Source organism: Microcoleus sp. T2B6 (genome assembly GCF_036700475.1).
Classification (GTDB): Bacteria; Cyanobacteriota; Cyanobacteriia; order Cyanobacteriales; family Microcoleaceae; genus Microcoleus.
In genome coordinates this window covers 1-43,332 of sequence record NZ_JAUBOZ010000061.1, presented here as the reverse complement: position 1 = coordinate 43,332, position 43,332 = coordinate 1, and the positions used below count along the sequence as shown (strand labels likewise).

General features: G+C 46.9%; 29 protein-coding genes. 15 read left to right on the top strand and 14 right to left on the bottom strand.

The genetic code is table 11. The features are described from left to right. Positions 1–305: 305 nt before the first annotated feature. Positions 306–890, bottom strand: a complete 585-nt coding sequence (locus QUA00_RS23480; protein WP_333308666.1) for a hypothetical protein — start codon at positions 888–890, stop codon at positions 306–308. Between the two features lie 535 nt (positions 891–1,425). Between QUA00_RS23480 and QUA00_RS23475 the strand changes: the two genes are divergently transcribed. The 8 genes from QUA00_RS23475 (at position 1,426) to QUA00_RS23440 (ending at position 15,874) form a co-directional block, all read left to right on the top strand. Continuing rightward, positions 1,426–3,399 (top strand): SpoIIE family protein phosphatase, encoded by a 1,974-nt coding sequence (locus QUA00_RS23475; RefSeq protein ID WP_333411284.1) that lies wholly within the window; start codon positions 1,426–1,428, stop codon positions 3,397–3,399. A 77-nt stretch (positions 3,400–3,476) separates the two neighbouring features. Beyond that, on the top strand, positions 3,477–4,055 hold the full coding sequence (locus QUA00_RS23470; protein ID WP_333143001.1) for a DUF6272 family protein: 579 nt from the start codon (positions 3,477–3,479) through the stop codon (positions 4,053–4,055). A 349-nt stretch (positions 4,056–4,404) separates the two neighbouring features. Next, positions 4,405–4,749, top strand: coding sequence for a slr1659 superfamily regulator (locus QUA00_RS23465; protein WP_333308680.1), 345 nt, complete (start codon positions 4,405–4,407; stop codon positions 4,747–4,749). Between the two features lie 70 nt (positions 4,750–4,819). Next, positions 4,820–6,295: an adenylate/guanylate cyclase domain-containing protein gene (locus QUA00_RS23460; RefSeq protein WP_333411283.1), complete on the top strand. Its 1,476-nt coding sequence runs from the start codon at positions 4,820–4,822 to the stop codon at positions 6,293–6,295. A 570-nt stretch (positions 6,296–6,865) separates the two neighbouring features. Continuing rightward, positions 6,866–8,137: an RNA-guided endonuclease IscB gene (gene iscB / locus QUA00_RS23455; RefSeq protein ID WP_333411282.1), complete on the top strand. Its 1,272-nt coding sequence runs from the start codon at positions 6,866–6,868 to the stop codon at positions 8,135–8,137. Between the two features lie 262 nt (positions 8,138–8,399). Further along, a complete protein-coding gene (locus tag QUA00_RS23450) occupies positions 8,400–13,238 on the top strand; it encodes a PAS domain S-box protein (RefSeq protein ID WP_333411281.1) in 4,839 nt (1,612 codons plus the stop codon). 165 nt (positions 13,239–13,403) lie between these two features. Further along, complete coding sequence (locus tag QUA00_RS23445; RefSeq protein WP_333411280.1) at positions 13,404–15,053, top strand: ABC transporter substrate-binding protein; 1,650 nt, start codon at positions 13,404–13,406, stop codon at positions 15,051–15,053. A 161-nt stretch (positions 15,054–15,214) separates the two neighbouring features. Further along, the gene (locus QUA00_RS23440) at positions 15,215–15,874 is read left to right on the top strand and encodes a pentapeptide repeat-containing protein (RefSeq protein ID WP_333142996.1); all 660 of its coding nucleotides are present in this window, start codon (positions 15,215–15,217) and stop codon (positions 15,872–15,874) included. 411 nt (positions 15,875–16,285) lie between these two features. On the opposite strand, the gene QUA00_RS23435 is transcribed toward QUA00_RS23440, so the two are convergent. From QUA00_RS23435 to acnB, 4 genes are all read right to left on the bottom strand, one after another. Beyond that, a complete protein-coding gene (locus QUA00_RS23435) occupies positions 16,286–16,666 on the bottom strand; it encodes a cupin domain-containing protein (protein ID WP_445252002.1) in 381 nt (126 codons plus the stop codon). Positions 16,667–16,759: 93 nt separating this feature from the next. After that, the gene (locus tag QUA00_RS23430; protein WP_333411279.1) at positions 16,760–17,215 is read right to left on the bottom strand and encodes a nucleic acid-binding protein; all 456 of its coding nucleotides are present in this window, start codon (positions 17,213–17,215) and stop codon (positions 16,760–16,762) included. Then, positions 17,212–17,625, bottom strand: coding sequence for a hypothetical protein (locus QUA00_RS23425; protein WP_333142994.1), 414 nt, complete (start codon positions 17,623–17,625; stop codon positions 17,212–17,214). Before QUA00_RS23425 ends, QUA00_RS23430 begins: the two co-directional genes overlap by 4 nt. 70 nt (positions 17,626–17,695) lie before the next feature. Continuing rightward, complete coding sequence (acnB, locus tag QUA00_RS23420; protein ID WP_333411278.1) at positions 17,696–20,311, bottom strand: bifunctional aconitate hydratase 2/2-methylisocitrate dehydratase; 2,616 nt, start codon at positions 20,309–20,311, stop codon at positions 17,696–17,698. Between the two features lie 154 nt (positions 20,312–20,465). Between acnB and QUA00_RS23415 the strand changes: the two genes are divergently transcribed. After that, complete coding sequence (locus QUA00_RS23415) at positions 20,466–20,783, top strand: hypothetical protein (RefSeq protein WP_333411277.1); 318 nt, start codon at positions 20,466–20,468, stop codon at positions 20,781–20,783. A gap of 96 nt (positions 20,784–20,879) precedes the next feature. Beyond that, positions 20,880–24,992, top strand: a complete 4,113-nt coding sequence (locus tag QUA00_RS23410; RefSeq protein WP_333411276.1) for an EAL domain-containing protein — start codon at positions 20,880–20,882, stop codon at positions 24,990–24,992. A gap of 50 nt (positions 24,993–25,042) precedes the next feature. Here QUA00_RS23410 and QUA00_RS23405 read toward each other — a convergent pair whose 3' ends face one another. The 3 genes from QUA00_RS23405 to QUA00_RS23395 form a co-directional block, all read right to left on the bottom strand. Next, complete coding sequence (locus QUA00_RS23405) at positions 25,043–25,390, bottom strand: DUF5615 family PIN-like protein (protein ID WP_333142991.1); 348 nt, start codon at positions 25,388–25,390, stop codon at positions 25,043–25,045. Next, a complete protein-coding gene (locus tag QUA00_RS23400) occupies positions 25,387–25,668 on the bottom strand; it encodes a DUF433 domain-containing protein (protein WP_333133610.1) in 282 nt (93 codons plus the stop codon). Before QUA00_RS23400 ends, QUA00_RS23405 begins: the two co-directional genes overlap by 4 nt. 181 nt (positions 25,669–25,849) lie before the next feature. Next, on the bottom strand, positions 25,850–30,409 hold the full coding sequence (locus tag QUA00_RS23395) for a PAS domain S-box protein (RefSeq protein WP_333411275.1): 4,560 nt from the start codon (positions 30,407–30,409) through the stop codon (positions 25,850–25,852). A 1,078-nt stretch (positions 30,410–31,487) separates the two neighbouring features. Between QUA00_RS23395 and QUA00_RS23390 the strand changes: the two genes are divergently transcribed. Next, positions 31,488–31,808 (top strand): hypothetical protein, encoded by a 321-nt coding sequence (locus QUA00_RS23390; RefSeq protein WP_333142989.1) that lies wholly within the window; start codon positions 31,488–31,490, stop codon positions 31,806–31,808. Between the two features lie 128 nt (positions 31,809–31,936). Here QUA00_RS23390 and mdh read toward each other — a convergent pair whose 3' ends face one another. The 5 genes from mdh to QUA00_RS23365 form a co-directional block, all read right to left on the bottom strand. After that, positions 31,937–32,890 (bottom strand): malate dehydrogenase, encoded by a 954-nt coding sequence (gene mdh, locus QUA00_RS23385; RefSeq protein ID WP_333142988.1) that lies wholly within the window; start codon positions 32,888–32,890, stop codon positions 31,937–31,939. Between the two features lie 123 nt (positions 32,891–33,013). Next, on the bottom strand, positions 33,014–33,229 hold the full coding sequence (locus QUA00_RS23380) for an NAD(P)H-quinone oxidoreductase subunit O (protein ID WP_015178120.1): 216 nt from the start codon (positions 33,227–33,229) through the stop codon (positions 33,014–33,016). Positions 33,230–33,416: 187 nt separating this feature from the next. Then, a complete protein-coding gene (locus QUA00_RS23375; RefSeq protein ID WP_333411274.1) occupies positions 33,417–34,379 on the bottom strand; it encodes a DNA-formamidopyrimidine glycosylase in 963 nt (320 codons plus the stop codon). Between the two features lie 2 nt (positions 34,380–34,381). Next, on the bottom strand, positions 34,382–34,765 hold the full coding sequence (locus tag QUA00_RS23370; protein ID WP_333411273.1) for a photosystem I reaction center subunit IV: 384 nt from the start codon (positions 34,763–34,765) through the stop codon (positions 34,382–34,384). Between the two features lie 340 nt (positions 34,766–35,105). Continuing rightward, on the bottom strand, positions 35,106–35,282 hold the full coding sequence (locus QUA00_RS23365) for a hypothetical protein (RefSeq protein ID WP_333411272.1): 177 nt from the start codon (positions 35,280–35,282) through the stop codon (positions 35,106–35,108). A 139-nt stretch (positions 35,283–35,421) separates the two neighbouring features. Between QUA00_RS23365 and QUA00_RS23360 the strand changes: the two genes are divergently transcribed. Both QUA00_RS23360 and QUA00_RS23355 read left to right on the top strand, forming a co-directional pair. Further along, positions 35,422–37,464 (top strand): ATP-binding protein, encoded by a 2,043-nt coding sequence (locus tag QUA00_RS23360; protein WP_333411271.1) that lies wholly within the window; start codon positions 35,422–35,424, stop codon positions 37,462–37,464. Continuing rightward, positions 37,461–39,992, top strand: coding sequence for a TPR end-of-group domain-containing protein (locus QUA00_RS23355; RefSeq protein WP_333411270.1), 2,532 nt, complete (start codon positions 37,461–37,463; stop codon positions 39,990–39,992). Before QUA00_RS23360 ends, QUA00_RS23355 begins: the two co-directional genes overlap by 4 nt. 232 nt (positions 39,993–40,224) lie before the next feature. Here QUA00_RS23355 and QUA00_RS23350 read toward each other — a convergent pair whose 3' ends face one another. After that, a complete protein-coding gene (locus QUA00_RS23350; protein WP_333411269.1) occupies positions 40,225–40,350 on the bottom strand; it encodes a hypothetical protein in 126 nt (41 codons plus the stop codon). A 106-nt stretch (positions 40,351–40,456) separates the two neighbouring features. Between QUA00_RS23350 and QUA00_RS36915 the strand changes: the two genes are divergently transcribed. Further along, positions 40,457–41,473: a RibD family protein gene (locus QUA00_RS36915; RefSeq protein ID WP_445305759.1), complete on the top strand. Its 1,017-nt coding sequence runs from the start codon at positions 40,457–40,459 to the stop codon at positions 41,471–41,473. A 297-nt stretch (positions 41,474–41,770) separates the two neighbouring features. Then, positions 41,771–42,967 (top strand): GNAT family N-acetyltransferase, encoded by a 1,197-nt coding sequence (locus QUA00_RS23335; protein ID WP_333308646.1) that lies wholly within the window; start codon positions 41,771–41,773, stop codon positions 42,965–42,967. Positions 42,968–43,332 lie beyond the last annotated feature (365 nt).

Here is a 43,332-nt window from a genome sequence, read left to right as displayed (position 1 = left end):
TCTTGCCTGTGCCCAGAAGCCCACAAGAAACCACCCACAAAAAAACTCACTCTTTGTGGAACAGGCATCTTGCCTGTGCCCAGAAGCCCACAAGAAACCACCCACAAAAAAACTCACTCTTTGTGGAACAGGCATCTTGCCTGTTCCCAGAAGCCCACCAGAAACCACCCACAAAAAAACTCACTCTTTGTGGAACAGGCATCTTGCCTGTTTGTGAGCCCCACCCCCAAAAAAATTCACTCTTTGTGGAACAGGCATCTTGCCTGTTCCAAAAGGAAACTTATATTTCATTTCACAGGGTACATTTACCTAGCTAACTTTTTTTCCAAACGCAAGATATTTCCCCTAGCATTAGTACGGTACACCCAAGTTTGCCTACCATCAGAAACCACAACCCGCCAACCTTCAACAATCATTTGACCGCAAATTTCATCCGCTTTCGAGAGTCCTAAACAAGTATTCGGCCAACTTTGTTCGCTCGATTCAGTTACTTTCAACTTGTCAGCAGCAATGCCAGTGGAGTCCGACAACTCTCGGCGAACTGCTGCTGCTACGGTTGCGGGCAATTTGTTCGGGGGATTTGGGGGAGTCGTCTCCGCCAAATTTCCCGGTTCGGAAATTAGAGTATTGAGTGCCAATACCGAATAGCTGATTTTTTGGGGCACCGCTGCTGAGGAAAATTGCTGCGCGGTTTGCGGCGGTTGCCTTTCCAACTGAGCAAGGGAATCTTTGAGAGCGCCCGCGTTAGCTGCTGCGGTGTGTCTTAGCGCCGGATACATTTCCCATACCAGAATTCCTGTCAGCACCAAAGCCAAGATTACAGGATTGGGCTGCTTTTGGTCTCGGTTTTTATTTATTTGAAATTTATTTGTGGAGATTCTTTTCATCATACGCCCTCTGCCTCACTTTACACAATGCGCGATCGCTCCTGAACACTCAACTGCAGATACTGATTTAGACACTATTGCTGGTGCTATTGGTTCCTTTGTGCAGAACCGACTTGACTGCTGGTGCGTGCGGCGCAAGTATTTCCTACTCGCTGCCGGCTGTTGTGTTTCAGGAAACTTGCACTACCCAGTTATTACTTAATTTTTACTTTTTGTCTCCGGGTATTAAGAAAAATTTATGCTTAAGTAAATATTCTTAAAAGCCTCTCATCTTGCCCCCGAATCTCAGTACAAATTACTATTCTGCGTCCCAAAACTGCTAAACGTGTTTTAGACTGGGGGAAGCGAGCTGAGCCAAGGATATCACAGGGATGCCTCAAATTTGGTTGCAACAGGACGAAAACGCATTAGAAATTAAATCAGCTATCGCTGATTAATTATATTAGCGTTGTGGTTTTCTAGAGCGATCGTCCCCGAAACTACTAAAAAAGTAGCGATCGCTACTTTTTTAGTAGAATATTGTTGAAATCTATCGATTATGAACAGAAAATCTCTGGGAATCCATTTAATGAATCGGCTGAGCTATCCTCAAAAATTTACCTTAATCGGTCTTCTATTTGCAATACCGTTAACCTTGGTCATGTACCTGCTGATTTCCGAAATTAACAGCAGGGTTGATTTTTCCCAAAAAGAAATCTACGGTAATCAATACCTGCGCCCACTGCGCCAGTTGAGGGAATACATACCTCAACTGCAACTCTTAAATTATCAGCCTTTAAATACAAATTTAAGCCTGCCAGATACGAGAGCCGATTTAGAAGCTAAGATGGACGCGAACTTTCAATCCCTAGCTAATACAGATCGCCAGCTTGGAAACATATTAATGTCCAGTGAAAAATTTAATAATCTTTATCAAGATTGGCAAAACTTCAAACTTCGTCGCAGCCAGTGGAGTTTAGAAACTTGCGATTTGGTATATCAACGTTTAGTGGCCGACATTGATAGAATGAGCACTCACGTCGGCGATACTTCTAATCTAATTTTAGACCCCGATCTTGATACCTATTATTTGATGGATGCTACCTTACTGAAGATTCCAGAAATCCAAAAATTCTTGTCAGAGATTAGGCTTATTTCTCAAAAAAACAGCTTGCGTTCCTATGCCACACCTGAAGAAAGATCGAAACTGATTACTTGGGCAGGCAAATTGAGAGAACTTAATCAGGATTTAGCAATCAATATGGAGGTAGGATCTAGCAATAATCCTCACGGGAATCTGCGACAGAAATTAAGCGAGGATGTGACCAAATTCAACTCCGTAGTAGAGCAGCTAACTGGGCAAATAGATAAACTGATTTATCCCACAGCCTTAGTGGAATATTATGCCTATCTCGATGGCAGCGATAGAGTTATGAATTCGAGTTTTGAACTGTGGGACGAAACTATCAAGGAATTAGACTTTCTCCTGCAAAAACGCATTGAGAGTTTTGTTGCCAAGAAACGCATAATTTCTATTGTTGTGTTAATAACCTTAGCCTTAGTTATTTATTTATTTGTAAGTTTTTACAGAAGCGTTATGCAAACTGTATTTGTCCTTGACGAAGCTGCAAAAAAGATGGCAAACGGCAATCTTAACCACAAAATTATTTTGGATAACAGAGATGAACTCGGGCAAGTTGTGGGTGCGTTCAACAAAATTGCCGATGCCTTAGTTGGTGCAAATCAAAAAATTACTGTTCTCAACGATCGCCTAAAAGCTGAAAATATGCGAATGAGCGCCGAACTAGACGTTACTCGCAAGATTCAGCAGATGCTGCTGCCCAAAGACCGAGAGCTCAACGAAGTTATCGGCTTAGATATTGCGGGATTTATGGAAGCTGCTGAGGAAGTAGGCGGCGACTATTACGACGTACTCCAGCACAAAGGTAGAGTAAAAATCGGCATTGGGGATGTGACGGGACACGGATTGGAGAGCGGGGTTTTAATGATTATGGTTCAAACGGCAGTGCGAACCTTGCTCGCCTACAATGAACCAGACCCAGTAAGATTTTTAAGTGCTATTAACAGTGTAATTTACGATAATGTGCAGCGCATGAAATCCGATAAAAACGCCAGCCTTGCTTTGCTAGACTATGAGGAGGGGATGCTGAAATTGAGTGGCCAGCATGAAGAAATGATTGTTGTGCGGTGTAACGGTTCTGTCGAGCGGTTTGATACGATCGATTTGGGTTTCCCGATCGGGCTGGATGTAGATATTGCTGAATTTGTTGCTGAGAAAATTGTGCATTTGCGTTCAGGAGATGTGGTTGTGCTGTACACTGACGGGATTACGGAAGCTAAAAATATGGATAAAGTGCTTTATGGTTTAGATAGGTTAATTGAGGTAATAGAGATTAATTGGCAGCGTTCGGCTGCGGAAATCAGGCACGCTGTAATTAAGGACGTGCGATCGCACATCGGCGAACAAAAAGTTTTTGATGACATCACATTGCTGGTACTCAAACAAAAATAACTACTTGCATATCCCTTCTAAAGTTTAAAATATATTCAGTGATGCCCCTCATCTCAAACTTTAGCTCTCACCTCGGTATGACTCAGATTTTCGGCGATTTCATCGAGCAGCCCGCTAGCCAAGAATACTTAATAATTGGATTTTCTCCGAGTTCGGTTCCTCTGAAGCAGCGGTGGCGGAACAACGGTTTGTCGGCGGATTTTCTGGCTGACTATCTGACGACTTTTTTTCCGGGCAACCAAGATGAACCCTCGACAATTGAAAGACAAGCTGAAATAAAAAGCGCTGTTAGCTACATTGCCAACGAGTTATTGGAAAATGCCATGAAGTTTAATGATGAAACCTCAGAGTACCCGATCGATATTAAACTGCAATTAGAGAGCGACGGAGTGATTGTCTCAGTGGCTAACAGCATCTCTCCGCAAGCTGTGGACAAGTTTCAGGCTTATATTCAGGAGTTGCTGGCCTCGGAGCCAAGCGAACTTTACCTTCAGCGGTTGGAAAAAAATGCTGCTGACGACAACTGTACCAATTCTGGATTGGGTTTGTTGACCATGCTCACCGATTATACCGCCAAACTTGGCTGGAAATTCCAGACCGTGCACCAAGACCCGGAATTAATTGCGGTGACAACGATGGTGCAATTAACAGTTTGACATACCTCCTCGTCCTCAAGGAGCGAGGATTCCTTAACGCTTCACAGCAACGCGCTACCAAAGTAGTCTTACCGTCGCTCCACGTCCGTTTAGAGTCTCCCAATGCCCGCTAGGCGACTATGTTTCGTTGTACTCAAGCAAAAAGCTTGGTGTCTTCAGGGTTGCAGTTAAGCATTGCCCCTCCGAACTGTCTAGGTGCGCTCTCATCGTAGCTATTTCAACGCGTCTTGAGCCTGTAGACTTCTCTATTCTAGCTCAAAGCCCTCGTAGAACGACGGGGTTTTAGACCCATTTCTTTGATAAGCAACGCTAGCGATCGATAATATTTAAGGGACTTTTTTTTGTGGCTATGGAAATTAATACAGAAGATTACCAGATCTGTTACGATCCAGCAACGGCAACCGTGAGTTTGATTGGATCTCTAAGACTGAGCGGGCCTGCAGAGTACGCGCCGATAGCGCAGTTGCTGGCCCAGGTTGCCGACTTGGAACCGACGAAAATTATCCTCAATTTGCAGCAGTTAGAATTTTTGAACAGTTCTGGCATCAATATGCTATCGAAGTTTATTATCGAGATCCGCAAAACAGCCAGGGTGCAAATGGCGGTACAAGGCTCTCACAGCATAGCTTGGCACAGTAGATCTTTGAGGAATTTCCAGCGCCTGATGCCTGGTTTAGAGTTGGAATTTCTATAGAAACACGCTTACTTTTTGGGTGCGAGCTATTGAGCAATTTTTTGTTAGTCGAGGCGCAAATTCTAGAGTTATGCTGGAAGAACAACCATCTAGAGAACAGCTACTTTTAGAGATAGAAAGACTGCGCCAGCAAGTGGAAGACTTGAAGGAGGAAAAAGCGGATCTAGAAATCTTGCTGGAAACTACTGCTGAACATTCCGATACGGTTGAAACTGAGTTGCGCTCTCGCGCATTCGAGGCGGTGCGCGAAGGCGAAATCAAGCTGGCTCAATTTCTCGAAGCGATTCCGGTAGGCGTGGTAGTGCTCGATTCTCAAGGCAAACCTTACTACGTAAATCACGCCGGACACCAGTTACTCGGTCAAGGAGTTTTGCCCTTAAATTCTGTTGAGGATTTGGCAGAAAGTTATCAAATTTATATCGCGGGAACTGAGACCATTTATCCTTTCGAGAATTTGCCGCTCGTCCGAGCTTTGAGGGGCGAAAACGCGACTGCTGACGATCTGGAAATTCATCGAACCGACAAGAAAGTTCCCCTAGAAATTTGGGGAAGGCCCATTTTTGACGATGGTGGCAAAGTTGCTTTTGCGATCGCAGTTTTTCAAGATGTCACGGAACGCAAAGAAGCTGAAGCCGATCGCCAGCTATTTATTAAGAAACTATTTGAACTCAACAAAAATTTAGAAAAATCCCTGGATGCCGAATCAGACTTAACTGATGCCTACGGTAGATTTGTGCCGCACCAATTTCTAAATTTGTTGGGATATGAAAGTATTATAGATGTCCATTTAGGCGACCAAGTGCAGCAGGAAATGTCGGTGCTATTTTCGGATATTCGCGATTTCACGACGCTTTCAGAAACTATGACTCCCCAAGAAAATTTTAAATTTATCAATGCTTACCTTTCGCGGATGGAGCCTGCCATTACTAGCAATAACGGGTTTATTGACAAATACATCGGCGATGCCATTATGGCTTTGTTTAGTGACTTTGCAGATGATGCAGTGAAAGCGGGTATTGCAATGCTAAATACCCTCAAAAATTACAACGAATACCGTCTAGAGGTCGGCTACGTCCCGATCCGAATTGGCATTGGCATCAATTCGGGTTCTTTGATGCTGGGGACAGTCGGAGGGAAAAGCCGAATGGACAGCACTGTGATTAGCGATGCTGTTAATTTAGCATCTCGCATTGAAGGATTGACAAAAGATTACGGCGTACCTCTGTTAATTTCTCAGCAAACTTTAGAAAGGTTGCGAAATCCGAACGATTATGCTATTAGGATTGTGGATAAAGTACAGGTTAAAGGAAAATCTCAATATGTCGTAGTCTATGAGGTATTTGATGCAGATCCGCCGGAAATTCTGTCGGCCAAGCTAGCAAATTTGTCTGTATATAATGAAGCTATGTTACTGTGCGATCGCAAGGAATTCCGAGAAGCGGGAAAATTATTTGAAGAGTGTTTGCGAACAAATCCCAGCGATCAGGTAGCTCGCATTTACCTGAAACGCTGTCGGGATTGGCGATCGCTCCTCAAAGGAATTTAAAGCAGCTTACTCGATTTTAGATTTTAGATTGACTCCATATAGCAATTCTCGCATCACTTGTGAATTTCTTACTTTCTCCCCGCAGGTTCGGGGAGGGTTGGCGTGGGATAAAAAATTTACGACTCCTGTAAGGATTGATATATATCTTGAGAGTGATGACTGACCTCTGGCCTCTGTCAAAGGTGTAAAATATAAACAGCTTTATAGCTGTTACTTCTGAGGCTTCTCAAAATAGAACGGCTGAGGGCGGAACAACCAGCGATCAGTAATTTGGTGCCAGAACCACGGCAAGCGCTGAAGCTGTATCAGAAAAAGTTGGCGGGTCAATCACCCGGCGCTGCTCGGAGTACCGAGACAGCGCGGGCACAGAAATTGCCTAGTTGACCAGTCTAAGTGGTTCGCCCACTACGTTTAAGGTAAGTGTTGAAGTACCTACCGGAGGATGCGTGCTAGTCTTCCGCTCTAGAACTTAAAAGTTAAACAGGTGTAAGGGTTAAGCCAGTGCTTTTAAGATAGTTACCGACCTTAAACATTGACGAAGCAAACATTACCCCGTAAGGGAGGACTTAAATGTCTAATTTGGTTTTTGTACTTGATACCAAAAAACGAGCGCTCAATCCAATCCGCCCAGGATTGGCACGTAAATTGCTAACTAATGGCAATGCCGCTGTTTTTAAAAGGTATCCATTCACGCTAATTTTGAAAGTAGAGGTAACAGTACGGCAAAAACCAATCACTCTCAAAATAGATCCTGGCTCTCGAACTACTGGAATTGCGTTAATACAAGGAGAAAACGTAATCTTTGGTGCAGAGCTAACTCACCGAGGACAAGCTATTAAAGCCAGTCTGGAGTCTCGCCGTTCATTGCGTAGAGGCAGGAGAAATCGCCATACCCGCTATCGTCGGGCTAGATTCTCAAACAGGACTCGCCCTAAAGGTTGGTTAGCACCAAGTTTGCAACATCGTGTCGAAACAACCCTAACATGGGTAACTAGATTGATGAAACTCGCCCCCATTGCTTCTATCGCTCAAGAGCTTGTGCGATTTGACTTACAGCAATTAGAAAACCCAGAAATCTCTGGAATCGAGTACCAACAAGGCGTTTTGCATGGCTATGATATCCGCGAGTATTTGTTGAACAAATGGGAGAGAAAATGCGCTTACTGTGGTGAAATAAATACACCATTACAAGTCGAGCACATTCATCCCAAAGCCAAAGGCGGAGCTAATCGCATTTCTAATCTTTGCCTTGCTTGCGATGCTTGCAACAAAAAGAAAGGTACTCAAGATGTTGAGCAATTCTTGTCTAAAAAGCCAGAGATTTTGAAGCGGATTCTATCTCAAGCAAAACGTCCGTTAAAAGACGCAGCAGCCGTTAACTCAACTCGTTGGACATTATTTAATCGACTCAGTACAACTGGCTTGCCTGTTTCTACAGGTAGTGGTGGCTTAACAAAGTTCAACCGTACTCGACTAAATTTAACTAAAACTCACTGGCTAGACGCAGCTTGTGTCGGAAAGGTTGATTCGTTGAAGATTTTAACAAACAAGCCACTATTGATCAAAGCAACTGGTCACGGGACACGTCAAATGTGCCGCACTGGCAAATTCGGCTTTCCATCTCGCTATGTTCCCCGGTTTAAGTTTGTTAAAGGTTTTCAAACGGGAGATATTGTCAAAGCGATTGTAACCTCTGGTAAAAAAATTGGTACATACGTTGGACGTGTTGCCGTAAGAACCAGTGGCTCATTCAATATTTCCGCCTCAGAATTAGTCTCAGGAATTAGCCACAAATATTGTTCAGTTATTCACAGAAAAGATGGTTACTCGTATGCAGCATAAACCTTGCCCCCCTTGGACTCTCGCCGCTGACCTGGGTACAGGTACAGCGGGAGTCTCCAAGGGGGAAGAAAGATGAATTAGGGATGACCTTTCCCACGATTAATCGTTGGGAAAATGGACAGGCTACGCCTTCTGGGTTGGCAGTCAAGCAAATTTAGATATTGCTGGATGAGTTAGGTTTAGGTAATTCGCCAGATGCAACGCTTCGCGAATGCAGTAAGGCGCTGCGAGCAAGATATTTTTCGGATAAGGAGTACAAACGGTGAGTTTAGAGGGAATCAACAGCATTTTCAGAGATATTCGACTACTTCCCTATGGTGTGGCGATCCTCTCCGTGGCTGTGGCACTGGCGCTAACCCGATCGCTTTTACCGTGGCTCTACCCAACCACGACGCCCCTGTTTTTCATCGCGGTGATGGTGAGTTCCTGGTATGGCAGTTTCGGGGCGGGGTTTCTGGCAACAATTTTATCTACGCTGGCAATCAACTATTTTTTTATTGAGCCGTTCTATTCCTTACAGATAGTTAATGTAGAGACAATTGTTCGGCTGGGTATGTTTTCGATCGCCGCAGGATTGAGCGCTTCACTCAATCTATCGTGGCGCACTGCTATAAGAAACGCAAAAGCAGCCTTGCAAACTTTACAGGAGGCAAGGTTCCTAGAACAAAAAGCCCAGGTTCGGGGCCAAGTAGCACAAACTGCGGCGACTGCGGCAAAAGAACAGCTAGAAACGGTACTTTCTACCATCAACGATGGGTTTTACATCCTCGATCGCGATTGGCGCTACACCTATGCCAACGATCGCTACTGTGAAATGGTTGGAATGTCGCGGTCAGCGATTCTGGGTCAGAACGTTTGGGAGCTATTTCCGGCTGCCGTTAACACCGATGCTTATGTGCAGTTTCATCGGGCAATGCGCGAACAAACACCGCTCCAGTTTGATTATCTCTACTCACCTTGCAAGCGTTGGCATGACCATCGAATTTACCCTTCGCCCAGTGGACTGACCGTTTTGCTTGCTGACATTACCGATCGCAAACAGACGGAACTCCTCCTAATCGAGCAGAAACGACTGCTGGAGTCGATCGCCTTCGGACAGCCACTAGACGACTGTCTGGCAGCCGTGTGTGACTCAGTATCCAAGCTGAATCCGGGTACCCGCGCCTGCTTCCTGCTAGCCGATGCTCAGCGGCTGACGTTTAACAGATCAATTACTCCAGACTTTCCAGCGTCTTTTGGTGAAGGACTCCAAGATGCTCCGATTAACGATTTGTGTATTGGAACCTGCGGCGAAGCAGTGTATAGCGGTCAGCCCGTGACCTGCGCCGACATTGCCAACGACGATCGCTGGTCGCAAGCATGGCGAAATTTATGCGTGGCTCATGGCATTCTAGCCTGTCATTCTCAGCCCGTGTTCAGGCAGGACAATGTACCTATGGGGTCGCTGATGCTGTGCTTTAGCGAGGCGCGGATGCCCACTGATTGGCAACATAAACTCGCCGAGTTCGGCACCCAACTTGCCAGCATCGCCTTCGAGCGCGATCGATCGTTCCAGGCGTTGCGCGAGAGCGAAGAACAGCTCCGACTGGCTTCCGAAGGCGGCAATTTGGGTTTGTGGTATTGGGATATGGAAACTGACACGCTGAGTTTGACGGACATAGCCAAAGCGATGTTTGGTTTACCCGTCAATACCGCAATGTCCATGAAGGTGTTTTTAGAAGCGGTGCATCACGACGATCGCCCATTCGTTCACAGCGTCCTCACTGAGCTAAAAGCGAATCAACCGCATACTGAAATTGAGTATCGGACGCTGTGGGCAGATGGCACCGTTCGTTGGATTTTGGCAAAGGGCGATTGCGCCTACAACGCTGATGGCGTCAGAATTTCGATGCGCGGCGTATTAATCGACATCAGCGATCGCAAACAAGTCGAAGAAGCGTTGCGTCAAAGCGAAGAGCAGAGTCGCAACATTCTAGAAAGTATTGATGATGGATTCTTTTCCCTTGATGAGAATTGGCGTTTCACTTACGTGAATCGGTCAGCGGAAATTCTGCTAGACCGCACTCCGGGCGCTCTGATTGGGAAGAATTTGTGGGAAGAATTCCCAGGACTCAATGGCACCGAGTTTGAGCGGGTTCATCGGCGCGTGGCAAACGAGCGCGTGGCTTTTTCAGTCACGGCGTTTTATCCCGATCACGATCGGTGGTATGACGTTCGCACCTACCCTGCCGCGAACGGGATTACCATTTATTTCCGAAATGTTACCGATCGAAAACTGGCCGAGGAGGTATTGCAACAACGAGAAGCAGAACTTCGTTTAGTGACCAATGCCGTGCCTGCCTTGATTTCCTTTGTAGACTCAGACCAACGCTATCGCTTAAACAATCGAGCATATGAAGAATGGTTTGGACATCCGGCAGCGCAAATCTATGGCAAGCACCTTCAAGAGGTTTTAGGCGAAACTGCCTATGAAGGAATTCGTCCTTATGTTGAGCAAGTCTTGGCAGGAAAGGAAGTGACTTTTGAAACCCAAGTTACCTACAAAGATGGTGGAACCCGTTATATCAATGCGACCTATGTTCCCCGCTTCAATAGCCTGGGAAAAGTTGAAGGGTTTGTAACACTGGTCAACGATATCACCGATGGCAAACAAGCCGAAGCCACACTACGGGAGAGTGAGGCACGGTTCCGGCTGATGGCAGATGCCGCCCCGGTGCTGATTTGGATGTCGGGCACCGATAAACTCTGTTATTACTTCAACCTCCCGTGGCTAAACTTTACGGGACGGACGATCGAGCAAGAAAGGGGCAATGGTTGGACAGAAGGAGTCCACCCCGACGACTTCGATCGCTGTTTAGACACCTATGTGACTGCCTTTGATGCCCGTCAACCGTTCAAGATGGACTATCGCTTGAAACGCTGTGATGGCATATACCGTTGGATTATGGATGAAGCTGTTCCTCGCTACGGATTGGAAGGTGAGTTCTTGGGCTACATCGGCTCCTGTGTTGATATTGAAGACCACAAACAAGCTGAGGAAGCCCTGCGCGAGAGTGAATCCCGCCTCCGTCTGATCATTGAAAGCGCCAAAGATTATGCCATCTTCACCCTCGACCTTAACGGCATCATTGCCAGTTGGAACTCAGGGGCCGAAAGGCTGTTGGGCTATACCGAGACAGAAGCAATTGGTTGCTCCTGTCGGATGATCTTCACGCCCGAAGATAACGAACAAGGACAAGCCGAGTACCAGAGGCAAACGGCTCTACTGCAAGGACGGGCGGAAGACAAACGCTGGCACGTCCGCAAAGATGGGAATCGCTTTTGGGCCAGTGGATTGATGATGCCCCTGCTTAATGAAGCGGATTGTCCGCAGGGATTTGTCAAAATCATGCAGGACAAGACTGCACAACGGCAAGCAAGTGAGCGACTGCAATTGCTGTATGAAACTACCCGCGATCTGATGCAGACAGAACAGCCTCTGGCTTTGATGCACACGCTATTCCGCAAACTTGCAGTGCAACTGGATCTGCACTCTTACTACAACTTCATGGTGGAAGAAAAAGACAACCGCCGGATGTTGCATTTGACAAACTATGAGGGCATCTCTGAAGAAAGGGCGCAGGCGATCGCATGGATCGATTTAGGGGAATATCTCTGTGGACTGGTTGCCCAAACGCAGCAGCAACTTGTCTTGAATCAAGCCGAACTCTCCACTCATCCGAATGGTAAAGCCGCCTATGAACTGGGCATCACGGCTTACGTGGGTCAACCGTTAATCGCTCAAGGACGGTTATTAGGAACGCTCTCCTTTGCCAGTCTGACTCGGACGGACTTCACGCCTGCTGAAATCGAGCTGCTGGGATCGACCTGTGACCAGATCGCGATCGCTCTGGAACGGGCAAATCTGAACGATTCACTGCAGCAGCAAGCGGAACAGCTAAAACAGGCAAATCGGATCAAGGATGAGTTTTTAGCGGTACTATCCCATGAGTTGCGATCGCCCCTCAATCCCATCCTGGGCTGGTCAAAGCTGCTGCAAACTGGCAAGCTAGATGCGGCGAAAACCGCCCAGGCGTTAGCCACGATCGAACGCAATGCCAAGCTGCAAAGTGAACTGATTGAAGATTTGCTTGATGTCTCGAAAATTCTCCAAGGCAAGCTCAGTCTTAATATTCGTCCAGTCGATTTAGCTTTAACTGTGGAATCGGCGATCGAAACTGTCAATTTGGCTGCTGTTGCTAAATCCATTGATATTCGGACTGTGTTAGATCCTCAGATCGGACAAATTTTGGGGGATTCGGGCCGTTTGCAGCAGATTGTCTGGAATCTTGTTTCCAATGCGGTCAAATTTACTTCAGCCGGGGGGCGCGTTGAGGTGAATTTGACTCGTGTTGGCAATCAGGCTCAAATTACGGTGGCGGATACAGGGATTGGCATCGCACCGGAGTTTTTACCCTACGTGTTTGACTACTTCCGCCAAAAAGATGGCGCTACAACCCGCAAGTTTGGTGGCTTGGGATTGGGGCTGGCGATCGTGCGGCATCTAGTCGAACTGCACGGGGGCACCGTTGGGGCCCAGAGCCAGGGTGAAGGGTTAGGAGCTACCTTTACTGTAAGACTGCCTCTATCAGGGAAGGTAAGACAAGAAAACTCTCTTGCAGGACTTTCGGAACGATCGACTGCGGAGGAACCGTTATCCGGGATGCGGATACTTGTGGTAGATGATGAGCCGGATATGCGAGAGTTGATTTCCTTTTTGCTAGAAGATGCAGGTGCAGAGGTACTGACTGTTGCTGTCCCTCAAGAAGCCCTCACGGCGTTGACTAATTTCCAGCCAGATGTCCTGGTGAGCGACATTGGAATGCCGGGGATGGATGGCTATATGCTGTTGCGGCAAGTGCGAGCCCTGCAGCCAGAACAAGGCGGGCTGATTCCCGCGATCGCCCTGACTGCCTATGCGGGCGAGGTTAATCAACAGCAAGCTTTGCAAGCTGGATTTCACCGACATCTGGCAAAGCCGATCGAACCGGATAAATTAATTAAAACGATCGTCGCACTTCTTAGCAAGAATACTCATGACCCAGCTAGCTATAAAAATTGAGCCGAACGAGATCAAACCGATCGAACCTCATCAAGCTTTTAAGTTGCTCTGGTTAGGCAGCGATATTTGTATTACAGGAGAATCTACCAATAAATCCGGTTTCTAGTCTAACAGTGCGTAAGTCCTGATAATATAATCAGTAATTTGGAGTGTCAAAAAAAGACGATGAGAATCAACAAGCAGCAGCCTAGAATACATATAAAACCTTCAGTGATTAAAGCGATAGCTCTGTTCTTTCTGTGCTGCTTGTTAACTGCAAGTTGTGGACAAAGAACACGTCCATCGGTCACTGCGAGCGGCGAAAATGCTAATAACCGCGTTACTATTGGCACAACTTTGAAATTGCGGACGATCGACCCTGCGGACGCTTACGAAATTATATCAGGGCAACTGTTGCAAAATTTGGGCGACACTCTCTATACTTACAAGTCGGGGACTACTGAGTTAATCCCTCATTTAGCGACAGCAATGCCAAAAATTAGCCAAGACGGATTGACATATACAATCCCCTTGCGTCAAGGCGTTATTTTTCACGATGACACACCGTTTAACGCCGCAGCAATGGAGTTTTCCTTGCAGCGGTTTATCAAAAATGGCGGTCGTCCGGCTTTCTTGTTGAGCGATGCCGTAGAATCTGTGAAAGCGACGGGCGAATACGAATTAACTTTTCAACTCAAAAAGCCTTTTGCTGCTTTTCCTTCCCTGTTGACATTCGCTGGGATTTGTGCAGTTTCTCCAAAAGCCTACGAGATTGGGGATGGTAAATTTAAACCCGATACGTTTGTGGGAACTGGGCGTTACAAGTTGGCGAAGTACGGCAGCGATTCTCTCAAGTTTGACGTGTTTGACAAGTATTGGGGCGAAAAACCAGTTAATCAAGGAATTGACCTTTTGCTGCTTTCTAGTTCCTCAAATTTGTTCAATAGTTTTCGGACTGCTGCCGTTGATGTGGCTTATTTGTCTCTGGATGCAGACCAAGTTCAAAGCTTGGACGAGGGAGCAAAACAAGGGAAATGGCAGGAAATCGCGGGGGAAAGTAGTACGGTTAGTTACATGACGCTGAATACTAAGTCTAAACCGTTGGACAAGTTAGAAGTGAGACAGGCGATCGCAGCAGCGATGGATCGCCCCCTGATTAACGATCGCGTACTGCGGGGACAAGCACAACCGCTTTACAGTCTGATTCCCACAACATTCGACGTTCACAAACCGGTTTTTAAAGACCTGTACGGCGATGCCAACACGACAAAGGCTAAGGAACTTTTAACGAAAGCGGGATACTCAGCCACAAATCCTTTTGTTCTGCAAATTTGGTATCCTTCAGCTTCCACAAAACGATCTTTAGTGGCGAGTACGATCGAAGCGCAAGCTAAACTCAAAATGGACGGGATAATGCAGGTGGAAATTAACAGCGTTGAATCTCCGACTTTGTTTCAAAACATCGAGAAGGGAATTTATCCTGCGGTTTTAGTGGATTGGTACGCCGACTTTTTTGACGCTGACAATTACATTCAGCCGTTTTTAGATTGTGCCACAGGTTCGGAGGCTGGGGGCTGTGAAAAGGGTGCTAGTCAAGGTCAGGGTTCGTTTTATTATAACGATCGCGTAAATCAACTGATCGACAAGCAGCGCAAAGAAACAAACCCTGAAACCCGCAAAGCCATATTTGCCGAAATTCAAGACATACTGGGTAAAGATGTACCTTTCATCCCTCTTTGGCAGGATAAGGACTATACGTTTGCTCAGAACAGCATTACCGGCGTCCGTCTCGAACCGACGCAATCTTTTCCTTTTTGGTTCCTGAAAAAGCAATAATTCGTTACAATAATTTGGGGGAGTTGAAACGTCAATAATTATTGCATATTTTGTGCACAACAGGGTGATGATTGTCACAGTTTATCAAAGAGACTGATCACCCAACCCTCTTTAATAATGTGGGATATTATTAAGAGAGAGATTTTGCTGAGGGTGGGTATATGAAACTTGGAATTTTAACAACAACAGGGCTGCTGATTGCGATCGGTTGTGCCTCGGGAGTAAAGGCAGAAAACGTATCACACGTCAAACAATTATTAGAAACTAAAAAATGTACCCAATGTGACTTGACAGGAGCGGAGCTTGCTGGTATTGATTTGACGGGCGCAGATTTGAGCGGTGCGAATCTGAGCGGTGCAAATTTGAACGGTGCAAATTTGAACGAAGCCAAACTGAATGAAGCAAATCTGAAACAAGCTAAATTGCAAGGTGCGAGTTTAATTGCGGCTAAAATGCACGGGGCTAATTTGGAGGGTGCTGATTTGAGCCGCGCTAATCTGAGTTTGGCGGGTTTAGTGATTGCGAGTTTGAAAAATAGCAACCTCACCAGCGCTAATTTAATCGGCGCTAATTTAGAAAGCGCCAATTTGGCAGGTGCAAACTTGAGAAATGCTCGCCAGTCTTTAGCGAATTTATCTAATGTCAGCCTCAGAGGTGGCAGTTTGTCGGGAATAGACGTACAGGGAGTCAACTTGCGGGATGCAAATTTGACCAATGCAAATTTGAACGGTGCAAATTTGAACGGTTCGGACTTGACAGGTGCTAATTTAAAGAATGCCAATATGGCAAATGTAGATTTGAAAAACGCTTCTTTGCCGTAGGACGATCGCCAATTGCTATATCAAATTCTGGTGCTTAACAAAGTTAATATAATAAGGTAGGGGCAATTCTGAAATTGCCCCTACAGTTTTAATGGTAGGATTTATATCATGTCCGGTCGATTACCCTTCATCAGGTAGGGGCGGGTTCACTAACAATATCTGCCAATAATTGACAATCTCAAAAACCCGCCCGGCCGGGATATTATGGTCAATCGAGCGGACATGATATTATCTGGTTTCCTGTCGCTGCGTAGGTCAATCGATTTTAGATTTTAGATTTTAGATTTTAGATTAAAGCATTGACTTGCGCGAGATGAATCCGGGGGCTTGTATCCTGGATGCTTTCGGTCATTGTTCGCTGTGTCAAGCTTTTCCCTGGCGTCTGCGATTGCTTCATATTTGGATCTAGGATCAATCTTGCTCGTGAGCATCTTGGGCGAAGCGGATAATGTCATCATCGCCGAGGTATTCACCATTTTGGATTTCAATCATCACCAGGGGAATAACGCCTGGATTTTCTACGCGGTGAGCAGTATTCATGGGAACGTAGGTTGACTGTTTCTGCATGAGAATCGTCTCTTTGTCGTCGCAGATAACTTTAGCGGTACCGGAGACGACAACCCAGTGCTCGCTGCGGTGATAGTGCATTTGGGTGCTGATGTGATGCCCCGGCTTGACTTCAATGCGATTGATCTTATAACGATCGCCCGCGTCTATGACTGTAACTTGACCCCAGTAGCGGGTTTGTGTGCGATCGTCAATTTTTTCGATTATGTCCACTGTTTCCACCATCCTGTTTATCTCGCTAACGGTGTCTGTAAAAATATCTGTATTTGAAAGTATAGCAGGGATTGGCTAAGTGCGTAAGTGCGATCGATTTAAAGATTACTGAATTAGTCGCCACTCGCGAGCATCAACAAATTGCGACAAATGCCCCACATTTGTTGTAGCAATTACCACATCATTGCCTTCACTTGCCTCCAATATTGCTTGAGCCGCCAAAATCACATCCCCGTCAAGTGCATTAGGTTCGGCTGTTGGTCTTCCTCTCCTTCTCGCGTCAGCCCACAACTGAGCGGCTAAAAGCATTACCTCTGTAGTCAAAGGACGGTATGTAAGTTGTAATTTCAATTCATCAAGCCGTTGAATACCTGCTAATTTACCTGCGCGGATCAACTCCCGTCGCACTTCGTAGTCAGCAATTTCAGGCAGAATTATTATTTCGCCCCTCCGCATTAAAGAGTTTAGCCAAACTTTGCACTCTTGAATTTCAGCAGAGGATGCTTTAGGGTTTGTTACCATTCCTAATGGGCCAGAGTCGAGAATTATTACTCTACTCATGGGAATAATGGCCGATTAGAAAGGCGGTCTTCATCTAAAGCTTTACGGAGATATTCAGCGGTTTCTGTTTGTTCTTGTTCATCTCCCTCCTCAATCCATGAATTGATTAATTCAATTGCACCTTTATTTCTTTGTATCCGTTCCTCCAGCGACAGTTTAGTAATGTCTATTTTCTCAGATGTCTGGGGAGGCTCGGACAATACGGGCTTTACTGTCACCGTTTCCAGAAATAAGCGCATCATCTGAAGTAAGTTTGGCCAATATTCTCTGGGAGTTTGCTGAATTACGCGGAGGAATTCCGCGATCGGCTGGCTTAATGGGCGATCGCTTTCTTTGTCTTCAACCGTAGGAGTTTCGGGCGCTGATTCTACTGTCCCTTGGCTTTCGCTGCTTAAAACTTGTTCGGACATAATTACTTTTTTCCTTTCTCTCATTTACTCATATTATAAACAAAGGGCGGGCAATTGCCCGCCCCACTTTTTACTTGCTCAACACACCATCGGGAATCCCCAAAATATCCTCAATTCGAGGCATATCTTCCAAAGCAATCACTCGTCCTTCATCCTCAAAACCAGCAATTTGATCGAAATTCAAATACCGATACAAATCACCAGCAAAAGGATCGATTCTCTTCGACACAATGTCGTTGTATTCTTGGACTGTAGGAATGCGACCTAACAGCGAACAAACGGCAGCCAATTCCGCCGAACCGAGATAAACTTGAGCATCTTTGCCCATGCGGTTGTTAAAGTTGCGAGTAGAAGTTGAAAACACCGTTGTCGCATCTTTAACCCGCGCTTGATTGCCCATACAAAGACTGCAACCAGGCATTTCTGTACGAGCTCCAGCAGCTCCAAAAATGCTGTAATAACCTTCTTCTTTGAGTTGCTGTTCGTCCATGCGAGTTGGCGGACAAATCCACAGGCGAGTTTTCACTTCCCCTGCACCTTCCAACACCTTCGCTGTGGCGCGGTAGTGACCGATATTTGTCATGCAAGAACCGACAAATACTTCGTCAACCCGATCGCCCGCAACCTCACTCAACAACTTAACATTATCCGGGTCATTGGGAGCAGCCACAATTGGCTCTTTAATCTCGTTCAGATCGATTTCGATGATTTCAACGTACTCCGCATCAGCATCCGCCTCCATCAGCACCGGATTTGCCAGCCATTCCTCCATCTTAGCCACCCGGCGCATCATCGTCCGCGCATCTTGATAGCCCCGCGCCACCATGTTTTTCAGCAGCGCGACATTGGAACGAATGTACTCAGAAACAGTCTCCACGCTCAATTTAATCGTGCATCCAGCGCAAGAACGCTCGGCCGTCGCATCGGTCAATTCAAAAGCCTGCTCGACCTTCAAATCGGGCAAACCTTCAATCTCCATAATCCGTCCAGAAAAGATGTTTTTCTTGTTCTGTTTCTCGACGGTTAGCAAACCTTTTTGAATGGCCACATAGGGAATTGCATTCACAACATCCCGCAGCGTTACTCCGGGCTGCAATTCACCTTTAAACCGTACTAAAACCGATTCTGGCATATCCAAAGGCATGACGCCCAAGGCTGCAGCAAATGCGACCAATCCCGAACCCGCAGGAAAGGAAATTCCCAAAGGAAAACGAGTGTGAGAATCGCCGCCCGTTCCCACTGTATCTGGCAATAACATCCGGTTCAGCCAAGAGTGAATAATGCCGTCTCCGGGGCGCAAAGCTATGCCGGCGCGCTCTGCCATGAAATCGGGCAATTCGTGGTGAGTTTTGACATCAACTGGTTTTGGATAAGCGGCGGTGTGGCAGAAACTTTGAATCACCAAATCGGCGCTAAATCCCAAACAAGCAAGTTCTTTCAATTCGTCGCGAGTCATTGGCCCGGTGGTATCTTGCGATCCGACTGTTGTCATGACTGGTTCGCAAGATGTACCGGGACGAACGCCGGACAAACCGCAAGCTTTGCCTACCATTTTTTGTGCTAAAGTGAAGCCTTTGCCCGTATCTACTGGGATTGTAGGGCGGGTAAAAATAGTGCTTGGTTTTAGTCCTAAAGCTGCGCGGGTTTTGTCGGTTAAAGTTCGTCCAATTAATAGCGGAATTCGGCCACCGGCGCGAACTTCGTCTAGAATTGTGTCGGGTTTGAGGGTGAAGGTGGAGATGATTTCTCCGGCTTCGTTGGTGATTTCGCCTTTGTAGGGATGGATGGTAATTACCATTCCTGTTTCCATTTGGGAGACATCACATTCGATCGGCAAAGCGCCGGAATCTTCAGCGGTATTGAAGAATATCGGGGCGATCGCACTTCCTAAAATATAACCGCCACTGCGCTTGTTGGGCACAAACGGAATATCATTGCCAATATGCCAGAGCACGGAATTAATCGCCGATTTCCGCGACGAACCGGTACCGACAACATCACCGACATAAGCTACGGGATAACCTTTTTGCTTCAAGTCTGCAATGGTTTGCAAAGCCCCAGGCATCTTACTTTCGAGCATCGCCAAAGCGTGTAGGGGAATGTCCGGCCGCGTGGTAGCATGAGGTGCTGGCGACAAGTCGTCAGTATTGGTTTCTCCAGGAACTTTGAAGACTGTAACGGTAATCGCTTCTGGCAACACAGGACGACCAGTAAACCACTCGGCATCCGCCCAAGAATCGACTACCTGCTTGGCGTAGGGATTGGTATCGGATAAAGTCAGAATATCGTGGAAAGCGTCGAATACTAACAACGTTTTGCTCAGTGCCCGGGCTGCGGTGGCGGGAATGGCAATTTCCGCAGTAGGATTGAGCAAATCGATTAAAGATTGGACGTTGTAACCGCCCATCATTGTCCCCAGCAGGTAAACTGCCCATTTGGGAGCAATTAGGGGGCTGTGGATTTCGCCTTTAGCAATGCCAGTTAGAAAACCAGCTTTGACGTAGGCGGCGCTGTCTACGCCTGGGGGGACGCGATCGCGCAATAATTCTATTAAGGTTTCTTCTTCTCCTGCCGGCGGATTTTTCAGCAGTTCACACAGTTCCGACGTTTGCTGGGCGTCTAGCGGCAGGGGTGGAATTCCCTCATGGGCCCGTTCGGCAGCGGTACGGCGGTAAGATTCAAGCATTTCTCCTCTCTCCTCGGATAGTATTCAGTGGTTGGCAAGCAGGTGACTTTACTTTTTAGATTAGGAGCTTCCGCTGCACATTGGGTAAAGTACCTCGATCTACATAAAAACTTAACGCAACTTTAAAAACAGTAGATTGTCATACCAAAGACAGATGTGTTCTCCACCGGGAGTGCAGAGTATCAAACTCCAGCCCAGCAGTTTAGAGGCCTTGAGTTGCATTGTTGTGGTTAAGATTAATGTGTTGTGGGCTACTGTCGATCGTCCTCTGCATCCATCCCTGACAACTAAAGCTAGGGAAGCACTTGTCAATGAGCACTTATGCTCAGAATTTACTCGGATTTTGGCTACAAAACTCAGATCGGCGCGATCGAGGAATCATGCCGAGCGCCATATTTATGCCCACCCACTCCAAAATCGCGAATTTTCTACTCCTAGAAAAGCAGTTTTTTTGAGTAATCTTACTGATTGACAAATTAAGTCTTCAGTTGTTACCAATGCTCTGCATCTGAAATCGTCATTAACCACAAGTTTAAAAAAGTTGTCCTGCTAATGGATCGATTAAACAATGGAAAGTTTTATCCCTGAAAACTCTGAAGACTGTCACGGCTGGGCCTCCAAGCCAGACTTGTACAAAGAGCTCCAAGGAACCAAAGAATTACTGCTGACGATCGGCAACTCGATGCCGATGCCACTGATCGTCAGCAGTCTGGCGGACGGCACAATTCTTTATAGTAACGATTTATGCCGTCAGGCTTTCGGGTTCACAGGATTCAAGTCGATCGACCGCCAAAAAGCCGAAACGCTCTACCACAAACCTGCAGAGCGCCAGGAATTGCTGTTACGGCTCGCCCGCAACGGACTGGTCCGCGAGGCAGAAATCCGGCTTAAAAAAGCTGACGGCACGCTGTTTTGGGCAAGTGTATCGATGCGGTATCTGACATTGGTGTCGGGGAAAGCTGTTCTGTCGGTGTTCAGCGACATTACGGATCGGAAACGAGTGGCCGCCAAGGAGCAGGAATTGCTCACGTCAATCCACTCGCGGGCCCGCCAGCAAGCGGCTGTCGCTTACTTGGGGCAGCAGGCCCTGGCCGAAACAGATTTGTCCGCACTGATGGACAAAGCTGCGGTTTTAATTGCTCAAACCCTGGACGTTGATTATTGCCAGGTGTTAGAACTGTTGCCCTCTGGTCATGCTTTTATGCTGCGAGCGGGGGTTGGCTGGCAGCCGGGCCTCGTCGGCAGTGCTACTGTTGCCGCTTCTGCCCGATCGCAAGCAGGTTACACATTGCTAGTGGGCGAACCGACAATCGTCGAAGATTTGCGGGTGGAAACGCGCTTTAGCGAGTTGCCGCTGCTGCACAACCACCGGGCTGTCAGCGGCGTTACTGTAATTATTCCCGGCAATCGGGGACTGGGGAGCAACTGGGGACAAGCAGAACCAGCCAACAGTTCCTCCTCGCAGGCCTGGGGCATTTTGGGGGTTCATACCTGCCAAGGGCGGGTTTTCACTCAAGATGACGTTTATTTTGTAGAAGCGATCGCCAACGTGTTAGCTGCGGCGATCGAGCGGATTCGATCGCAAGAGCGTTTGCAAATGATGGAACGGGCGATCGAAAGTTGCAGTAACGGCATTGCAATCACCGACGCGACTGTTGCAGATAATCCGATTATTTATGTCAATCCGAGTTTTGAGCGGATTACTGGTTATAGCAGAGACGAGTTAATGGGCAAAAATTGCCGATTTTTGCAGGGCACAGACACTGACGGCCCCGCTGCCCAACAATTGCGAATTGCGATTGAAGAAGGCAGAGAATCTCAAGTTATATTACGCAACTTTCGGAAAGACGGCACGCCTTTTTGGCACGAACTGTCGATCGCTCCGGTTTACAACTCGCGGCGACACTTAACCCACTTTATTGGAGTACAAACAGACATTACCGACCGCCAGCGATCGGAAGAAGAATTATTTTTAAATTCTCAAGCTTTAGCAGCTTTTAGCGCTAATCTCAAACACTTGCACCGGATTACAACTTATCATTATCAAAACTTTGAAGAACTGGTTGACGATTATCTAACAGCAGGCTGTTTGATGTTTGGACTTTCTATGGGCATCATGGCTGAAGTTGACAACGAGACTTTTATTGTCAGAGCCGCGAAAAGCGATTTAGAATACTTCGTGCGAGGCTTAGAATTGAACCTCAGCGATACTTACTGCGCGGCAGTCATTAAACTTAACAAAACAGTTGCGTATTCTCATATAGGAGCCGATATTGAGATGCGCGAACATCCAGCTTATCAAAGCTGCAAATCAGAATCTTACATCGGAACCCCGATATTTGTTAACAATAAAACCTACGGAACTTTAAGTTTTAGTTCGCCGGAAATAAAGAAAAGAAAATTCAAGTACGAGGAAATAGAAATTATAGAATTGATGGCTCAAAGTATTGGCAAAATTCTGGCGGTTCACCAAATGGAAGTCGAACGCCAGCAGGCTGAAAAAGAGCGATGCGAGTTGATAGTATCTCTCAAAGAAAGTGAAGAACGCTATCGCCGTTTAGTAGAACTATCTCCCGAAGCGATCGCCGTTCACAGTCAAGGGAAAATCGCCTACATCAATGCTGCCGGCGCTAAACTCCTCGGTGCGAACTCTCCCGAAGCGCTCATCGGCTTTCCCGTATTGCATTTCGTCCATCCAAACTATGTGGAAACAGCCAGAGAGCGCATCCGGCTAGTCGAGACAGAAAATCAGCCGCTCGACCTTGCCGAACAAAAACTGATTCGGTTCGATGGACAAATAATAGACGTTGAAGTTGCCGGCATCCCCGCTACTTATCAAGGCTCAACCGCCGCCCAGATTATTATCCGAGATGTCACCGAGCGCAAGCGAGTAGAACGGGAACTGCTGCACGGCGCTTTTCACGATGCGCTGACAGGTTTGCCCAACCGCGTTTTGTTCCTAGACAGGCTAGGACAAGCCATCCGCCGATCCAATCAGTCCCCCGATTACAAATTTGGTTTACTTTTCCTAGATTTAGACCGCTTCAAAGTAGTTAATGATTCTTTAGGACACGTTTTAGGAGACAAACTGCTAATTGCCCTGGCGCAGCGACTGCAAACCTGCGTCCGGGTTTCTGATACCGTCGCCCGACTGGGGGGAGACGAATTCACCATCCTGCTAGACCACATTCAGAGCCTCAGCGACGCCACCCTCGCAGCTAAAAAGATACAAACAGAACTGACGAAGCCGTTTCATCTCGAAGGACACGAAGTATTTACCACCGCTAGCATTGGCATTGTTTTCAGTCGAGGCGAAGCCACCGACAGTGGCGAATCGAATTCGTACACTCACCCGGAAGAATTCCTACGCGATGCTGACATCGCTATGTACCGCGCTAAAGCTTTGGGTAAGGCCCGCCACGAAGTGTTTAATTTGGCGATGCACGACCAAACAATGTCGCTGTTGCAGTTAGAAACTGACCTGCGGTTGGCTATTTTGGGCAAGGAGGAATTAGGAGAGAGCAAGGATCAACGTTCGCACTTTATTGTGCACTACCAACCGATTGTTTCGCTCGCCAGCGGTGCGCTCGAAGGTTTTGAGGCCTTGGTGCGCTGGCACCACCCAGTTCGGGGTTTAGTTCCGCCGTCTACTTTTATCCCTGTAGCTGAAGAAACAGGTTTGATCGTGCCTCTGGGAGCCTGGGTGTTGCGGGAAGCTTGTCAGCAATTGCGGATTTGGCAAGAAATGTTAACCGAGGAACAGGGAAGAAGTCCAATGGAAGTCGGAACCAGGCCCTTCGACTCCCTTCGGCTGCACTCAGGGCAAGTCGCTCAGGGTAACAAGAAGCAAGAAGGCGCTTCGACTTCGCTCAGGGTAACAACAGGGAAGATGGCAACGGGCAATGTAGGGGATTTAACTGATGTAACAGATACAGGGAATGAGGAACACGCAACTTTTACTGAGCGTAGCCCCAGTATTGGTCACAGGGAAGAAATAATCGGTAAAAAATTACCAATTCCCAGTTACCAATTCCCGATTAGCGATTTCCACTCATCTATTACCAATTCCCAATTCCCAATTACCAATAGTTCGGCTACGTTAAGTACAACTTCCCAGGTACCCATTCCGAATTTTAAATTACCAATTATTGCTCCTTCGCAATTAACAATGAGCGTCAATCTTTCTCCTAAACAGTTAGGTTTCCCGCATTTAATCGAGGAAATTGATGAAATTTTAGCAGAAACGGGCTGCAATCCGAGCTGTTTAAAATTGGAGATTACTGAAAGCGCGATCGTAGAAAATGTCAAGAAAGCCAATATTGTGCTAGCCGAATTAAAAGGTAGAAATATTCGATTGTCGATCGACGATTTCGGTACTGGCTATTCGTCTTTAAGTTACTTGCACCGTTTTCCGCTGGATACACTGAAGATCGATCGATCTTTTGTGAGCCGCTTGGGGGCTGTCGAAAATGGTGACGACGGAGGTCAGCCTTTGCAGATTGTGCGGGCGATCGTAACTTTGGCTCACAATTTGGGATTAAATGCGATCGCCGAAGGTGTAGAGACAGCCGAACAATTATCACAGCTTCGAGAACTCGACTGCGAATTAGCTCAGGGATATTGGTTTTCTAAACCTTTGGATAGTGATGCTATCACTGAAATGCTTACAAAAATCGATTGATTTATAAAAGTTTCATATTTTTTGAAGTTCCTCTGCGGGGGAACTTCAGTTTAAATGTAAAGAATTTGGTTTTCCATTTCGTCGGCTGTTGTGGTATTGAGGATTGAAACCAGCCTACCCACGATTTTCCCATACGGATGCCGGACTGCAATGATAATTCCGTAATGTTTTCCCTCCCGACTGAAATATTCTTGAGCAAGCGCTTCAAAATCATTTCGATTGTGGGTGAGAATAGCTGCTTTTTGGCTAATAGCATACTCCAACTGCTCGACATCTGTTTTTCCGAGTTGCCCTGCTTGTTTGGCAGTTGTTGCCTCAAAACCGCGAGAATGTAGCAAGCTAGCTACAAGCACATCGACATCTTCATCTAAATAGACATGAATAAAAATTTCACTCATCGATCTTTGACTCGCGGATCGATTAACTCATCGGGAATGCGGTTAAGTTCAATATACTTGTTAATTTCTGCTTGGCAATCTAGATAGTAGCTCAAGGCATCAAATACTTGCGCTAGGGTGAGGTGTGGCAAACGGTGAGGAATCTCTTCTGGCGAAACTCCAATGCGCCACATCTCCACGATCGCCCGCACCGGAGTTCGAGTACCCTTGATAATCGGTTCACCACTCAGAATTTCATCATTCCTGACAATGTGACAGTGTTCTGTTGATTGAAGCATATTAGTTTGATTTCTCTATTTTGGAGAATCCATAAATATTTTAGCTCAATTAGTTCGCGATCGCACGCTTCTACCTCAAAAACCAGGTTTCTGGCGATCGTCCTCAACCTAAAATGACGCAATTACGTTAATAAACCGGGTTTTTGCGTCCCATGCCCCATGCCCCATGCCCCATGCCCCATTAACAGCTAGCTTTGAGGGGAATCTCGATCGCCAATTCTGTACCCTGTCCGGGCGAAGAAGTGCATTTCAGCGACCCGTTGTGTCTGTCTGTAACAATTTGATAGCTAATTGACAAGCCCATCCCAGTGCCTTTACCCACAGGTTTAGTGGTAAAAAACGGGTCAAAAAGACGAGTGCCGACAGTCTCCGGTATTCCCGGCCCGTTGTCAGCAATCCGAATGATTACTTTGCCCGCTGGCGATATTTCAGTGCGGATGCGGATGTTGCTAGGGTGTTTCCGCATTTCCTCAGCAGAACGGCGCAGATCCCGTTCTTCCAAAGCATCCAAAGCATTGCTCAAGATGTTCATAAATACTTGATTTAACTGTCCGGCATAACATTCTACTAAGGGCAGTTGAGCGTATTCTTTAATTACCTCAATTTCTGGATGGTTGTGTTTAGCTTTGAGCCGGTGCTGCAAAATCATCAGGGTGCTATCTATGCCCTCGTGGATGTTGACTGCTTTCATTTCCGCTTCGTCCATGCGGGAAAATGTGCGGAGAGAAGCAACAATTTGTTGAATTCTGTCTGCACCGACTTTCATTGAAGAAAGCAACTTTGGCAAGTCTTCCATCAGAAAGTCTAGTTCAATATGGTCTACTTCTTCTTGAATTTCCGGGACTGGATCGGGATAGTGATTTTGGTAAAGTTCGATCAGGTGTAGCAAGTCTTGGGTATAGTCGTTGGCGTGGGTGAGGTTGCCGTAAATAAAGTTAACTGGGTTGTTGATTTCGTGGGCGACTCCTGCCACAAGTTGACCGAGACTTGACATTTTTTCATTTTGAATTAACTGCGATTGAGTGCTGGTTAATTTCTGTAATGTTTGTTCTAATTCGAGAGCTTTATTGCGAGTTTGGGCGTAAAGATCGGCTTGGTTGAGGGCGATCGCCAATTGAACTGTAATCGCTTGCAACAATTCTACTTCGCCCTCACTCCAGGGTCGCACAGCAGCGGAGTGGGCGCAGGTAACAACGCTCACTACTCCCGAAAGTGCCTGCATCGGAATTGCCAATATAGATTGGTAGCCCAGAGAGTTAAGAGACCTTCTCCAAACAGGGTCTGCGATTGCTCCGACATCATCGATTTGCAGCGTTTCTAGACGCAACATCTGTTCTCCTATAGTGCCGAAGTCAGAAGCTTTATAGCGACCTATTAAATCGGGAACTTCCCGAAGGCGAGATTCTTTAATAATTTCCCAGAAAGGCTCCTCCCCGTCGCCGCGATACCAGGTAAAATTGCAGCGATCGATCTGCATGAAAGCGCGAATTTCTTTAACTGCGACTGTAACGATGCTGTCGAAGTCGAGGGAATTGCGGATTTGAGTAGTGAGGTTGTTGAGCAATTTTTCTCGTTCGGCCTGCTGTCTGAGTCGGGCTTCCGATTGCTTCAAAGCAATTTCTCCCCGCTTGCGCTCAGTAATGTCTTCAGTAACTGCTAATAAATATTGGGGATTGCCTTCTCGATCGAGAATTGCGGTTTTCTTGGTATGAAATATGCGATTCTCGCCTTCTCTTGTTTGAATCAGTTCTTCGGGAATGTCTAAAATTTGCCCGCTGGCGAGCACTTCCCGGTCTTTGGTGGTGAAAAAGTCGGCTTGTTCTCTGGGGAAAAAGTCGTAATCGTTTTTGCCCATAACTTCAGCAGCGGGGAAACCCAGTACCTCTTCGGCGACTGGGTTCCAGAGTACAAATCGCAACTCTTTTGCTTCTTTGCCAAATACTGCGACGGGTATGGTTTTGAGCACTGATTCCATAAACTGTTGAGCGCGTTGCAGTTCTGCTTCTGCCTGTTTGCGATCGCTAATATCTCGGACGTTGGCAATGACGCTGAGATTCCCGTTGAGATGAATTCTGGACAGGGCAATTTCTGCATCAAAGGTTGAACCGTCGTTGGGACGCCTCGCTTTCCATTCCACGCGACCTGTTTCGCCTGCTAATACTCTTTCCCAAAGTTCTTCCATTTGTTCAATGGGATTGTCGCCAATTGAATAGTCGTTTTTAAATGATAATTTTGTTGCTTGTTCCTGGCTCACTCCGTACATTTCTAACATCCGATTATTGACATCGAGAATGTTGCCTTCTAAGTCGTGAATGAAGATAGCATCGTAGACATTGTTAAAGATTGTCCGCAGGTTTTGCTCGGAAACTTGCAGGGCTGCTTCTGCAAGTTTTCGATCGCCAATTTCTTGTTCTAATTGCGTGACTGCTTCGGACAGTTCGGCCGTGCGATCGCTCACTCGGTCTTCTAACTCGGCGGCTGCTTGTCGCAGGGCTGCTTCGGCGGCTTTGCGATCGGTAATGTCGAGCGCCGTACCGAACATTTTTACCACCTTGCCACTGGCATCGGTTTCGGCACGACCCAAAGCGTTGAGATGCCGCAGCGTGCCGTCGGGACGGTAAAGGCGCAAGTCAAAATCGAAGGGGATGCCCGCTTCGAGTCCCCGCTGCACTTGAGTCTGCCACAATTCCAAATCTTCTGGATGGATCAGAGCGATTTGTTCGGCTAGGTTGGGCGCGCTTTCTGTCGGTTCGAGTCCGAAGATGCGAAAGAGTTCTTCCGACCAAGTGACGGTTTTGGTAGCTGCGTCGAGTTCCCAATTGCCGACGTGGGCGAGTCTCTGGGCTTCTTTGAGCTGCCGCTGGCTCTCGCGGATGGCGGTTTCGGCAACTTTGCGATCGGTAATGTCGAGCGCGACGCCGGAAAATACGATTTCGCCGTTCTCGTTGCGGGTGGGCATGGAGTCGCCCTGCCACCAGCGAATCTCACCGTCGGGCTTGACTAACCGCCCTTCGTAGTGCCAGGGAGAGAGATTTTCTACCGCTTCGTTGACGGAAGCGATGTAGCTTTCCAAGTCTTCGGGGTGGACGCGGGAAATGAATGTATTCATGTCTCGCATCATTTCTGCTGCTGTGATGCCGCTGATATCGAAGATGCGATCGCTCATGTAGTCAACTCTCCACACTCCCTGCCTGCTGCAAAATTGGAACAGAGATCCGGGGATGGTGGCTGCGATCGTCCGAAACTTGGTTTCGCTGGCACTGAGGGCGGCAAAAGTCTGTCGTAGTTCTGCCGTGCGTGCTTCTACTCTGCGCTCTAGTTCTGCGTTGGCGTGTTGTAAGGCTGCTTCTGCTCGCTTGCGATCGGTAATGTCGGTGGCTGTACCGGTGGTGCCGAGGCAGTTTCCGGTTTCGTCGTACAGGGCGATCGCGTTAAACATCAAATGTTTCATGCTGCCGTCTTTGGCGATTTGGGTGCTTTCGTACTGGAAAATTGATTCTCCTGCCAACAGGCGGGCGAAAACTTCTAAATCTTTCTGGCTTTGTTCTGGTGTCACAAAGTCGGAGAACGGCCTACCGATCATTTCTTCTGGTTCGTAACCGTAGATGTACTTAACTGCTGGGTTGACGAAGGTGTAGCGTCCTGAAGCATCGACCGACCAAATCATGTCTTGGGAGGTTTCTACCAGGCTGCGGTATTTGCTTTCGCTGGCTTTGACGGCTTCTTCTGTTTTTTTGCGTTCCGTCATGTCGCGGGAGACGCCGACAGTCATGACGATTTGGCCGTCTGCGTTGCGGATCGGTGTTTTGACGGTGCTGAACAGTCGCACTTCTGAGTCGTGCCGCGTCACCGGTTCTTCAGAAATTTGCAGAGTGTGCCCGGTGTCAAATACGAAGCCGTCATCTCTGACGTACTGGAGAGTATTGTCGGGATCGGCGAAAGGCGCGTCTACGATGTCTTGAAGTTCCTCTTGAGTCATGCCGTAATAATCGCGGAATGCTTGATTTGCCCAGACGATTTTCGATTGGGGGCCTTTGACTAATACCATATCGGCGATCGAATCGAGAATTTGGTGATATTTTTGCTCGCTGTCGCGGAGTTTCTGCTGGGCGGATTCGATTTCTGCTATTTGCCTCTGGGTTTGCAAGTGCAGTTCGGCTTGGTAGATGGCAACTGCTAAATGGTCGCCTACTTGTCTGGCAAATTCGATTTCGTCTTCTTGCCACTGGCGGGGTTGACCGCAGGAGTGAATGCACAGCAATCCCCACAAATGTTTCCCTTGCAGCAGCGGTACGACTAAGTTGGCTCGGATTTGAAACCGCTTAAGGATTTTGAGGTGACAAGGGCTCAAGCGGGCTTTGTAGATGTCCGTGACTGCTTGAACGTATCCTTTGGTGTATTTGGCTGCAAATTGTTCGCCGAAGCAGTAGTCGCGGATTTTGGTTCCCAAAGATGGGCTGTATTGGGGCAGTACGTCTTCGGACACTACTTCGCCCTCGTTCAATTGGGATTCGGGAAAGAAGCGGTAGACGGCGACTCGATCGGCATTTAGGAGTTGCCGAACTTCGGTGGCTGTGATTTTGAATATTGTTTCTAAGTCTAGGGATTCACGAATTTTGCTAATAACTCCCATCAGCGCTTGCAGCTTTTTGAACCAGGTTTGAGACTGCGTTTCTCTTTCTAGGTGAGCTAGTTTCTCGCGCAGGTTGATTACTTCGTGATACAGGTATTCCTGAAACATAATGCTTTTTCTTTAGTTATTTTGCGGTTTGTTATCGAGGTTGATGGCATCTCAATAGCGCTCTGCAAGTTGAGCCTGGTAACTCAAAAAGGCAAAGAACATAAGCTGTTGGGCATTTAAAAGAGGATAGTAGGGTGCGGAGCGTACATAAGTATTTCCCATATCCCGCCACTGTTCTAGCTGACGCACCCTACCTCTATCGTTATTGGTTTAAATGTGTAACAGCTTATTCTCCTCCTTCTGCTAGCACTTAGCAGCTACTTACGCTGCATTTCCGTATTTTTTCGAGATTTGGAGGTCAATCGACCATTTTAGCTCCCGTATATTTACTGAAAAATTGGCAGAATTTGCTACTTCTTTTATTCTCAATTATTGAGAATAATGCTAACAAAACTTACACATAAACCGGGTTTATTAACGTAATTAGGTCAGGGAATGTCGGAAAGTGGGAACAAGAAACCCGGTTCCATTGCGAGATCGGGATGAGCGTCTCTGACTAATTTTGACATTTTTTGGGCTCGCCTTCGGTTGCAATTGTCACCTTTTTATTATTACCCCAAACTCCCTCAATGGTTTCCTTGTTTTGGCGATCGCATATCCTGTTGGGATCGCATCTATTAAAATTTGTTTAAATTGAGGCGATCGCCTTTTCTAGAGTTTTAAGTAATGCTCGATTTATCTCTCCTAAATTAGATTTTTTACAATCTTTAGGGTCAGCCGAAATTTTAGATATTTTTCCTTGCCTTCTCGTTATTTCATGCGAGGGATTGAATCTTTTCAACTGATTAAAATTCCCCGAATCAGAGGTTAGTTTTCGGTCAAACAGTTGAGGTAGTTGCAGGCTATGGTTAAATGGACTCAACTCAAGGGCTATTGCCTACCCTTCACCGAAGGCACGCGCGTTCGAGATAGCTTCGCACGCGCGGAGAATTTTTGCCCGATTTTTGCCATTTTTGAGAAGTGTAAAAGTTTTAGATAATACAAATATTTAGGGTATCACATTTTTGGCGAAAGTAAAGGTATTTCAAGCTGGATCAATAGAAATGGCGATCGCGAGGATTAAAGTTTGGGCGAAGTAATGATAAATTCCGTAGAAACTCGCATTTCACTTCCTACCTTTAAAGTGCCACCTTGTTGTTGGGCAATCCGATCGCGAGTGAGAGATAATCCAAAACCGACTGCTTATGCGGTTGGTATAGTAGTAAAAAGAAGATGGCAGATTTTGGCTTTAATTTCTAGAGAAACTCTGATGGTATTGTCGCGCAAACCAAGTTCAACTACTTTTGCCAGTTTTTGCGTTTTTAGCAAGTTTTTGAGAGTAAATTTTATGTTTATATATCGGTTTCTTGCTACCAATTTTTCGGCGTTTGAAATACAGCATAACAACCACGATCAATGATATTTATCAAAGCGCGGTTGAAACCAGATAAGCCAACTTCCGAAAGAGCTATCCCACTGTCACACTCAATATAAATTATTATATTGAAGTGGCGAGCAGGCTGCTGTGCTCAACCAACAGCTACAAGCTTAAGAAGCCGTTTTCAATATTGCCCTGGCTTCCTCAATATTTTGGGCAACCAATTTGCCCGACTTGATAAAGGCTGATCTTTCGGTATCGCTGAGTTCAAGTTCCACTATTTGTTCCACTCCCTGATATCCCAAGCGGCAGGGAGCTCCTAAAAAGATATCTTGCACGCCGTATTCGCCGTGCAAATAAACGCAGCAAGGCAAGAGTCGCGACTGATTAAATAAAATAGATTCTACCATCAAACAGACAGCAGATGCGGGTGCAAAATAAGCACTACCAGTCTTCATCAATTCTACAATTTCTGCGCCGCCGTGGCGAGTCCGCTGTACGAGTCGATCGATCGCCCCAGCATCCATAAGTTGATTGATGGGAATACCGTTGACAGTAGAATAGCGGGGCAAAGGAACCATCAAATCGCCATGAGAACCGATGACAGTGGCATTGACTTGAGCATTTGAAACGCCCAATTCCATTGCAATAAAAGTTTGAAAGCGGGCGGAGTCGAGAACTCCCCCCATCCCCATGACTCGGTGTTTGGGCAAATCTGCAGCTTCCCACGCTAAATAAGTCATGATATCTAGGGGATTTGTGACTGTGATTAAGATTGCTTCTGGAGAATGCTCGATCGCCTGTTTTGTGGCTTCGGTGACAATTCCAGCATTGATTTTAATTAAATCTTCCCGATTGATACCGGGTTTGCGGGGCACTCCGGCGGCAATTACTATGATATTTGAGTTTGCCGTATCTGTATAATCATTTGTACCGACAATTTGGCGATCGTGGTGTTCGACTCCCCTAGCTTCCATCAAATCCAAAGCAACGCCCTGCGGCCAACCTTCCACAATATCTAGCAATACTACATCTGCCAGATTTTTCTCGGCAATTCGCTGGGCTAACGTACTGCCGACTTTGCCTGCACCGATAATTGATACGCGGGTTGATGGAGAATTCATTTGATTTTAGATGTTAGATTTTAGATTTTAGATTTTAGATTTTAGCAATCAGCTTAATTGGGGAAAGGCGCGCGTCGCGCACCCTTCGCTACATTAAGAACAGTGAAGTTTAGTTTTGGTGAGTTACTTAAAATCTTCGAGTTGGTCTACCCGCAGCCAAATATTCGGGGTGGGTACTTTGCCAAATTTGACGAAGGCATAGTCGCCGCGAACATCCATCACTTCGCCCTTTGTTTCAAATATATAGGAGGAAAAGCGCTGGTCGCTGGCTTTGGCTTCTAGACTGTTTTCCAATTTTTCGCGTACAGCGCGAACTATACTGCCTTTCTTGATTGCCATAACTTGCTTTGTTTAGTTTAAAAAACTATACAAATTTTAATCTAGATTTGGCTGGAAAGTCACTCGGCGATTGAAATCGCTACTAAACAAACAAAGTCCGCCTACGCGGACTAAGGAATAAAGGGGTGCGATTCGTGGGGTAAATCTAAAATCTAAAATCTAAAGCTTAAAATCCATTGACTGCTTCCTATGTCTGACAAATGGGGCAAAAATGAGTCGATCGCCCTGCTAATTTTATACGTTCGATGGTTGTGGAGCAAGTGCGACAGGGTTGACCAGCGCGATTGTACACCCAAGCGACGCCGCCGTAGTTGCCGTTGACACCTTGGACGTTGAGAAAATTGCTAAAAGTCGTGCCACCGGATGCGATCGCCTTCTGTAAAACTTGAATAATAGCTGTATGGATGCGCCCAATTTGCTCTGGCGTCAAATCCGCGCACAGAGTTGTGGGCATCACTCCCGACAAAAACAAAGTTTCGTCTGCGTAAATATTGCCCAAACCAGCTATCAGTGCCTGGTCTAGCAAAGCTGTTTTTATGGGTCGCGCCCGCCGTTGCAGCTTGCGGGCCAAATATTCTGTTGTAAATTCCTCTGAAAACGGTTCTGGCCCTAAAAGTTTCAAACCGATGACTGTGCCCGAAACCTCGGTTTCTGCGGGCACGTACCACATTTGCCCGAAGGTGCGCTGGTCTACAAACCGCAATTCTTGGTTTCCTTCAAAAAACAGCCGTACTCGCGCGTGTTTTTGCAGGGGTTCGGATCGGTTCACCCACAGCAGTTGTCCCGTCATCCGCAAGTGAACGCCCAACCAGCCTGCTTTTGAAGGCAAAAGGGAGGGGGAGAAAGAAGGCGTTCGGGAAGAGTTTGGAGTTTGGGCAAGAAATTCTCCCACTCTCCCCCTCTCCCCCTCTCCCTCTCTCCCCCTTTCCCTTTCTCCTTCTGGGAATTGAGATAGTTCTGCCAGTAGATATTTGCCGCGTCTGTACCAGCGGGCGATCGACTTTCCTTTGAGTTGTGTCAAAAAATCGGTCGCAGAGATTGAGCGGGCGATCGTGCTGTTTAACAACACGTCCCCGCCCAACATTTCTCGATCGAGGGTTGCTTGATTCAAACCCCGGCAAATAGTTTCAACTTCTGGCAGTTCTGGCACAATTAGCGTTGTTCTGTTCCTTGACCTTGAGGCGAACCTTGGACCGTGCCCGGCGTTTCAGAGCCCGCTTTGCTGTCCGCGGTAGTTTTCGGCTGCTGCGAGGGGCTACCCTGGCCGGTTTGCCGAGTTTTCTCGTCCAGCGTGGTTTGTTTGCCGCCGGAAGCTACTGGAGTCCCTGTTTTCGCTTTTGCTTTGGGTGCTGACACTTCCACTAATTCGCTTTGGGCGAAGTTGTTGGTGTTGACGCCTGCATAATTTACGCTGTTAAAGCGAACGATAACTGGGTATTTAATGCCGCTTTGGTCTACCGTAGCAACGGTGCCCACTTCTTGATACCAGAAGGATTCTTTGCGGAGAATCCGAACTGTAGAACCGCGTTGAACCATGAGCTTTGTTTCCTTTGCGATGAATAAACGGATAAAGCCATTTTTTTTACTCTAGTCGATCGCGCGGCGCATTTAAAGTCTGCAACAGAATTTTTACCTCCCGCGCCGTTTTTTGCTCGGCTTTTTGTAAAGAAAAGTAAATACTTTGCTAGGGCGATCGCTGGGGTTGCAAAATAAATAAACAGATATTATCCGTCAAATACAAGCTGTGCGATCGGATCTATAAAAAAATTTACAAATTGTTGTGGGGTGGCGAGTTTGTTACGGGGGTGTGAGGAGGTTGTCGGGCCCGTTAGGTTGTTGCGGGGGCCGCCAGGGGTTTTAAACCCCTGTCTCATAGCTAAAGTCGTCTAAAGACGACTGAATATACAATTGTATTTTTGGGGCTGATTGTATTTTGGGGCGGGCTGATTGTATTTTGGGGCGGGCTGATTGTATTTTGGGGCGGGCTGATTGTATTTTGGGGCGGGCGAGACGCCCACCCCACAAGAAAATTTAGTTTTTGTGGAACAGGCATCTTGCCTGTTCTTAAGAATCATTGTGGAACAGGCAAGATGCCTGTTCCTAAGAATGGTGCAAGAGGTGAGATTAATTAACCTTGTATTTAATTATATTGTCGCGCTAAAGTATTGCAAAGCGCGGGGAATATTTACAGTATGTCGTTAGTTGATTTAGCTAATACTAAAGTTAGGGTTCTTGGATGGAGTGCGGTGATGGGTGTTGCGCCAATGATTGCCAGCGCGATCGCCAATCCGGCAGTGACAGCAGCATTGGGTGTGATGGCCAATCCAGCCGTTGGGGGCATTTCGATATTAGCAACGATCGCGGGCGGTATAGCGGGGAATATGGCGGCTAACGACTTGGGAAATCTGATCGCCGAAAAGTTGGGAAAAAATCCGAATATTCTTGACAATCGCGATTTGATTGAGGCGGCGGGTGAGGCGATCGCCTATATTTTGAAAGATGTTGCTTCGTCAGATGAATTAATTGCGATCGCCCTGAGTAAAAATTCGTCTGCCAGGGATTTAGATCGATTAGCCGAAAAAACTCCTGAATATTGGCTGAATATTAACACAGAAGGGGTTGATTTGTCAAGGGGTTTAAATATTTCTGAAGACCAACTGACTCTGATTTTTTCGGCGGATGCTGCGGAGTTCGATCGAGTTACGGGATTGACACCGGAAGATTGGGCAAGATTCATCGGGGAATTCGCGGCCAGTGAGGGGAAATCCTTTGATGCAGAAATCGTGGAATTTGTGGCGCAAAGACTGTACGAAACATTTCCGAAGGCGTACCGGGAAGTGCTGAAACAAGATGCAGCCAAGGGAGGAGAAAAGTTTGCGGCGATGCTGTTGAATCTGCACCAAATTGCTTTGGCGGATCTCAAGGATTTGAAGCTGCAAAATCGGGAGATTATCGATAAGTTGGAGGCGGTAGCAACTAAGCAGCAGATTTGTCAAGTGATGGCGAAATTGGGCGCGATCGAAATTGGCATCCGATCTGATTTGGCGCAGATTCGGGCGTTGCTGCAAAGATATATCGATCCTGCCGCGCCGAGTTTGCCGATTTCCCTCAAATCCGAGACGATTATTCAGGACAGAATTAAAGACTTTACCGGTCGGAAATTTGTGTTTGAAGCAATTAACGAGTTTCTGAATAAAAATCGGAAAGGCTATTTTGTTTTGCAGGCGGAACCGGGTGTTGGGAAAAGCGCGATTATGGCAGCCTGTGTGGTGCTGCTGAAGCGACGCTGCGTTACTCATTTCAACTCGCAACCGGACGGGATTGTCAGCGCTAAAACTTTTTTGGAAAATGCTTGCATTCAGTTAATTGAAGGTTTTAATCTTAAAGAGAAGTACCCGCGACTGCCGGAAAATGCCCTGGAAAACGGCAACTTTCTAGGCAGGTTGCTGGGGGAAGTTAGCGCTAAAGTGGGCGGCAAAAAGTTGATTTTTGTGGTGGATGCGCTGGATGAAGTTGATTTGAAGGAGCAAAGTAGCGGCAGCAATGTCCTTTATTTGCCTAATGATTTGCCCGATAACGTTTATTTTATTGTCTCGAAGCGACCAGAATTTCTGCCAATGCCGGCAGCTAACCGGACAGTTTTTGATTTGATGAAATACGATGGAAAAAGTCTCGAAGATGTCGAGGCTTATCTGAGAAAACGCACGGAGAGAAGCGAGTTAATTCAGGATTGGATTAAAGGTCGAAATTTGCAGCGGGAAGAGTTTGTGACGGCGGTAGCCCAAAAAAGCGAAAAGAAATTTATCTACCTCCGCCACGTACTTGATGAGATTGAAGGCGGCACGTACAATGATGTGAATTTAAATGATTTGCCAGCGGGTTTGGAGGAATATTATCAAAAACACTGGGTACAGATGATTGGTCACGAAGACGATCCTCTGCTGGAATTGAAAGTTAATATTATCTACGTGCTGTCGAAAGCTCACGAGCCTGTTGCTCGCCGCTGGATTGCCAAATCGGTGCGCGAGACGGATTTTAAAGTACAGCAGGTACTAAAGAAATGGGATTCTTTTTTGCGACAGGAACAGGTAAACGGGGAAATTCGCTACAATATTTATCACAACACCTTTCGCGAGTTTCTCGAAAAAGATGAAACTGTGCAATCTGCTGGGGTGAATGTGGAAGAACTTAACCGCCAAGGTATTAATAACAGGTTGGAAGGAGCGCCGATATGAGCAAGTTAGGTGTGTGGTTGGCGCAGCAGAGTCAAGGCGATCGGGAATATTTATTGAAATATCAACCCAGGGATTTCGTTCAGGGGTTGAAGGATTTTAATCGTTATTGTGCTTGGTTGACTGATTTCGGTTTTATTGAGATGAAACTGGAGGTGTTGGGGGTACAAGCGCTAATTGATGATTACGATTTGGCGAAAATTTCTGATGTGTTGCTGTCGGATGGGCAAGGTGAAACTCTGAGATTGATTCAAGGGGCAATTCGCAAGTCGGCGCACGTTTTGGATAAGGATAAAACGGAACTGGTAGAGCATTTATGGGGGAGGTTGTTTGATTTTGAAACACCTGAAATTCAGGGGATGCTGGCACAAGCAAAGCAGTCGAAAGATCGTCCTTGGTTGCGACCTTTGAAGGCTAATTTAGAACGGCCTGGAGAAGGCGCACTGCGGACGCTTGTCGGTCATAGTTCCTTTGTAACAGCAGTGGCGATCGCACCCAACGGAAAAACAGCGATTTCGGCTTCCGATGATAATACCCTGAAAATCTGGGACACCGAGACAGGCCGGGAACTAAAAACTCTCACGGGTCATAGTTCCGTAAATGCAGTGGCGATCGCACCCGATGGCAAAACAGCGATTTCGGCTTCCGATGATAATACCCTGAAAATCTGGGACACCGAGACAGGGCGAAAACTGAAAACTCTCATAGGTCATAGTTTCCATGTAAAAGCAGTGGCGATCGTACCCGACGGAAAAACAGCGATTTCCGTTTCTAATTATCCTACCCTGGGAATCTGGGACACCGAGACAGGCTCAGAACTGAAAACTCTCACAGGTCATAGTTCCGTAAATGCAGTGGCGATCGCACCCGACGGTAAAACCGCGATTTCGGCTTCTTACGATAAAACCCTGAAAATCTGGGACACCGAGACAGGCCGGGAACTCAAAACTCTCAGGGGTCATAGTAACAGGGTAAATGCAGTGGCGATCGCACCCGATGGCAAAACAGCGATTTCCGCATCATCTGATAATACCCTGAAAATCTGGGACACCGAGACAGGCCGGGAACTCAAAACTCTCACGGGTCATACTGACAAAGTAACAGCAGTGGATCTCGCACCCGACGGTAAAACAGCGATTTCCGCTTCATGGGATAGTACCCTGAAAATCTGGGACACCGAGACAGGCCGGGAACTGACAACTCTCACGGGTCATAGTTCCTTTGTAACAGCAGTGGATCTCGCACCCGACGGTAAAACAGCGATTTCCGCTTCTTACGATAAAACCCTGAAAATCTGGGACACCGAGACAGGCCGGGAACTGACCACTCTCACGGGTCATAGTAGCGCGGTAAATGCAGTGGCGATCGCACCCGACGGTAAAACAGCGATTTCTGCTTCTTACGATGAAACGCTGAAAATCTGGGACACCGAGACAGCTTCAGAACTGAAAACTCTCGCGGGTCATAGTAACTCGGTACTAGCAGTGGCGATCGCACCAGACGGAAAAACAGCGATTTCGGCTTCATGGGATAAAACCCTGAAAATCTGGGATTTGCTCACAGGTAAAGAGGTTGCTAGTTTCAGCGGAGAAGCTGCGTTTAATGGCTGTGCTTTTGCGCCTGATGGAGTGACAGTTGTAGCGGGCGATGCGTCGGGCCGGGTGCATTTCCTGCGTTTAGAGGGAATGGGGGATTTGGGCGATGCTGCTGCGCCAAATAATCCCGTTTCTTTGTTTTACAGTGGTTTGGCCCTGGCAAAACAAGGGCAGTATGAAGCCGCCCTAGCAAAATTAGCTGAAGTTGCAGAAATAAGACCGGATGCGCCGATCGTTTGTTTGGAACAAGGTAAGGTTTTGTGTGAATTGGAGCGCTATGCAGAAGCTGTTGCTAGTCTCGACCAAGCAAAAGAAATAGCAGGCAAAGACCGCGATTTTTGGTTTTCCCGAGGCTTTGCACTGAGCAAGTGCGACAGTCAAGAAGCCGCGCGAGAAAGCTGGGATTTTGCCATTAACATTCAGCCCGATGACTGCGATTTTTGGTTTGAAAAAGCGAAAAAACTATTCGATGTGGAACGCTACGAGCAAACTATTTTATGTCTGGATTTAGCGATTAAAATTGAACCAAGTAAAGCCTATTTATGGGAGTGGCGCGGCTTTGTTATGCAAAGATTCGGACGCGCTGAGGAGGCAATCTCCAGCTACGATCGCGTTTTAGAATGGCAGCCTGATGATGCTGGTATATTGGCTAATAGAGCTTGGGCTTTACTAACATTAGGTCGTCATGACGAGGCAATGGCTAATTGGGATAAAGCTTTAGAAATAGATCCAAATTGTACAGGTGCTTATTATAATAAAGCTTGCTCTTTTGCCTTGCAGAATCAGGTTGAGTTAGCGCTGGTAAATTTGCAGCGCGCGATTGAATTGGAACCGGAAAAATATCGAGAAGTGGCAAAAACTGATACCGATTTTGATGGGATTCGCGGCGATGTCAGGTTTCAGGAGTTGTTGGGAAATGGAGTTAATGAAAATTAGGACAGGGCAGTGTCCAGTGTCAATTTAAGGTCAAACGTACTCAGAGATTGCTGTTTACCGCCCAGGCCAGATCCCCCCTAGCCCCCCTTAAAAAGGGGGGGACAAGAAGCGCTCAAAGTCCCCCTTCAACCAGGGGGGGACAAGAATCTTTTCAAAGTCAACCCCTACTCCCCTTCTTAAGGGGGATTTAGGGGGATCGGGCCTCGGCGATCGACGGCAGATACAAAAGGTTTTAGTGCAAACGGGCGATCGACTTTTCCGGCAACTGCCGATCGCTCTTTTGGGATAGGGAAACGGCACCGCCCTGTCCTCTTTTGCCCTTATGATGTTGAAAATTTGATAAACAGGACTCACGCATTTTTCCCAAAGAAACCGGGTTTTTTACCTAATCTGTGGGCGACAACGAAAGATTTTGCTAAAAAACCCGGTTTCTGAGCACCGGTGCGTCCAGGACGGATAAATTAATGACAGATAAGATCGATCGACCATTAGCAACAGTAATACTCGCAATCAGTGCCGACGGTAAAATTGCGGATGCAGTACGATCGCCCGCGAGATTCGGTTCTGCCAAGGACAAAGCCCACCTCGAACAGCAAGTAGCAGCAAGTGACGCCGTTTTGTTCGGCAACGGCACTTTACAGGCCTATGGGACGACGATGAGAGTGATTTCGCCGGAATTGCTCAAACAGAGGGAACTGCAAGGGAAGCCCCCACAACCGGTGCAAATTGTGTGTTCGCGATCGTCCCAATTTGACCCAAACTTGCGATTTTTCCAGCAACCTGTGCCTCGCTGGTTGCTGACGGGGCAAGACAGTAGGGAAACGGCATTGCCGTCACCTGTTCCGACGAAAGACAGTAAGTTCGATCGCACATCTGGCACCATTCTCAAGAACGGGCAAGATGCCCGTTCCACAAGAGATGCCCGTTCCACAAGAGATGAAATTTCTTGTGGAACAGGCATCTTGCCTGTTAATCAAAGCCTTATTGAGAACAGTAAGTTCGATCGCACATCTGGCACCATTCTCAATAACGGGCAAGATGCCCGTTCCACAAGAGATGCCCGTTCCACAAGAGATGACCGTTCCACAAGAGATGAACTTTCTTGTGGAACAGGCATCTTGCCTGTTCATAAAAAGCTTATTGAGAATGGTGCAACATCTCAATTCGATCGAATTATCTATGCGAAAACCGTAGGTGGAGAGATTGATTGGATTGATGCGTTTCAACAGCTAGAAAGCTTCGGTATCAAACGCTTGGCGATTCTGGGCGGGGGAAAACTGGTAGCGTCTGTGCTGGCTGCAGGCTTGGTAGACGAACTTTGGCTGACGGTGTGCCCGTTAATTTTGGGCGGCGCGGATGCACCGACACCTGTGGAGGGAGAGGGTTTTTTGGCGGATTTAGCTCCGAAATTGGAGCTTTTGGCGGTTAAACAGGTGGGACAAGAGGTATTTTTGCATTATCGGGTCGATCGAACTAACTAAAGCTCAAACGTACTCCGAGACTAGGGTTTGACGATTAAGCCCTCCGATCCCCCCTAGCCAAGGGCGGGCACTCTTGGCACCGCCCCTACGAAGGGGGGAACCGGAGGCACTCAAAGTCCCTCTTCCGCTCAAAGTCCCCCTTCTTAAGGGGGATTTAGGGGGATCGGGTCTCGGACAAAAGCGAGATTTGTCAGGTTTCAACATTCAGTTGACACCAGTTGCCATTGAGCTTTCCCAGCGATCGAATAATTGTATTAACTTAAATGAAGTTCGATCGCTCTACGCACAAGTCTCCCTATGCTGAAACAGCCAAAACCTCAATATTCTGTAGCCTGGATTAGCAAAATAGGCGAAATCCCGCAAGCGTCGTGGGATGCCCTGGCGATGCCACTAAAAACTCCATTTCTGGAATGGGATTGGCTTAACAATCTCGAAGTCTCCGGCAGTGCAACAGGTAAAACCGGTTGGCTGCCGCATCACTTGACTGTGTGGCGAGACAAACAGTTGATTGCTTGCGCGCCACTTTATGTCAAAAGCCACAGCTACGGCGAATTTGTGTTCGACAATCAGTGGGCCGATTTAGCTCAACGTTTGGGCGTTAAATATTATCCGAAATTGATGGGAATGACGCCGTTTACTCCGGCTGAAGGCTATCGGTTTTTGATTGCCGAGGGGGAAGATGAAGACGAGTTAACCGGAGTAATGGTAAGCGCGATCGACCATTTTTGCGATCGCCACAATATCTCCGGCTGCAATTTCCTTTATGTCGATCCCGAATGGCGCGAAAGAATGGAACGCCACGGTTTCAGCAGTTGGCTGCACCACAGCTATATTTGGCAAAATCAAGGCTATCAAAATTTTGACAATTATTTAGGCGCATTTAATGCCAACCAGCGTCGCAATATCAAGCGCGAACGCAAAGCAGTTGACCAAGCTGGCTTGTTGGTAAAAACGCTGACGGGCGATGAAATTCCCCAAGCCATGTTTGGTCAAATGTATGCTTTTTATGAGAATACTTGCGACAAATTTGGTTGGTGGGGAAGCAAGTATCTGACTAAGCGATTTTTTGAACAGTTGCACCACAATTATCGCGATCGAGTTTTATTTGTAGCCGCCTACGACAAGGAAGATGACAGACAGCCGATGGGTATGTCTTTTTGTTTGTATAAGGGCGATCGACTGTACGGGCGTTATTGGGGAAGTTTGCAGGAAATAGACTGCTTGCACTTCGATGCTTGTTACTATACGCCGATCGAATGGGCGATCGATCGGGGCATTCAAAGCTTCGATCCCGGTGCCGGCGGGCGGCACAAAAAACGGCGCGGCTTTCCAGCTACGCCAAATTATAGTTTGCACCGATTTTATAACAACCGTCTTGCCCAAATTCTCAAGTCTTATATCGGTCAAATCAACGAAAGAGAACAGGAAGAAATTGATGCAATCAACGAGGATTTACCTTTTACTAAATTACCTCCGTTGTTACTCGGCGAGTGACGGTTGACTGGGAATTGGGAATTGTAAATTAGTAACAGCCCATCGGTGTCAACCTAATACTAAAACCCTGTGTCTATCTCGTTTGTATCGAAGTTTCGAGTCCCCTAAATCCCCCTTAAGAAGGGGAGTCGGGGTTGAATTTGAATGCTCTTTCCCCTTTATTAAGGGGAGTTAGAGGGGGCGTAACAATAGTCTTGTCACCCCTTATTAAGAGGGGTTAGGGGGACTCGAAACTCAACTATAAACGATATTTATTATGGATTTTAGTCTTAAGTTGACACGAATGGTAACAGTCAACAGTCAACAGTCAACAGTCAACAGTCAACAGTCAACAGTCAACAGTCAACAGTCAACAGTCAACAGTC

Bases quoted from the DNA above. Each gene is read 5' to 3' on its own strand.
- QUA00_RS23480 (WP_333308666.1), bottom strand. From the start codon at position 890: ATGATGAAAAGAATCTCCACAAATAAATTTCAAATAAATAAAAACCGA.
- QUA00_RS23440 (WP_333142996.1), top strand. From the start codon at position 15,215: ATGAAACTTGGAATTTTAACAACAACAGGGCTGCTGATTGCGATCGGT.
- QUA00_RS36915 (WP_445305759.1), top strand. From the start codon at position 40,457: ATGACAGATAAGATCGATCGACCATTAGCAACAGTAATACTCGCAATC.
- QUA00_RS23405 (WP_333142991.1), bottom strand. From the start codon at position 25,390: ATGAGTGAAATTTTTATTCATGTCTATTTAGATGAAGATGTCGATGTG.
- QUA00_RS23365 (WP_333411272.1), bottom strand. From the start codon at position 35,282: ATGCCTGTTCCACAAAAACTAAATTTTCTTGTGGGGTGGGCGTCTCGC.
- QUA00_RS23395 (WP_333411275.1), bottom strand. From the start codon at position 30,409: ATGTTTCAGGAATACCTGTATCACGAAGTAATCAACCTGCGCGAGAAA.
- mdh (WP_333142988.1), bottom strand. From the start codon at position 32,890: ATGAATTCTCCATCAACCCGCGTATCAATTATCGGTGCAGGCAAAGTC.
- QUA00_RS23435 (WP_445252002.1), bottom strand. From the start codon at position 16,666: ATGGTGGAAACAGTGGACATAATCGAAAAAATTGACGATCGCACACAA.
- QUA00_RS23350 (WP_333411269.1), bottom strand. From the start codon at position 40,350: ATGCGTGAGTCCTGTTTATCAAATTTTCAACATCATAAGGGCAAAAGA.
- QUA00_RS23335 (WP_333308646.1), top strand. From the start codon at position 41,771: ATGCTGAAACAGCCAAAACCTCAATATTCTGTAGCCTGGATTAGCAAA.
- QUA00_RS23445 (WP_333411280.1), top strand. From the start codon at position 13,404: ATGAGAATCAACAAGCAGCAGCCTAGAATACATATAAAACCTTCAGTG.
- QUA00_RS23415 (WP_333411277.1), top strand. From the start codon at position 20,466: ATGTGTTCTCCACCGGGAGTGCAGAGTATCAAACTCCAGCCCAGCAGT.
- QUA00_RS23465 (WP_333308680.1), top strand. From the start codon at position 4,405: ATGGAAATTAATACAGAAGATTACCAGATCTGTTACGATCCAGCAACG.
- QUA00_RS23430 (WP_333411279.1), bottom strand. From the start codon at position 17,215: ATGAGTAGAGTAATAATTCTCGACTCTGGCCCATTAGGAATGGTAACA.
- QUA00_RS23360 (WP_333411271.1), top strand. From the start codon at position 35,422: ATGTCGTTAGTTGATTTAGCTAATACTAAAGTTAGGGTTCTTGGATGG.
- QUA00_RS23400 (WP_333133610.1), bottom strand. From the start codon at position 25,668: ATGCTTCAATCAACAGAACACTGTCACATTGTCAGGAATGATGAAATT.
- QUA00_RS23380 (WP_015178120.1), bottom strand. From the start codon at position 33,229: ATGGCAATCAAGAAAGGCAGTATAGTTCGCGCTGTACGCGAAAAATTG.
- QUA00_RS23475 (WP_333411284.1), top strand. From the start codon at position 1,426: ATGAACAGAAAATCTCTGGGAATCCATTTAATGAATCGGCTGAGCTAT.
- QUA00_RS23370 (WP_333411273.1), bottom strand. From the start codon at position 34,765: ATGGTTCAACGCGGTTCTACAGTTCGGATTCTCCGCAAAGAATCCTTC.
- QUA00_RS23390 (WP_333142989.1), top strand. From the start codon at position 31,488: ATGATAAATTCCGTAGAAACTCGCATTTCACTTCCTACCTTTAAAGTG.
- QUA00_RS23425 (WP_333142994.1), bottom strand. From the start codon at position 17,625: ATGTCCGAACAAGTTTTAAGCAGCGAAAGCCAAGGGACAGTAGAATCA.
- QUA00_RS23355 (WP_333411270.1), top strand. From the start codon at position 37,461: ATGAGCAAGTTAGGTGTGTGGTTGGCGCAGCAGAGTCAAGGCGATCGG.
- acnB (WP_333411278.1), bottom strand. From the start codon at position 20,311: ATGCTTGAATCTTACCGCCGTACCGCTGCCGAACGGGCCCATGAGGGA.
- QUA00_RS23460 (WP_333411283.1), top strand. From the start codon at position 4,820: ATGCTGGAAGAACAACCATCTAGAGAACAGCTACTTTTAGAGATAGAA.
- QUA00_RS23410 (WP_333411276.1), top strand. From the start codon at position 20,880: ATGGAAAGTTTTATCCCTGAAAACTCTGAAGACTGTCACGGCTGGGCC.
- iscB (WP_333411282.1), top strand. From the start codon at position 6,866: ATGTCTAATTTGGTTTTTGTACTTGATACCAAAAAACGAGCGCTCAAT.
- QUA00_RS23470 (WP_333143001.1), top strand. From the start codon at position 3,477: ATGACTCAGATTTTCGGCGATTTCATCGAGCAGCCCGCTAGCCAAGAA.